Raw genomic sequence first — 43,673 nt, 5'->3', positions numbered from 1 at the left:
CCCCGGCACCGCGCTGCGCACGAGCGTAGGGAATCCGGGGCTCCCCGGGCCACGCCTGGGGGCACAACTGGCTTGATTTGCCTGGGAGTTGGGGCGGACCGGATGGGCGGTCGGCCCTGGGGGCGGGGTGGGACGGCCCCGGTGCCCGGCCCAGGACCGGGGCGGCGATGAGTTTCTCCCGTACGACGGGTCAGTATCCGTGACTGCAGTTCAGCCGACGTCGGCTGAGTTCGGATACGGATGGAGACGGACCGATGGCCGCTTACGCCCAGCTCGGAGACGTGAACACCTGGTACGACGAGCACGGCGCGGGCACCCCCCTGGTGCTGCTGCACGGCGGCCTGGTCGACGCCCGGTTCTTCGCCCCGAACCTCGACGCACTGGCCGAGAAGTTCCACGTCTACACCCCTGAGCGCCGCGGGCACGGGCACACACCCGATGTGCCGGGCCCGATCACGTACCAACTGATGGCCGACGACACGATCGCGTTCCTGGAGCAGGGCGCCGCAGGGCGAGGAGTAGACCGCCGACGATCCATCAGCTCCCTTCAACTCCTTTCAACTCCCTTGACACCACTGCAAGTGCACCGCTACCTTCAAAGCACTTCATCCGCAGTGGGATGGCTCGCTGCGGAGCGACCTCCAGCGCCTCTGAAGGAGCATTCTTGCGCGTACGTCCCGACCAGCTCGCCGGCACCGACCTCTCCCCCGCCCACCGTGGCGGCCGCCAGCGGCACCTTCCGCAGCCGAAGCCCCGATCCGTCCCCCGCCCCCGCCCGCTCCCGAAGCCCGGCACGCGCCGGTGACCCGGGAACGGTCCAGAACAGACAACGCCCTCCGGCAACTCACCTGCCGGAGGGCGTTTCTCGTACGAGCCAACGGGGCGGTGGACGCGGGCAGTTGGCGGGAAGGCGAGTGCCGGCCACTCCCCCGCGCCCTTGAGGCCAGGGCGAGTTGGAATCCTCTCTTCCGTTTTACCGCGGTAAATTCCCGCGCACCTGCGGGTGCCTGGCGGGCTCAGTTGAGGCTGACGCGGGCGTCGGCCGCGCGCTTCCAGCCGGTGCTGAACTTGGTGACGGCACCGCCGCAGTCCTTTGACCCTGATGACCCGGGTCCAGCAGGTGGCGGCGGCAGTGCGCGTACCGGCGTCCTCCGCCTGGACCGAGACCGTCTTCGTCTGCGGCGCGGCGGACAGCGCCTGCGCGCCACCCGCCGGAATCACGAACGCGCCTCGCTGAACAGCTACTTCGGGGGCGACCGAAACAGCAGCCCTATCCGGCCCCGGGCCGGCCCCGTCCGACCCTGTCCCCGCGCGCGGCGGCCCCCAGGCTCCGCGCGAGGTCGGCGTCGCTCGTCGCGTCCGTGGCCAGCACCACGAGGCAGGGTCCGTGGCCGTCGTGCGCGACCAGCCTGGCAAGGGCGTACGCCTCCGTGCCGCTGCCGGAGAAGCCGCCGAGCACGAGCCGCTCCCCCCTGCCGAGCAGCGGTGCGAGCGCGGCGAGCCGTTTCTCCACGGTGTGCTGCCTGCCGCTCAACAGCACGACCGGCTCCGGTCCCGGGTACGCCAGGGCGAGTTGCTCATAGCGGCTCGCCTGCCCTCGGCCGGGCGCGGGCACGAGGCACACCACGGCCGCGGCCGTTCCCGACCCGGGGCGCAGCGTGCGCAGGGCCGGGGTGTCGGTCCCGGGAACGGCCCGGTCCTTCAGGGAGAGCTCCCGTACGGGCCGGGCATCATGCCGGGGAAGCCGGCGCAGCAGCAGCGCCACATCCGCGAGCAGCCCGTCCGCGTCCCGGAGCAGAGCCGGGTCGTGCGTCAGCGTCAGCACGAGCCCCCCGGCCGTGTCGTGGTGCGCGGTCAGCGTGAGCAGGAACGCGGCGTCGGCGTCGTGGGCCGTGGGTTCCGGCACCCGGATCCCCTGCGCGGCCAGTTCGGCGACGGGCACGACGGACGGGCGAGGGCCGCCCTTGAACATCAGCAGGGTCCGCGCAGGACCGGCTCCACTCCCCCACCCGGCGATCTGCCCCGCCGAGACCCACTCGTACGCCGCCATGTCCAGGGCCCGGTCCCGCAAGGCGGCGAGGAGCTGGGGGCCGGGGGTGTCCGGGTCGACGACGACGGACACGGGCAGCGCGTTCCGCAGCGGTCCGGGCAGCCGGTCCACGCTGTCGAGGGCCACGCCACGGCCGGACACGGACACGCTGAACGCGACGGGTGCGGCGGCTTCCGCGCCCGAGGCCCCGTGCAGCAACAAGGCCCAGGCGGCCTGCAGCGCGCCGAACTCGGTGGACCCCCAACGGGCCGACCAGGAGCGGAGCGCCTCGGCCTCCTGAGGGGGCAGCCGGTGCCGGACGCGCCTCGCCCGACCCTGCCAGGCCCCACCCGGGGTGCGCGGCGGGGGCGGTACGGGAAGGTCGGACGCTCCGGCCGGTGGAGTGGCTCGGGCCCAGAACTCCCGTGCGGGCGCGAGGTATTGGGCCGTGAGCCAGTCGCTGTAGTCGCCGATGTCGGGCCGACGCGCGCCTCCGGGGAGCGGCCCCCCGGCGAGGTAGGCGCGGAAGAACTCCCGCAGGACGAGCCGGGCGCTCAGGTCGTCGAGCAGGGCGTGGTGGTAGGTGAGCAGCATCCGGTGCGGCCGCTCCCCCGGCGGTTCCTGATGCCCTCCTCCCTCCCCCACGGTGATCCGGACCGGCCCGGGACTGCGTACGTCGAGGCCGCGTTGGCGGTCGAGGGCGACGAGCGCGGGCCAGTCCCCCGCCCGCAGCAGCACCACGGGCGTGACCCACTCGTGCACGACGACCCGCAGTTCCCCGGTGTCGCACGCCCCGTCGAAGGCCGCCCTCAGCACGCTCTCCCGGTCGTGTACGGAGCGCCAGGCGGCCGCGGAGCGCTCCAGGTCCAGCGGCCCGTACCACTCCCAGCTCAGCTGGCCGATGCCGAGGCCCGCCCCGGGATGGGCCTCGGCATCGGCGAGCAGCTCGCACTGGAGCGGTGTCGCCCGCAGTGTGTGCCGGACGGGTCCATGGGGCGCCCGGTCACGGCTGTCCCGGCCTGCGGGCCCGCCCCCTCCGTCCGTGGGTCCGGCGGTGAGCAGATCCGTGAGCAGACCGACGGGAAGGTCTTCGGGTACGCGGTGTTCGGCGCCGGGAGGCTCCAGGGTGAGCGTGTGGTGCGCGGGCCCGTTCCTCCGCAGCCCGTACCGCCACGCGGTGCCGTCCGGGCGCCTTCCGAGTGCCTGCTGTACGGCGGTGTCGACCCGGGGTGCGTCGATGGCGCCGTACAACTCCAGGACCAGGGGAGCGCCTTCGGTGCCCGGTGCTTCGACGACGACGGTGAGCGGCTCGGACCGGGGCTCGGACGAGGGGCGGTCGGCGTTCATCCGGACTCCTCCTCCCTCTTGCTCCCTCTTGGCTCACCGCGTACGGGCCGGACAGGAACGTGCGGATGCGGGGACAGCACGGACGGGACGGGTCCCGGTGCCGCGTGCCCGGACGGCGGCGCGGCACCGGGACGTTCCTGCGGGGAGACGAGGAGTCCCGGCCGTGGCTGTGCTCCCGCAGCAGGACGGTAGAGCGCGGCCGGGGGTGCGGTCACTTCCCCTCCAGCGTTCCTGGGCCGGGGCACGAACGGCTCTTGAAGGGCGGATCGTCGAGACGCCGGTCGCCGTCGTTTTACCGCGGTAAATCGACGCTCCCTGGAGCGGCGGCATCTCGCTCGGGGCGGCCCTCGTTTTACCGCGGTAAAGCGGAACCACTACCTCCGGTCGTCGGCTCGGGCCTCGGGGCCTCGGGCCTCAGGGGCTCAAGGCCTCAAGAGCTCAGGGCTCGGAACGTGACGGACCGTCGGGCGTTTTACCGCGGTAAAACGGAGGAGCTGGTTCCATGGATCTGGTTCCACGTCAGTTCGCGGAGCGCGGACGGCGCCCCGTCAGGAGCCCGTACCCCGCCGTGTTTTACCGCGGTAAATCGCCCGACCCCCGTACAAGCACCCCGCACTCCCACCCGCACTCGGACAAAACGCCCCGGGATCCGTGCGGTGAACCTGACCGCGTCTGCGATGATGCTCCCGCCCGAAGTACCGGAACCCACGGGAAGCAAACGGAGCATCACATGCCAGCTTCTGTCTACGTCGTGTCCATCGACCCCCAGGCCTCCACAGTCTGGTGGGCGAACCGGATCAACGATCTGCCCTTCGACTTCTCCCAGGAGCACGAGACTCCGGAGAACCTCGCCGTCCTCAAGGACACCGGCGCCCAGGTCCACGTCGTCGCCAACCAGAAGGGCGGCGTCGGCAAGACGACCACGACCCTCAACCTCGGCGCGATCGTCTCGGACACGCTCAAGGGACAGGACAAGGGGCTGCAGCACGTCTTCATCGACACCCCTGGCAGCCTCCAGGACGAGAACCTTCTCCTCGAGGCGCTCAAGTACGCGCACGACGTGATCGTCCCCATGCCGCCGGAAGGCCTCGCCTTCGACCCGACGGCGCGCACCATCCAGAAGGTCATCGAGCCCACAGGCCTGCCCTTCCAGGTCACCGTGAACAACTGGGACCCGCGCGACGGTACGGCCGACCTCGAGGACACCAAGGCGTATATCGACGCGCAGGGCTGGCCGCGTGCCGAGGCCGTCATCCGCCGCTACAAGGTCCACACGCGGGCCTCGGTGGAGGGCAAGGTCGTCACGCAGTACCCGAAGAACCGCGTCGCGATGGAAGCGCGCGAGGACTTCTTCCGCCTGGCGCTCGAACTCGGTTACGGAGGTCGCTCCTGATGGGTCGAAGGACCAGTCTCGCTTCCCTCGCCGGGGCCAAGGTCGACGACGTTCCCGGCCGCAGCGATCTGCTGCTGCTCTCCCTCCCGCTGGAGAAGCTGATCCCGACGCGCTTCAACCCGCGCCGCAACTTCGGTACGGAGGAGCAGCTGCGGGAGTTCGGCCTGAAGCTCCAGCAGAAGCAGTTGCAGCCCGCCGTGGTGGTCTCCCGCGCCGGCTATCTGAAGCTGTGGCCCGAGGAGGCCGAGCGGATCGGGGATATCCCGTACGTCATCGCCAACGGCGAGCGGCGCTTCCGGGCCTCGGTCCTGGTCGGCCGGCCGGCCCTCGACGTGGTGCACCACGAGGAGGTCGCCAACTCCCGCGCCGAGTTCCTGGACGCGGTGCTCGCGGAGAACAACGACCGTGAGGACCTGGACCCGATCGAGCGGGCCCTCGGTATCGAGACGATGGTGGTCGAGCTCGGCGGCGCCGACAAGGTCGCCAAGCACTACGGCAAATCCGGCCCGTGGGTGAGCAACCAGCGCAAGCTGCTGCGGCTCACCCCGGAACTCCAGCAGCTGGTGAGTTCGGGGGAGTTGTCCATCCGGATCGGCCGGGACATCGCCTCACTCCCGCAGGAGGAGCAGGCCGCGGCCTGGCAGGACGAACTCGACCGCCGCGCCGCCGTGCTCGCCGCCCCGCGCCCGCGACGTACGAAGGACGAGCCCGCGGCGGAGCCGGTGCAGCAGCCCGCGCCTGCGCCCGCCCCCAAGGCCGAGGCCGAGGTCGTACGGGAGCCGCTGGCGGGGCCCGGGCAACAGCCGGTCCGGGAAGCGGTCGAGCCACCGGCGCAGGTGCCCGCCCCGGTCACCGGCCCGCCGGCTCCGTCCGTCCCTGAGGCGGGGGAGGAGGCCGCGTCGGAGGAGTACGACCTGTCCGTACCGGTCCGGAGGACAGCGACCCAACGGCCTGAACCGCTGCCCGACATCGCGACGGTGGGGGCCATCCCGTGGCGGAACCCGGAGACGGTGTTCCGGACCATCAAGCACTGGATGACGCCCGAGGACCTTCAGTCGCTGCACAAGCTGATGCGGGAACACCTCCAGGAATCCTGAGCCCCGCTGAGCCCCGCGAGTGGCCCGGTCTCCCTCCCGGAGGCCGGGCCACTCGCTTTCCCGTACGGGGATGTGCGGGCGCGTCCGCCCCATCTTCCGCACCCCGTAAGCCTGTTGAACGGACTGAGCCCGCCCTCAGCGTCCTGGCAGCGGTCCGCTGGAGGAAAAGGCCACGGGCGTCCCGCCAGCCCCTCAGAACGCCGCACAGCGCTTCTGTGTCGTACGGCCTCACCCGTCAGGCGGGGGAGTGGGGGAGTGGGCAGCGACTGAAGCGACCGAAGCGACCCACTTTCGGGGTTGACCCCCGACGCACGACAAGGCCGAAAGGTTGCCCGCGAGTTGGTCGCTTCGGTCGCTCGGGTCGCTTCAGTCGCTTCGGTAGCTGTTCTCGGCCGTTCTTCGGTCGCTCTCAGTCGCTCGCCCAGGGCCTCCGACAGCGACTGAAACCCACAGCGACTGAAGACCAGCGACCGAGCGACTCTTGAGTCGCTCTCAGTCGCTCGGGCAAAACCGCAGGTCAGAGGCGTTGAGCCCAGCAGAACAGCGACTGAAGCGACTCAAGGTCCCTATATATGAAGAGCAACGCGGGTGTGCGCGCCTGCGCGTAGAGCTCATATATACAGTCGCTGAGTCGCTTCAGTCGCTGTTTTTCTGGTTGCAAGGCTGTGACCTGCGGTTTTTCCAGCGACCGAAGACAGCGACTGAAACCCCTTCAGTCGCTGCGCCCCACCTTCAGTCGCTGTTGGGTAGCTGAGAGGCTGGGTGATCGACACGCTGTTCGGGGCATTGTCCACAGCAGCCCCACCAGACGCCCGAACTTCGCTAATCTATGTCCGTCGTTGAGTCGCTTCGGTCGCTGATAGGGGAACTAAATGCCTGCTGAGCTGCGGTTTTCACGCAGCGACTCACGGCAGTCCAGCTCTGCGCGTTCGGTCGCTGCCCCCCTGGCCACGGCCCGGTGGTGCGCGACGCGGGGCTGGCCCGTCTTCCCACTCGCCGCCGGACGCAAGGTGCCCGCCGCCAACTGCGAGTCCTGCCGCAGGCCCGGGCACACCCACCGGGACTGCGGGTGCCGTGCCGAAGGGCGCTGGTGTCACGGTTTCCACTCGGCGACGCTCGACACCTCCCGCATCGAGGCCTGGTGGGGGAGTGCCCCCGCGATGGGCGTCGGAGTCTCCTGCGGTCCCGCGGGCCTCGTCGTCATCGATGTCGACGCGCATCAACAGCCCGTGCCGAGCCGGGACCGTCTCCTGCCGGGCATTCACATCCCGGACGAGGTCGACCTGATGGGCCTGGCGAACGGCTACCACACCCTGGCCGTGCTCGCCGCGCTGCGCGGAGTCGTCAGCCCCTCCGAGGACGAGAGCACGCTGCGGGTGCGCACCCCGAGTGGCGGGATGCACGTCTGGTACCGGGCCGTCGACGGCCGCGCCTGGCAGTGCTCCACCGGCACCAGCACCCGCCGGGCCCTCGTCTGGCAGGTCGACATCCGCGCCCACGGGGGGTACATCGTCACACCCGGCACCACGACACCCGACGGCAGCTACATGCCCGTAGGGCCCGTACGAGAACCCGCCCCGCTGCCCGGCTGGCTCGCCCAGGAGCTCGAACGCACCGGGCATCTCCCGGCCGTTCCCGCCCCCCGGCCCGTGCCGCCGCGGGCCCGGCAGGCCGTCCTCGCGGCGGGCGGGCGCACCGGCAAGGCCACCAGGACGCTGCTCACGGTCCTCACCGAGGTCACCGAGTGCGCCAAGACGCCCGAGGGCGCCGCGTTCTCCGAGAAGCTCAACCGCGCCGCGTACACCCTGGGAGGACTCGTCGCCGCAGGCCACCTCGACCAGGCCGAGGCCGAACACGTCCTGCTGCAGGCCGCCGAGCAGGCCAGGCCCGGACAGACCCGCCGGGCCGAACAGATCATCCGCAGTGGCATGAGCGCCGGGCTGCGTCGTCCCCTGGAACCCGGGAGCAGCTCGTGACGCCGTCCCCGCACCAGGATCAGAACAACGCCCTCTTCGACTTCGACGCGGAGGCCGTCGCCGCCCAGATCCTCGCCCGTTCCACCGCGGGCCCCGTACCGCCCCAGGGCGGTGAGAGCCCCGCACCGGAGAATCCCGCCGGTTCCCTGACCACGGCCGGCGGGCTCGTCCCCGACACCCTCACCGACCGCGGCAACGCCAAGCTGTTCGTGAAGCTGTACGCGACCGACTACCGGCACGTGCCGGGACTCGGCTGGTACCGCTGGGACAGCACCCGCTGGCAGATCGACGACGACGACACCGTGATGTGGGCGGCGGGGGACCTCGCCGAGTCGATCGCCGCCAGCGACCCACGGGGCCTGCACACCTCCTCGGACCTGCAGAAGCACCGCAGGCGCGCCCTGAGCACCTCCGGCATGAACGCCATGCTGCTGCAGGCCAAGTCCGCGCCCGGCATGGTCCTCAACGCCTCCCGCCTGGACGCTGATCCGTACGTCCTGTGCACCCCCGCCGGCATCGTCGACCTGCGCACCGGACTGCTGCGCAGCCCCGACCCCAACAAGGACTTCCACTCGCGGTCCACGACCATCGGGCCCCGCCAGATGGCCACCCCGCGCTGGAACCGCTTCCTCCAGGACACCTTCGGCGGCGACGCCGAGGGCACCGAGATGATCGGCTTCCTGCACCTGCTGCTCGGCTACTCCGTCACCGGGGACGTCGGCGGCCAGGTCATGCCGTTCCTCTTCGGCGTCGGCAAGAACGGCAAGTCCGTGCTCCTCGACGTCCTGATGAAACTCCTCGGGGACTACGCCGACGCGGCTCCCCCCGGCTTCCTGATGGCCCGCCCGTACGAGGGCCACCCCACCGACCTCGCCGAACTGCACGGCCGCCGCGTCATCGTGTGCAGCGAGGTCAAGCCGGGGGACCGGTTCGACGAGGCGCGCGTGAAGCTGCTCACCGGCGGCGACCGGATCAAGGCCCGGCGGATGCGGCAGGACTTCTTCAGCTTCGAACCCACCCACAAGCTCTGGCTGCTCGGCAACCACCGCCCCGAAGTGGGCACCGGCGGCTTCGCCTTCTGGCGCCGTATGCGGCTCATCCCGTTCGAGCGGACCGTCCCCGACGACCGCAAGATCGACAACCTCGCCGACATCCTGGTCACCGAGGAGGGCCCCGGCATCCTCAACTGGCTGATCGAGGGCGCCCGACGCTACCTCGGCGGCGACAAGGACCTCACCGGCCCCGAGCGCGTACGCATCGCGACCACCGCGTACGCGGAGACGGAAGACCATACCGGCCGTTTTCTGAGCGAGGCCTGCTCGCTCGACCCCGACCAGCGGGCAGAACAGGCACGGCTGTATGCCGCGTACAAGAGCTGGTGCCAGAATGAGGGGGCGCCGGCCATGACGTCCCGCTCCTTCGCTGCTCGCGTACGCGAGACGATCGGGCTCGAGTCGCCCAAGCAGATGATCCTGTCCAATCAGCGCAAGTACTACCCGGGTATCGGAATCCTTGCCGATGGGGAGGATGCCTGATGATGGGATCAAGCCAGATGCGTCAGACGCCGTGTCCGGCGGCGGGCCCGCGAGTCATGTCCGGGCGGCCCGATGGGTATCCGGCCCGTGGCATCCCGCACGAGGCTCCGGACCTGGCACGAGAAGGTAGGACAGCATGAGCGCCCTCATCACAGAGGACGAGATCCGTGAGGAGACGGAGATCGTCTGGCTCGAAGACGCCACGGCGCTGGACTACGTACGGCAAAGCCTCGACCGCCTGCCCACCCGCAAGGGCAAACCGGCCTACCACCGCGACGGCCGCATGGTCGGGTACGCGCTGCTCGGCCCCGGCGCCAAGGCGTCCCGCTCGTCCGGCACGTTCCGGCGCCGCGTGTTCTGGCTGCTGCCGCACGACCGCGACACCGAGCCCAGCGGCCTGTACGCGACGGGCGCGCCCGCCGAGGCCGTCGACCCGCGCACACTCGCGCCCGGCGTCAAGGGCTACAAGACGGAGCGCTCCGAGGGCGGCCCGCCCTCATCGGCGATGCAAGAGCTGGGGATAACGCTTCCGCTGTAACCACACGGCGGGTATTTACACCCTGTATGTCCCAATTGCCGTGCGGGGGCGGCGATTTACCGCGGTAAAACGCCGACGGCGGCCCCCCTCGGGCCGCTATGCGGAATGCGCATCTCCGAACGGTACGATGCGAAGGTCATGGACAGCATGCACACCTCCGAACGCCTCCGCGCCGGCGTCACCTCCCTGATGCGGGCCACTGGCCAGACCCAGTCCGACATCGCGCTCGCCCTGGGCGTCGACCAGACGCAGGTGTCCCGCCGCCAGACCGGCCGCGCCGCCTGGACCCTCGACGACTGCGACCGGCTCGCCGCCCACTTCGGCATCGACGTGCTCGACCTCCTCGCCGGCCCCGAGCGCGCCTGCGCCCGCCTCCCGCGCACCGGCCGGCGCGGGCGCGGACAGGGGGTCCGGGCATGAACGGCCCGCACGGCGACGGCCCGCACGCGGACGGCCCGCACGGCGACGGCCCGCCGCAGAAGCCCGGATTCGCCGCCGTCGACGCGCTGCTCGCCTCCGCCGTCGAGCAGGAACCACTGCCGCCCGCCGAGCAGCGCCGCGCCCTGCGCGAGAGCCTCGGCCTGTCCCGCGCCCAGGTCGCCACGGCCCTCGGCGTCGGCCCGTCCACGGTCGGCGGCTGGGAGAGCGGCCGCGACCCGTCGGGGGAGGTGCGCGGCAAGTACGCGTACTTCCTGGACGCCGCCCGTACGAAACTCCAGGAGGCGCAGGCCGCGCAGACCCGGCCGTGCGTGCTGTGCGGGGGACCGGCGACGGACGAGGTCGAGGGGTTCCCGCAGCATCTCGACCCGCAGGACTGCGCACGGGCGGCTGCGCCTGCGCGGGAACCCGAGCCCGTACGACCTGAACCTCGACCGGAGGCGCAGGCCCCTGCCCGTACGACCGCGCCGCGCCCCACCCCCGTACGCAAGCCCGCCTCCGGACAGCCCGCCCCCGAGGCCGAGTTGATCGAGCGGGCCGTGGAGAAGGCGCTCGCCGAGCACGAGGGGGACGTCGAGGAGGCGACCGCGCAGCTCGTCCGGCGGGCCATCCCGGACGCCATGGCGCTGCTCGACGCCTGCCGGACCGGCGGGCGGTACGACGTGATCGCGCACCCCTGGGTGCCGGACATCCTGCGCAAGCAGAGCTCCCGGGGCAGCGACAGCATCTGGGAGGCCCGCCCCAAGTGGACCAGGACCGAACTCCCGCCCGGTACGCACGAGGTGACCGCGCTCGACATCAACGGCGCCTATCTGTCGGCCCTCAAGACGCACCTGCCGATCGGCCAGCTGGAGCACTCCAGCGGCTTCGGCCACGACCGGCGCCGCGCGGGCGTCCACCTCATCACCCCGCCCGACTGGCACCACGACCCGTACCTGCCGAACCCGCTGGGCAACCGCGACGAACCCGGCCCGCTCTGGGTCACCGAGCCGACGCTGCGCCTCCTGCTGCGCCTCTCCGGACCCAAGTACGGACTGTGTGAACCGCCCGAGATCCACGAGTCGTTCACGTCCGGCGCGACCGAGAACCTCCTGGAGAAGTTCCGCGCCGCCCTGCGCGACGCCCGCGACAAGGCGATCGAGGCCGAGGACGAGACGACCGTCGAGTACGTGAAGGCCATGTACTCCAAGTTCGTCTCCACGATGGGGGAGTCCCACTACAACAGGGAGCTGTACCGCCCCGACTGGATGCACCTCATCCGCTCCCAGGCCTTCGCCAACCTCTGGATGAAGGCCCTGCGCGCGCACGAACAGGGCCTGTCCGTCGTACGGGTCATGGGCACCGACGAGCTCCACGTCACCGGCGACTGGCGGCGGGTCTTCGAGGAGGGACGCGGCGTCCTCGAGGTGAAGGTCAAGGACGTGTACACGCTGGGGTCCGACGACGCGGCCGGTCTGACCGAGGAGTTCCCGGATGCCTGAGTACACCCTTGAGTTCGGCAAGTACGGCGCGCGCGGCATCCGCGGCAGCGAGGCCGTCTTCCGTCGCCTCGACGACCTCGCGGGGTTCATCGTCTCGCCGGTGGAGTCCCGCCGTGGCCTGCTCGCCCGGCTGCACTATCTGACCCGCACCGACCACGCCCGCGCCGCCGCCCGTGCCGCCGGGCTGACGGTCACCGACCGCACCCTGAAGGCCTGGCTCGACGGCAGGCAGCGCCCCACCGTCCGCAACCTGCAACGCGTCGAGGACGCGTACCGCACCGTGCGCCGCCACAACGTCGCCCAGCACCTGCTGCGCCGCCTCAACTCCCGCGGCGGCACCCGCGTCGAGCTCCACCCGCTCAACCAGTCCCAGGTGCCGCGGCCGCGCCAGCGCGTGCTGGAGTACCGCAGCCTCAACATCCGCCGCTGGGACCGGATCGTGCAGGCCTGGAGCGCGGGCGACGCGGACGCGCTCGACGACGCCTGGATCGACCAGATCGTCGACCTGGGCTCGCAGTGGGGGCAGTACGAGTACGTGACGAACGTGGGGTTCGCGGCCTGAGCCGAGGCCCGTGCTTCACGTCATCCGCAGCGGTTCCCACGATCTGCCCTGCGCCGGTATCCGAGAGCCGCCGTGTGCCAGCGCGGAGATGCGCCGCGTGTAGTCCTCGTGCGCGATCGGGATCGTGGCGAGGATCTCGGCCGGGAGGTCGAAGGCCTCGACCAGCGTCATCGTATGCGGCGTCAGATCGGCGATGGTCTGCTCGATGACCTCGGGCAGCGACCGTACGTCGGCGATCGTGAGGTGCCCCTCGGCGAGCAGGTCGCCGGTGTGCTCGCTCACTTCCTTGAGAAGGAAGAGGAGCACCAACTTCCGCAGCAGCGTGCGGGCTTCGGGGCCGACCGCCTGCTCGGCGGCATCGAGGAATGCGTCCGCCGCGTGCAGCCGGGCCGCCGCGTCGACCATCTTCAGGGCGGCGGCCGACGCCTGGTTCCACCGGTCCACCGGAGCGCCGGAAGGCCCCTGGCGCAGCGAGGTGCGGGCCCGGTCCTGCCAGACGGAGACGGCCTGTGCGAGCAGATCCCGCAGGAAACGCGGGTCGGCCATGGCGTGCTCGGACGGCTCGACGTGCTGCTGCGGGGCAGCTGGGCTCTCGCGGCTGAAGAGCATTTCGGCGCCCGCCTTCAGGGCGATGACGAGGTTGTCGCCCTCTGCGGTGATCGTTCCCTCGGTGCTGGTGATGAGGTCGGCGAGGCCGTTGACCGTGAACAGCCCCTGCGCGCCGCACCGTTCGCGGCACTCCAGCGTGATGTCCCGGGTCTGCCAGGTGATCCAGCTCTTGGAGACGGCTATCAGACGGGCCACGTCCTCGGTGTTCTCGGGCGTGCGGTTGGCCCAGCGCGTCACGGTCTCGCGGTGCAGGAACGTCATGGCGTACGCCGTGGTCAGCCGGTAGAGCAGACGGCCGATGTGGCTGCGGTGCGCGGCGAGGGGCACGGTCTGACCGGCCCGGGGCCCGCTGGTGCGGCGGGCGTGGGCGTAGCGGACGGCGATGGTGAGTGCGGCGCGGGATGCGCCGACCGCGGCGGCGCTCATCGAGAGCTTGCCTGCGGTGACGCGCTGGATCGAGTGCAGGACGCGTTTGCGCCGGTTGCCGAGATTGCTGGTCAGCGTGCCGTCCGGGTGCAGCTCTCCGTGCCTGCCCTCCAGGAGCGCCTCGCGCGGGAGCCGGTAGTGGTCGAAGGCCGTGAGGCAGTGGTCCACCGGGGTGCCCATGCGTTCGGGAAGCACCCAGGTGCGGACTCCGGCGCACGGTCCGTTCTCGTCTCTGAGCGGTACGAGGAAGAGGAAGACACCCTCGTCCCGGTCCTCGACGATCAGCCGGGCCGCCACCACCGCGGTCTTCGGGCCGCCGATGGCGCTGGTGGTGGGCATGAACTTCTGCGCGCCCGAGGTGGGGGTATGCAGTACGAAGCCTCCGGTCGCCCGGTCCCACACCGCCCGAGTCTCGATTGCCGCGACATCACTGCCGTGTTCGAGCTCGGTGCAGAGGAACGTTCCTGTCCTGCGCAGCGAAGTGAAGTCGTCAAGGCTGCGGCGGCTGTCGGGGGAGTGGTCCACAAGGCTGCCGAGGAACAGGTTGTAGTGGATCGCCGAGAGCGTCGCCAGCGTCGGATCCACGAAGCCGGTCCACTCGTGCAGGCTGGCGAGCAGGTGCGGGTCATCCGCCAGCTTCTCGGGGGACTCCACGGTGTCGTTGATCAGCTGCAGCCGGTCGTACGCGAGGGCCGTGCGCTCCCGCGGCGCGAGGTCGGGCATGTGCCGGAATTCCTGGCGGCTGACGAGCCGACGCCAGGGGGCGTGGACGCGGGCGCGCTGGTCCTGATCGAAGAGGAAATGCCTGAGCTCAGAGGTGGTGTGCTTGCCTTCGGCCGAAGGCGTTGGGCCAGAGCCTGAAAGATCACCTGGAAGATCACCTGGGAGTCCGGCCGTCGGCTGCCCCCCGGCAACTTCCCTTGCATTCTTCTGGAACGTCAGAAGGGTCATTGACCTCTCCGTATGAACGTCGGGCGGAATGAAGGTCGAAGTTCGCCCACAAAGATACGGACCCACCGGTTTTTTGCAAGGAATTCTTGAGAAGTCTCCGGCCGCTACGGAGGACGCCTGCCTGACGTGCGGGGCACGGGCCAACCACGCGGTCATATCCGTGACCTGACGGACCATCGGGACCCTAGGAGCGACCGCTGGGTGGGCCTCGGCCTGTGGCCGGTACCGGGATCTTGTTAAACCGGCCGGGTGGTTTTATTCTGGCGGGGTTCGCAGGATCCGCCCACGTCACAGGCCCAGCCGTCCGGCTTCATCAGCATGCGAACGAACCACTCGTCCGGCAGGCCTGGGTCCAGCCGCGCCGGGCACCCCAGAGTACGGAGGTAGGCGCAGTGGCACGTCAGGAGCGGGCGATGCGGACAAGGTTGGCCATCCTGAGAGCGGCCGCCGAGGTGTTCGACGAGGTCGGATACGAGGCGGCGGCGATCTCCGAGATCCTCAAGAGATCCGGGATGACCAAGGGCGCCCTGTACTTCCACTTCGCCTCCAAGAAGGAGCTCGCCCAGCAGATCCTGACGGAGCAGGTCGACGCGGTCCCTCCGGTGATGCCGCAGGAACTCGTTCTCCAGGAAGGTGTGGACGAGGCGCTGCTGCTCGCCTTCATGCTCCACCAGGGCGACCCGGTGGTCCGCGGCAGCGTGCGGCTCACCGTGGACGAGGGCGCGCCCCAGGACGGCCTTGACCGGCGGGTACCGCTGAGCGGATGGGTGGATCACAACGCTGAGCTGCTCGGCCGCGCCAAGCGGGCGGGCGAACTGCTGCCGGACGTCGAGGTGGTCGACGCCGCGCGGATGTTCATCGGCGGCTTCATCGGCACCCAGCTGATGTCGAAGCACCTCACCGGCTACGAGGACCTGATGGATCGGGCTGCGGACATCACCAAGCACCTGATCACGTCCATCGCCGTCCCGTCCGTGCTGGTCCGCCTCGACTTCGCGGCCAAGCGCGGAGCCCGGGTGTACGAGGAAGCGATGAAACTGCGCCACGACGCCGAGTAGGAACCGGGCCGCCACCGCTCCGGCAGCGGCGGCGGCCCGGAGAGCTGTCTCGGGGGGCGGGGCTTGCTCAGTGAACATGCGGAACGGCGCACACGTGAACGAGTCGATCGGGAGGGGTACGAATGGCACAGGCAGAGGCGCTCAGATGCCCATACACACTCGATGTGACGGGCCGTGACCTCGCGGGCGAGGCCGCGATGCTGCGCGCACAGGGCCCAGCCGTCCAGGTCACACTGCCCGGCGGGGTGACCGCGTGGGCGGTCGTACGACAGCGTTATGTGGAGCGGCTGCTCACCGACCCCCGGGTGTCCCGGTCGGCCCGGCAGCACTGGCCGGAGTTCATCGAGGGGCGGATCAAGGAGGACTGGCCGCTCTACCCCTGGGTCTCGAACGAGAACATGCTCATCTCGTACGGCGAGCAGCACAGTCGGCTGCGCCGCTTGGTGGCGGGCGCGTTCACGGCCCGGCGCAGCGAGGCCATGCGCCCGCGGGTCGAGGCACTCACCGGGGAGCTCCTGGACGACCTGGCCGCGCACGAGCCCGCGGCCCCGGTCGATCTGCGCACCGAGTTCGCCGAGTTGCTGCCCATGCGGGTGATCTGCGAGCTCTTCGGGGTCGAGCAGGGCGAGACCACCAAGAAGCTGTGCGCCGCACTGCACACGGTGTTCAGCTCCTCGGTGTCGGGAGAGGAGATGAACCACGCGCTCCTGGAGTCCTTCGGCCTGCTGTCCGCAGTGGTGCAGCAGAAGCGGGCCGAGCCGGGGGAGGACCTGACCTCGGCGCTCATCGACGCTCGCGACAACGGCGACCGGCTGACCGAGGAGGAGCTGCTCGGCACCCTCTACCTGATGATCGCGGGCGGCCAGGACACCACTGCCACTCTGATCACCAACGCCGTGGGCGCCCTGCTCCGCCACCCCGAGCAGCTGGAACACGTCCGGGCCGGCCGGGCCGCCTGGAGCGATGTGATCGACGAGAGCATGCGGATGCACACGCCCGGGGCCTACTCGCCGCTGCGGTTCGCGGTGGAGGACATCGATGTCGACGGCACCCTGATCAAGAAGGGCGAGGCCATCCTGGTCTCCTTCGCGGCCGGTGGGCTCGATCCGGAGCGCTACGGCGAGGACGCCAACCAGTTCGACCTGCTCCGGAAGGGGCGGGACACCCTCGGCTTTGGACACGGTGCGCACCGCTGCCTGGGCACGCCGCTGGCCCGGGTCGAGGCCGAGACCGCCTTCGCCCGGCTCTTCCAGCGCTTCCCCGACCTGCGGCTCGCCTGCCCGCCCGAGGAACTCGAGCCGATGCCGACGTTCCTGATGAACGGTTACAAGTCGCTTCCCGTAGTACTCGGTTAGCCGCCAACTCCGGGGGCTGCACCCCGGGTTGGCGAATCTGCCCAGGGCTTCGACCCGGGAACTCCGCGCTGCCGCACCGAGGCGCGGAGTTCCCGGGTCGAAGCCCGTTCTGCATGTGAGGTGTGCTGGGAGAGGGAAGGCTGCCTCAAAGGGCGCTTCGGAGTCGCAGCAGCCGGAGACTGGGTTCCGTTTCGGCCTTACTTTGCCCAAAAACCGCACGGGCGGTTTGTTATCCTGATGGAGGATGAAGGTACTGACCATGGCGATGGTGGGCGTCGCGGTAGTCGGCCTTCTTGTGCGGCAGCCGCCGCACCCTCTGACTGCCGAGTCGCAAGAACGGCGATCCTCCATCAGTAGCCTATTGAACAACGGGTGGTGGGGCCGGTGGAGCCCGGCCCCACCACCCGTGGCCAGGAGATTCCTTAATGGTCAAACAGGAACGTGCAGCACGGACACGGCAGTCGCTGATCCGCGCCGCAGCCGAGATCTTCGCGTCGGACGGCTTCGCCCCGGCGTCACTTGCGACGATCAGCAAACGGGCCGGTGTCAGCAACGGCGCGCTGCACTTCCACTTCGAGAGCAAGAGCGCCCTGGCGCAGGCTGTCGAGGACGAGGCGGCCGCTACGGTGCGACGGATCACCGAAGAGGTGGCCACCGAGGGCGGCAGCCCCTTGCAGGAGCTGGTTGACGCGACGCACGCGCTGATGAGCCGGCTCGCGGACGACTCCGTGGTCCGCGCGGGCTTTGGCCTGAGCGGCGATGCCGCCCGCCGGGACGGCGCCGGGCTGCGGCGCACCTGGCAGCAATGGGTCGAGGAGATCCTGGACGAGGCCGACAGGGCAGGGCAGTTGGCCGACGGTGTGTCGCCGGACCGGGCCGCGCCCGCCATCGTGGCGGTGACCGTCGGCTTCGAGGTGCTCGGCGGCTGCGAGAAGGAGTGGCTGTCCGAGGAGATAGTCAGCCGCTTCTGGGAACTCCTGCTTCCGCGCCTCGCCGAACAGCACGAGCAGGCCCCGCTCCGCTCCCGTCCCCGCGCGGGCGGACAGCCGTCACCGCCGGCCACCCGACAGGAAAAATAGACCAAACGGTCTTTACCTGATGCGCGACCGATGCATGACCGTCGCGCACTGCTTCGAACCGGCCAGACCCCGAAATCACCTGCACAGCATACTAGTTGGTGCCCTGGATGGTGCGGAGTAGGCGGCATGGCGCATACCGCTTTAGGGGTCACAGTCGTTGAAAATGGAACGAATATTCAGAGTTGACAAACCGTCCGCCCTGTTTTTTACTCGACGCATCGTCATGAGGTATCCGACGAGCCGGGTCCCAGGCAGGACCCGCCGGACAGCCCTTTAACCCGGACCACGCATCTACAGGGGGAGAACGCATGGACATCGAGGTACTGGGGGCGCTGGCCGTCCGGGAGAACGGAATCTCGATCACGCCGACCGCGCCCAAGCCGCGGCAGGTCCTCGCACTGCTCGCGCTGCACGCCGGCCAAGTCGTGCCGGTGGCCACGCTGATGGAGGAGCTCTGGGAGGAGCGGCCGCCGCGCAGCGCCCGTACCACCTTGCAGACCTACGTCCTGCAGCTGCGCGACTTGATCACGACCGCACTCGAGCGGGAGCCCGCGGGCGCCGCGCCCCGCACTGCCAAGGACGTCCTCGTCACCACACCCGGCGGCTATCTGCTCGTCGGCAACGGCGGCGCCCAGGACATGCGCGAGTTCGAGCGGCTGGCCGGGCTCGGCTACCGGGCCATGGACGCCGACGACTTCCAGGGCGCCTCCCGGCAGCTGCGCGCGGCCCTCGACCTGTGGGCCGGCTCCGCGCTCGCCGACGTACACCACGGCCCCCAGCTGGAGATGGAGGCCAGGCGCCTGGAAGAGAGCCGCCTGTGCGCCCTTGACCAGCGCATTGAGGCCGACCTGCGGCTCGGCTGCCACCGGGAGATCCTCGGCGAACTCACCGTCCTGGTGAACCGCTACCGCACCCACGAGACCCTGCACGGTCAGCTCATGGTGGCGCTGCATCGCTCCGGGCGGCGCAGTGAGTCGCTCGGCGTGTACCAGCGGCTGCGTACCACCCTCGTACGGGAACTCGGCCTGGAACCTTCGGCGGCACTGCGGCGACTGCAGCGCTCCGTCCTGATGGCGGGCCCCGAACCGGCGGCCGAGGGCGGGCGGCCCGGCGGTGAGCGGCCCGGGGGCCGGAGGCTCACCAGGGTCGGCTAGCCCTCTTGGCGGATTCTTGAATTCCGGCAATGCGCTGCTTGAGCAAGACAATTGAGAGAGAAAACAGAGAATCTTCTGGAATCCCTCTCAAGCTCCGCTGGAGAGAATCGGGGACACTTGCGAATTTGGCTAGTGTGCTCACGCGACCGTGCGGCGTCGACACGTAAGAGTCACCGCGGGGAACTTGACGAGGTACGGAGGAAAGACCGTGAAGATCCAGGTTCTTGGGCCGTTGAGTGCCGAGGTCAACGGAGGAGCGATCGTCCCGACTGCGGCCAAGCCGCGGCAGATTCTTTCCCTTCTCGCGCTTTATCCGGGCAGGGTCCTTCCCGTCTCTATGATCATGGAAGAAATATGGGGGACAAAGCCACCACAGAGTGCCCTCACCACCTTGCAGACCTACATCCTGCAACTGCGCCGCCGGCTAGGCACCGCCATGGGCCCGGACGCTCCGGGCAGCGCGAAGGACGTACTCGCGACGCGTCACGGAGGCTATCTGCTGCAGATTCCGCCCGAGGCGGTCGACGTCCACCAGTACGAGCAGCTGGTCACCGCGGGGCGAGCCGCCTTCGAGGACGGTGACGACGAGGTCTCCGCCGACCGCTTCCGACGTGCCCTCGACCTGTGGCGCGGGCCCGCGCTCGTCGACGTACGCGTCGGACCGATCCTCGAGATCGAAGTGCTGCGCCTCGAGGAGAGCCGTCTGGGCGTCGTCGAGCGGCGCATCGACGCCGACCTCAGGATCGGCCGCCACGCTGAACTCATCTCCGAGCTCACCGAACTGACGGCCCGGCACCCGCAGCACGAAGGGCTGCACTCGCAGGCCATGGTGGCCCTGTACCGCTCCGGCCGGCAGGCCGCCGCCCTGGACGTCTACCGTCGGCTGAGGATGCGCCTGATCGACGAACTCGGCGTCGAACCCTCGCCGCAGGTGCAGCGCCTGCACCAGGCCATGCTCTCCGTGGACCCCCAACTGGACGTCGTGGCCGGGCCCCGGCGCACCTCCACCTTCGACCTGTACGTGGCGTGACGCCCGGGGCCGGACCGCCGCGGCCGACTGTCTTCCCGCCCCCGGGCCACGCGTCGGTCGCCTGCCCTGCGCCACGCGTACGGCAACGTTCCTCACCGGGACCTGAAGGGCCCTCTGCCCCCTGACGTGGGCACCCTGCTGCGCGAGTTCTCACCGCGCCTCCCTCGGCCCGGCCACCCGGCGCCGCCCGCGGCTTCTGCGCCGCCCCCGCGGCTTCTGCGCCGCCCCGCCCGTTCCGCGCCCGCTCCGGCGCCGACACCGGCCGTGCCCGCCCGCCGTCCCGTACGCGCGATGCCCGCCCAACGCAATTCCGCAGTGCTCATCGCTCAACTGCCGTTCAAGCACGGTGCAAGGGGCGATCGAGATGCCCTTGAGCGGATGTTGACCGCGCGCCGACATGGTGCAGAAAACCGTCCAGGGACCACAGTCGTGGGCCCCGGCGAAGGGAGCACTCGGTGCACGAAGTCCCACACGAGTACGGCAGCCCGTTCCACTGCATTCCGCCCTGGGCCCCACCCCTGCTGCTTGCGGGAACGGACGACGACGCCACCGTCGCCGACGAGCCGCACATCGTTCGAGGTATCGACTAGGGCCTGTCCGGCGGATCTTCGCGGGCCCACGACGCCTGGCACGCTCCCCCAGCCTTCGGCCGGGGGGACCCCCACTCGCCGCACGCCCGAATCACCCAAGTACGTCCAGTACGAGGGCGATCCGGGCGCACGCCGAGAGCACGCACCAGACGCCGCGGGCTGCTCCGCGAAGATCCGCCGGACAGGCCCTAGACGAGAAGGAGGCGTCGAGGGAGGTGTCGCGAGGGTGTTGAGGCGGTCCCTAGCGGGTCTTGAGGAGCCGCGCCGATGGTGGCCGAAAAGCTGAGGAGGTGTGGTGGACGTGGACGCAGGCACCCACGCGGGCGACGTGGTGCGGATCGAGCGCGGAGCTGCCGACGAGACCGAAGTCGCGGCAGTGACCGTGGTGTTGCTGTCCGTACTCGCCGCCGCCCGCGGTAACCGGACCGCGGACGAGACCCTCGACGACACCGCCGGCGGAGGCTGGCAACGCTGGGAGTGCGACGCGTCCTACCGCGCACCGCACAGCTGGCACTGAAGGGGAGGAACCTGTTGTGACGGTGATCCAAGAGACCGTTCCGGTCCACAAGGAGCCTGCTGACTCCCGGGGCCGGGTGGCCGAACTGCACGCGGTACGTGTGCAGGCCGAGGCCGGACCGAGCCAGAAGGCGACCGAGGCCCAGCACGCCAAGGGCAAGCTGACGGCCCGCGAGCGGATCGAGTTGCTGCTCGACCCGGGCAGCTTCAACGAGGTCGAGCAGCTGCGCAGGCACCGGGCGACGGGTTTCGGCTTGGAGAGCAGGAGGCCGTACACCGACGGTGTGATCACGGGGTGGGGGAGGGTCGAGGGCCGGACCGTGTTCGTGTACGCGCATGATTTCCGGATCTTCGGCGGCGCGCTGGGTGAGGCGCACGCGACGAAGATTCACAAGATCATGGACATGGCCCTTGCGGCGGGTGCGCCGCTGGTCTCGCTCAACGACGGCGCGGGCGCCCGTATCCAGGAGGGTGTGAGCGCGCTCGCGGGGTACGGGGGGATCTTCCAGCGCAACACCAGGGCGAGCGGTGTGATCCCGCAGATCTCGGTGATGCTCGGCCCGTGCGCGGGCGGCGCCGCCTACTCGCCTGCTCTGACGGACTTCGTGTTCATGGTGCGGGACACCTCGCAGATGTTCATCACCGGCCCGGACGTGGTGAAGGCGGTGACGGGTGAGGAGATCACCCAGAACGGTCTGGGCGGCGCGGATGTGCACGCGGAGACGAGCGGCGTCGCGCATTTCGCGTACGACGACGAGGAGACCTGCATCGCCGAGGTCCGCTACCTGTTGTCGATGCTGCCCGGGAACAACCGCGAGAACCTGCCCGTCGTGGCCTGCGACGATCCGGCCGACCGGCGTTCGGACGTGCTGCTCGATCTGGTCCCGGCGGACGGCAACCGGCCGTACGACATGCACAAGGTGATCGAGGAACTCGTCGACGACGGCGACTACTTGGAAGTGCATGAGCGCTGGGCCCGCAACATCGTGTGTGCGCTCGCCCGCCTGGACGGCCGGGTGGTCGGGATCGTCGCCAACCAGCCGCAGGCGCTCGCCGGTGTCCTCGACATCGAGGCCTCCGAGAAGGCCGCGCGTTTCGTGCAGATGTGCGATGCCTTCAACATCCCGATCGTCACGCTGCTCGACGTGCCGGGCTTCCTGCCGGGTGTGGACCAGGAGCACGGCGGCATCATCCGGCACGGCGCGAAGCTGCTGTACGCGTACTGCAACGCGACCGTGCCGCGGATCTCGTTGATTCTGCGGAAGGCGTACGGCGGTGCTTACATCGTCATGGACTCGCAGTCCATCGGCGCGGACCTGACGTATGCGTGGCCGACGAACGAGATCGCGGTCATGGGTGCCGAGGGTGCCGCGAATGTGATCTTCCGGCGGCAGATCGCCGAGGCGGACGATCCGGAGACGATGCGGGCGCGCATGGTCAAGGAGTACAAGGCCGAGCTGATGCACCCGTACTACGCGGCCGAGCGGGGTCTCGTCGACGACGTCATCGACCCGTCCGAGACCCGTGAAGTCGTCATCGCTGCCCTTGCGATGCTCCGTACCAAGCACGCGGATCTGCCGTCCCGCAAGCACGGCAACCCGCCGCAGTGAGCGACGGCCGCCGCATATCGGTCCCCGCGGTTCTCCGCGGGGACCTTCTGCTGTGCGCACGGCGCGACGGCACCCCGTGGCAGGGCACTCCGCTCGACGGCCGATGGAGGAGCGCAAGAGCTCCGCCTGCCCGGATCCGCCCGCGCCGCGCCCGCCTGCGGATTCGAGCCGTTGTCGAGGCGCGAGCGAGCCGATCTCCACCCGGTCAGGACACAGTCCATGGTGAGCCTGGACAGGGCGGCCGGCCGCAACCCTGCCGCCGCCGGGCCTCCCCGCAGTCCGAGACGAGAGGGGTGTTGCGGATGTACCTCGCGCCTGTGCACCGTACGGCTCACCACGCGACGGTGGACGCACCGGCGGGCGTGCTCTACGGCCTGATCGCCGACGCGCTGCGCTGGCCCGTCTTCCTGCCGCCCACCGTCCACGTCGAACAGCTCGAGTTCGACGGGAGGCAGGAGCGGCTGCGGATGTGGGTCACCGCCAACGGCGAGATCAAGTCCTGGATCACGCGGCGAACCCTGGACCCCGTCGGCCACCGCGTGGACTTCCGCCAGGAGCTGGTGCCCGCACCCGTGACGTCCATGGGCGGACGCTGGGTCGTCGAGCAGCGCGGCCCCGAGCGGTCCCTCGTCACCTTGCACAACGACTTCACCGTCGCCGACAACGCTCGCGCCGACGTCGACTGGGTCAAGCGGGCCACCGCTGACAACAGCAGGGCCGCGCTCGGCAACCTCAAGCAGCTCGCCGAGCGGTGGCGGCGCCTGGACGACCTCGTCCTGTCCTTCGAGGACTCCGTGCACATCGACAGGCCCGGCGGATCCGGTGAACTCGGCGAGCACGTCTACGCGTTCCTGTACCGCTTCGGCGACCGGGCCGACGCCGTGCCCGGCGCCACCCGGATGGACATCGCCGAGCACCGGCCCGGCATCCAGTTCATGACCGTGGACGTGCCCGGCGCGGACGGGACCCTCCGTACGACCGAGTCGGCACGGATCGGGTTCCCGCACGCCGAGCGCATCGTCTACAAGGAGATCCGGGACAGCGAGCGGCTCGCGCTGCTCGCCGCGCACACGGGGGAGTGGTCGGTCGAGCCCGATGCCTCGGGGGCAGGGGTCATCGTCGTCGCGCGGCATCACGCGGTGCTCGACGAGGACGGGGTCCGGGAGCGTTTCGGGGGCGGGGCCCAGGCACCCCGGGCCGCCCGGGAGGCGCTGCGCACGCGCCTTGCCCGGGAGAGCGCGGCGACGTTGCGCCTGGCCAAGGAGCATGCGGAGAGGGCCCTGGCCTACGGGAGTTGAGCGGGGCCGCGCCCCCAGACCCCGATATCGCGCTGAACTCGCCCGTCCGCAGCGGCCGGACGGGCCGGAGTGTGGAGGTCCCACGTGAACCAGAGCCTGACCGTGGCCGCCGGAACATCCGCGGCCGTGGCACGGGCCCGGTACGTCGAGGAGTTGCTCGGTGACCCCTTCGAGCCCGGCAACCCGCACGGGCAGGAGGCGCTCCTCGCCGCCGACGAGCGGCGTCAAGTCCCCGCGGCCACCGAGGAGTTGCTCGGCGCAGCGGGTCTCGGCGCCGAGTTCGTACCGCGCGACCTCGGGGGGCGTCTCACCGGTGTCGAAGAACTCGCCCAGGTGCTGCGGCCGGTGTTCCGGCGCGACGTGGCGCTCGGCTTCGGCGCCGGGATGACCGCCCTGTTCGCCGCCTCGGTCGTATGGACCGCGGGCGACGCACGGCAGCGCCACGCCACCGCGCGGCGACTGCTCGACGGCGGCCGGATCACCATCCTGCACCGCGAGTTCGCCCACGCCAACGCGATCCTGCGGGGCGAGTACACCGCCCGCCCCGCACCCGGGGGCGGCTACCTCGTGGACGGCCGCAAGGAAGTCGTGATCAACGCCGACCGCGCCGAGGCCTTCGTCGCCTACGTCCGCACCGCACCCGGCAACGGCCCCGACAGCCACTCCGCGTTCCTCCTCGAAACCGACCGGCTGCCGTCCGGCGCCATCCACCGGCTGCCCCGCGCCCGCACCCAGGGCATGCGCGGCGCCCACTACGCAGGCCTCGAGCTCAAAGACTGCCCCGTGCCCGCCAACGCCCTCATCGGCCGCTTCGGCGAAGGGGTCTCCCTCTCCCTGCGCACCTTCCAGGTGAGCCGCGCTCTCGTGTCCGGCAGCGCCCTCGTCGCCGGGATGGACAGCGCGCTGCGGTACGCCGTACGCGCCGCCACCGAGTCGCCCCACGGCACCGTCCCGCGCGGCCGCCGCGGCCGGGTGCTCGCCGGGGTCTTCGCCGACCTGCTCGCCTGCGACAGTCTTGCCGTCACCGGGCTCAGGCTGCTCGACCTCGCACCCGAGCACGCCCTCATCCCGTCCGCGGCCGTCAAGTACGCCGTCTCCGCGCTGCTCCACGAGGACCTCGACGAGCTTGCCGCGGTGCTCGGCGCCCGCGGCTACGACCGGAGCCCGGCCTACGGCGGCTTCCAGAAACTCGTCCGCGACCTGCCGATGGCCGGCCTCGGGCACGCGGGCACCGCCGACATTCAGGCCGTACTCGTCCCGCACCTGCGCACCCTGGCCCACACCGGCCGGCGTGACGCACACACCCACGAGGCGCCCGCCGGGCTCTTCACGCCCGGCGGCGACCGCACCACCCTCGACTTCCGGCGGCTCGACGCCGACCCCCGCGACCCGCAGAACGGCTGCGACGGGCTGCTCACCGCACTCCTCGGCGCCGCCGCCCGGCTCGACGGGCAGAGCTCACGCGGCCCCCGCTGGGCGGCGCTCGCCGACCTCGCCCGGTCCTTCGCCGCCGAGGTGCGGACCCTGGCCGAGCGGTGCGCCGCGCTCTCCGCCCGCCTGGAGGCCAGTGCCCTCGACCCGGCCGCGTACGTCCTCCTCGACCGGTACTGCCTGCTGCTCGCCGCCGCCGCCAGCCTCGCCGTCCGCGAGAACGCGGACCGGGGTGCCCCGGACAGCGGGCTGCTCGCCGGGCCCGACTGGGCGCTGCTCGCCCTCAGCCGGATCGGCCGCCGCCTCGGCCTCGCCGTCCCCGAACTCCCGGACGGCGTCAGCCAGGACCTTGCCGCCGGACTCCTCGACCGCTACCGGCGGGGACGGAGCTTCGACCTGTACGGAATGCGGCTCGCCGGGGCGGCACAGGGCGCAGTACGAAGCGTGTGACCCGGGATGAAGCAGTACGACTGGAGGGGGTGAACGCCGTGCACCAGCAGGACAGCGAGGCTTCGGCGAAGGCCGGCGGGCGCAGAGGTGACGCCATCGCCCATGCCACCGCCCACGGCAGTGCCGTGGCCCCGCCCGTGCACATCCCGCGCCCGGACAGCTCCTGGCGGCAGATCCGTGCGGACCTCCGGGACCGCGGTACCGCGGTGGCGTACGCGACCTGGACCGAGTGGCTGCCCGCGGTGCTCACCACCACGCGCCTCGGGCCCCTGCTCGGCCGCGACTTCGGTCGCTATGCCGACACCCAGGACCCTGTGGTGCGCTGTCGGTTCGCTGCCTCGCGGCTGCTCATCAAGTACACCGTCGCGGCCGCGCTCGGTATCGCGCCCGAGGACATCGATATCGCCTACCGGCTCAGCGGCCGCCCGTACCTGCGCGGCCTCGACCAGGTCGACGTGGCCCTCACCCATACCGGGGAGCTGATGGCCGTGGGGATCAGCCGGATGGGCCGGATCGGCCTGGACGCCGAACGCGCCGACCGGCGGCTCGACTTCGCCCTGGTGCGCTCCCAGATGTGCACCCCGGCGGAGGCCGCGGAACTTGACGCGCTGCCCGAGGAACAGCGGGCCGCGTGCACGCTGCGCCTGTGGACGCTGAAGGAGGCGTACACCAAAGCGCTCGGGCAGGGCATGCGGCTCGCGTTCACCACGTTCGGCTTCGGGCTCGCCGCCGGCGGCCTGCGCACCCCCGACGGCACCGAGGTACCCGGCGACGACTGGGCCTTCGCCACCCACTCGGTGCTCGGCCGCTATCTGCTCAGCGCCGCCTGTCACGACGCCGGGCTCGACCCGGACGGGGACACCTCTGTCGGCACCATGCTCGACCAGGGGCTGCTCACGGCGCTGGCCCCGCCCGGGCAACAGCGGGGGCCGGCCGTGGACATCTGACGCGGTACCGGTACATCCCACCCCGGGCCGAGCGGAACAGCGGTACAGCGGGATTCGAGCACCGGAAGGCAGGCTGCTGCCGAGCCTGCCGAAAGCCGTAAGCAGTGCGTGCCACAGGAAGGAAGAGGTACCGGACGATGTCGCAGCCCCACCAAGGCACCCGCCCGGCCGCGGTGTCACCCACGGTCGAGGACTTCCTGTCCACGCCGCAGATCGGCACCCTGACCACGCTCAGGCCCGACGGCAGTCCCCATGTGACGGCCGTACGCTTCACCTGGGACGCCGGGGCGGGCACCGCCCGCGTACTGACCGTGGACACCTCGCGCAAAGCCAGGAACATCCTCGCGGCGCCGGGGTCACGGGTCGCGCTCTGCCAGGCCGAGGGCTTCTGCTGGGTCACCCTGGAAGGCACGGCGCAGGTCTCCGCCGAGCCCACGCGGGTCGCCGAAGGGGTACGGCGGTACGCCAAGCGCTACTTCTCGCCGCCGCCGAACCCGCCGGGACGGGTCGTCCTGGAGATAGCGGTGGACCGGGTCCTCAGCCTCAACTGCTGAACTCCCGCGGGTCGTTACGTCCCCGGCGGCTGTCCCTCCGTGAACAGGACCCGGAAGGACAGTTCGCTGATCCGCCAGCCGGCAGGGGTCCTGCGGGCCTTCCCGGACGCCAGCGTGCCCGCGCGGAACAGCGGTGCGCCGTCCTCGCCCGGGTGCAGGACATGCGTGGTCAGTACGTTGGCCCGGAACGCGGCCCGCTCGCCCTCGACGGTCACCACCGCGGGCGAGCCCAAGTGCTGGGTCCGCGCGAACGCCCCGATCGACGTCCGGTGGTACGCGTCGAGGCCCGCGAGGCCCTCGTGGCGGCTCATCGGGAAGGCGACAACCGCGTCATCGGTGAACAGCCTCCGGGCCCACGCCTCGTCGAGCTTCTCGTCGTCGAGCGCGATCAGATAGCGGTCCATGAGTTCCGCGACCCGGGCGGCATCGGTGGATTCGGCGGACGCGGCCGCCTCGGCGGGAAAAGGGTTGGAAGTCACCGCCCGAGCATCGCGCCGGGCGCCCCGCCGGGACCAGGTACAGGGCAGAGATCTGACATTCCAGGGAGAGTTCTGTAGCGGATTGTCAAAGCTGTGTACCGGCTTCTCTTTACCGTTCTCCTCGGCCTGACAATACTCGTCAAACACCAGTCGGAAGAGGGCAGATGAATACCTTTGACGCGGACGTGATCATCGTAGGGGCGGGTCCCACCGGACTTATGCTCGCGGGCGAGTTGAGTCTCAATGGAGTCTCCGCGCTGGTCGTCGACCGGCTTGCCGAGCCCATTAAGGAATCACGTGCACTCGGCTTTTCCGCGCGGACGATCGAAGAATTCGCACAGCGCGGACTGATATCTCGTCTCGGCGACGTCGACGTCATTCCGTTCGGTCATTTCGGCGGCCTGCCGCTCGACTACCGGGTGCTGCCCGGCAGTTCGTACGGCGCCCGCGGCATCCCCCAGTCGCGCACCGAGGGCATGCTCGCGGGCCGGCTCGCCGAACTCGGCGTCCAGGTGCGCCGCGGTGTCGAGATCACCGGCGTCGAGCAGGACGACGACGGCGTGAGCGTCCGCACGGTCACCGAGGACGGCGTCGGCACCCTGCGGGGGCGCTATGTCGTCGGCTGCGACGGCGCCCGCAGCGTCGTACGCACCTCCGCCGGAATCGACTTCACCGGCAGCGAGCCCACCATCGAACTGCGCTTCGCGGACATCACAGGCATACAGCTGCGACCGCGGTTCAGCGGCGAGCGGGTGCCCGGCGGCATGGTGATGGTGCTGCCGCTCGGCCCGGACCGCAGCCGCGTCATCTACTACGACCGGGCCCAACCGCTGCGCCGCAGCGACGACCCGATCTCCTTCGGCGAGGTCGCCGAGGCGTTCCAGCGCCTGGCCGGTGAGGACATCAGCGGCGCCACGCCACTGTGGGTCTCCTCCACCACCGACGTCAGCCGCCAGGCCGCCCAGTACCGCAAGGGCCGCGTCTTCGTCGCGGGGGACGCCGCGCACATCCACCTGCCGATCGGCGCGCAGGGCATGAGCGCGGGCATTCAGGACGCCGTCAACCTCGGCTGGAAGCTCGCTCTCGAAGTCAAGGGCCGCGCCCCCAAGGGGCTGCTCGACAGCTACCACGCCGAGCGCCACCCGGTCGGCGCCCGAATCCTCGCCAACACCCTGGCCCAGCGCACCCTCTACCTCGGCGGCGACGAAGTCGACCCGCTGCGGGAGGTGTTCGGCGAGCTGATGCGGTACGAGGAAGTGCAGCGCCACCTCGTCGGCATGGTCACCGGACTCGACATCCGCCACGAGGTCGGCTGCGACCACCACCCGCTGCTCGGCCGCCGCCTGGAGGACAAGGAGATCACCCGACACGGCGTGAAGCAGAGCGTCGTCGCCCTCCTGGAGGCCGGGCGCGGACTCCTCCTCGACCTCGCCGACAGCGCCGCCCTGCGCGCCGCCGCCGACGGCTGGGCCGACCGCGTCGACACCGTCACCGTGGCGGCTCCCGACGGCGACTGCGGCCTCGACGGCATCCTCGTCCGCCCCGACGGCTATGTCGCCTGGGTCGGCGGCCCCGGCGACGGACCGGCCGCCGGAGCCACCGGCCTGTCGCTCACCGAGGCGCTCGGCCGCTGGTTCGGCCCCGCCGACTGACCGCTCGTACGCACCTCCCGTACGAGCAGCGCACGTACACATCCCTCCAGAAAGCGAAGGAACCATGCCGAAGATCGCCACCGAGGACAACTACCTCCTCGTCCTCAACCTGTTCAGCACGGACACCGCCGAGAACCAGGACCAGCTGCTCACCGAGATGCGCAAGATCGTCGATGCGGCGTCCTACGAAGGGTGGATCTCCTCCACCGTCCACGCCGGCGTGGACAGCCCGGGCACCGCCAACTTCATCCAGTGGCGGAGCGGTGAGGACCTGGAGGCGCGGTACGCGGGCGACGAGTTCAAGCACCGCACCCTGCCGGTCTTCCGGGAGATCACCACCGGGATCCGGCTGCTTCAGAACGAGATCGTCTTCACCCAGACCCGCCCCGGCCTGGGCGGCCCGGCCGAGGTCTCGCCGGATCGCGACGACTACACCGCCATCGAGGTGTTCCGGGTCGGCGAGGCCGACCAGGCCGAGCTGATCAAGCTGCTCGGCGAGGGCCAGGACTGGCTCGTGAACGTCCCCGGCTACCGCTCGCACAGCGTCTTCAAGGGCCTGCGCGCCAAGTTCGTCGAGGGCGCCTTCGCCGTCGTCTACTCGCAGTGGGACAGCAAGGAGGCCTACGACGCCTACCGCGACCTGGCCCACGACCAGAAGCCGAAGCCGCGCCGCAGCAACGACGAGCGCATCGAAGAGCTGAAGACCGAGAGCGACGTGAACACCTACCGCGTGGTGCACACGCGCGCAGCCGGCGAGTAAATCCCGCACCGCCCCGCACCGCCCCGCATCGCCCGCACAGCCCTGCACCATCCCGCATCGTCCCGCGCCGCCGGACAGGCCCAGGGGCCCGTCCGGCGCGCCCCGGGCAGAGAACCCCAAGACCCACCGCGCGGCCACGCCCGGCGGAATTCCTAGTTCTCTCGAGCCGGGCTCCAACACGGAAACGCACTGTCAGGAGCGTGAACTCTCCCGACGCAGCTGGAATTCCAGCCGGCACGGCACCGCCGCCGCCGCGTCCACCGCACATCGCCAAGGAGCAAAACCTATGCACAGCACGCTGATCGTGGCCCGTATGGCGCCCGGTTCGAGTGCGGACGTCGCCAAGCTGTTCGCCGAATTCGACGCGACGGAAATGCCGCACCTCATGGGAACCCGACGGCGCCAGCTGTTCTCCTTCAACGGCCTGTACTTCCACCTCCAGGACTTCGACGAGGACAACGGCGGCCAACTGATCCAGGGAGCGAAGGACGACCCTCGCTTCGTGCGGATCAGCGAGGACCTCAAGCCGTTCATCGACCCGTACGACCCCGAGACCTGGCGCTCCCCGGCCGACGCGATGGCCCGGCGCTTCTACCGGTGGGAGGCCTCCGCATGAACGAGCGGCGTGTCGTCATCACCGGCATGGAGGTGATCGCGCCCGGCGGCGTCGGCAAGGAGAGGTTCTGGGACCTGCTCAGCGAGGGCCGCACGGCCACCCGCGGCATCAGCTTCTTCGACCCCACGCCGTTCCGCTCCCGTGTCGCCGCCGAGGTGGACTTCTGCCCCACGGGGCACGGCCTCACCCCGCAGGAGGAACGGCGGATGGACCGCGCGGCCCAGTTCGCCGTGGTTGCCGCCCGCACCGCGGTCGCCGACAGCGGGATCGACCTCGGGTCCGACGACCCCCACCGGATCGGCGTCACCGTCGGCACCGCCGTCGGCGCCACCATGGGCCTGGACGAGGAGTACCGGGTCGTCAGCGACGGCGGCCGGCTCGACCTGGTCGACCACCGCTACGCGCCCCCGCACCTCTACAACTACCTGGTGCCCAGCTCCTTCGCCGCCGAAGTGGCCTGGGCCGTCGGAGCCGAGGGCCCCTCGACGGTGGTCTCCACCGGCTGCACCTCCGGCATCGACGCCGTCGGCTACGCCGTCGAGCTGGTCCGCGAGGGCTCCGTCGACGTGATGATCGCCGGCGCCTCGGACGCCCCGATCTCCCCGATCACCATGGCCTGCTTCGACGCCATCAAGGCCACCACGCCCCGGCACGACGAGCCGGAACGCGCCTCACGCCCCTTCGACGGCACCCGCAACGGCTTCGTACTCGGCGAGGGCTCCGCCTTTTTCGTCCTGGAGGAGCTGGAGAGCGCCCGCAAACGCGGCGCCCACATCTACGCCGAGATCGCGGGCTACGCGACCCGCTCGAATGCGTACCACATGACCGGACTGCGCCCCGACGGCGCCGAGATGGCCGAGGCGATCGGGCTCGCCCTCGACGAGGCCCGGATCAACGGCGACCAGATCGACTACGTCAACGCGCACGGCTCCGGCACCAAGCAGAACGACCGGCACGAGACCGCCGCGTTCAAGAAGAGCCTGGGCACGCACGCTTACCGCACACCCGTCAGCTCCATCAAGTCGATGGTCGGCCACTCCCTGGGCGCCATCGGCTCCATCGAGATCGCCGCCTCGGTGCTCGCCATGGAGTACGACGTGGTGCCACCGACGGCGAACCTGCACACCACGGACCCCGAGTGCGACCTCGACTACGTCCCCATCGTCGCGCGCGACCAGCTGGTCGACACCGTCCTCACGGTCGGCAGCGGCTTCGGCGGCTTCCAGAGCGCGATGGTTCTGGCCTCTCCCGACAGGAGCTTCGTATGACCGCCCCGGTGGTGGTGACCGGCATGGGCGTCGCCGCGCCCAACGGCCTCGGCACGGCGGACTACTGGGCGGCGACCCGTGGCGGCAAGAGCGGCATCGGGCGCATCACCCGCTTCGACCCGACCGGCTACCCGGCCCGCCTGGCCGGTGAGATACCCGGCTTCGACGCGCAGGAGCACCTGCCCAGCAGACTCCTGCCGCAGACCGACCGGGTCACCCGGCTCGCCCTGGTCGCCGCGGACTGGGCGCTCGCCGACGCGGGCGTCGACCCGAGCCAGGGCGACCCCCTCGACATGGGAGTGGTCACCGCGAGCGCGGCGGGCGGCTTCGAGTTCGGCGAGGGCGAACTGCGCCGACTGTGGTCCAAGGGCAGCCAGTTCGTCTCCGCGTACCAGTCGTTCGCCTGGTTCTACGCCGTCAACACCGGCCAGATCTCCATCCGCAACGGCATGAAGGGCCCCAGCGGCGTCGTCGTAAGCGACCAGGCGGGCGGCCTCGACGCCCTCGCCCAGGCCCGCCGCCAGATCCGCAAGGGCACCTCGCTGGTGGTCTCCGGCGCCGTCGACGCCTCGATCTGCTCCTGGGGCTGGGTCGCCCAGCTCGCCGGAGACCGGCTCAGCAGCAGCGACGAGCCCACCCGCGCCTATCTGCCCTTCGACCGCGAGGCCACCGGGCAGGTCCCCGGCGAGGGCGGTGCCATCCTCATCCTGGAGTCCGCCGAAGGCGCCCGCGCCCGCGGCGCCGAGGTATACGGCGAGATCGCCGGGTACGGCGCCACCATCGACCCGGCGCCGGGCAGCGGCCGCCCGCCCGGCCTGGCCAAGGCCGTGGCAACCGCGCTCGGCGACGCAGGCGTGGACGCCGCCGACATCGACGTGGTCTTCGCCGACGGTGCCGGCATCCCGGAGCTCGACCGGGTCGAGGCCGAGGCGATCACCGAACTCTTCGGGCCGCGCGGAGTGCCGGTGACGGTGCCCAAGTCGATGACCGGACGCCTGTACTCCGGCGCCGCGCCGCTCGACGTGGCCTGCGCCCTGCTCGCCATGCGCGACGGGGTCATCCCGCCCACCGTGCACACCGACCCGTGCCCCGACTACGACCTGGACCTCGTACTGCACCAGGCCCGGCCGACCCAGGCACGTACCGCCCTCGTCCTCGCCCGGGGCTACGGCGGGTTCAACTCGGCAGTGGTGCTGCGGGCGGCCTGAGCGACGCCGCGCACCCAGCCCGCCGTACCCCCTCCCGGATCAACGAACCGATCAGACGGGGCCGCCAAGCCGCCCCGAGACCGAAGGAAGGTCCCCATGCCCAGCATCCTGTTCACCCTCGACGACCTCCGGCGGATCCTCCTGGAGGCCGCAGGCGCGGAGGAGAGCGTCGACCTCGAAGGCGACATCCTCAACACCACGTTCGCGGTGCTCGGTTACGAGTCCCTCGCCCTCCTGGAGACCGGCGGCCGCATCGAGCGCGAGTACGGAATCGTCCTCGACGACGACGACCTCAGCGACGAGATCACCCCGGGGGACCTGATCGACGCCGTCAACACCCAGCTGTCCGCCACCGAGGCCCAGGCCGCCTGACCCGGCCGCCCGAGAGGAGCGCACCACCATGTCGGACACCACCCAGAAGGTTGCCCTCATCACCGGCGCCACCAGCGGCATCGGCCTGGAGGCCGCCCGCCTCCTGGCCAAGCAGGGCCACCGGGTCTACATCGGCGCCCGCACCGCGGAGAACGTCGCGGTCACCGTCAAGACGCTGCGCGCGGAGGGGCTGCAGGCCGACGGCAAGGAGCTGGACGTCCGCGACACCGCCTCCGTCAAGGCGTTCGTACAGGGCGCGGTCGACACGTACGGCACCGTCGACGTACTCGTCAACAACGCCGGGCGCTCCGGCGGTGGCCCCACCGCGGACATCGCGGACGAGCTGTGGGACGACGTCATCGACACCAACCTCAACAGCGTCTTCCGGATGACCCGCGAGGTCCTCACCACAGGCGGCATGCGCGACAAGGACCACGGCCGGATCATCAACATCGCCTCCACCGCGGGCAAGCAGGGCGTCGTCCTCGGCGCCCCCTACTCGGCCTCCAAGCACGGCGTCGTCGGCTTCACCAAGGCCCTCGGCAACGAACTCGCGCCGACCGGCATCACCGTCAACGCCGTCTGCCCCGGCTACGTCGAGACGCCGATGGCGCAGCGGGTGCGCCAGGGCTACGCCGCCGCGTACGACACGACCGAGGCGGCGATCCTGCAGAAGTTCCAGGCCAAGATTCCGCTGGGCCGCTACTCCACCCCGCAGGAGGTGGCCGGACTTGTCGGCTACCTCGCCTCCGACACCGCCGCGTCCATCACGTCCCAGGCGCTGAACGTCTGCGGCGGCCTCGGCAATTTCTAGATCCGCCGCAGTTCCGCGCCGCCGGACGCCACATCCCTGTCGTACGCCAGGAACACCGATTCCGTACGCCGGTAACACCGAGGAGAAGCCGTCATGACGACTCGTGAGGTCGAGCACGAGATCACCATCAGCGCACCCGCCACCGCTGTCTACCGCCTCCTCGCCGAGGTGACCAACTGGCCGCGGATCTTCCCGCCTACGATCTACGTCGACCGCGAGGAGACCGGCGGCAACGAGGAGCGCATCCGCATCTGGGCCACCGCCAACGGCGAGCCCAAGACTTGGACCTCGCACCGCACCCTCGACCCCGAGGCGCTGCGCATCACCTTCCGCCAGGAGGTCCCCGCCCCGCCGGTCGCCGCGATGGGCGGTACCTGGATCGTCGAGCCGCTCGACGACGGCGGATCCCCGGCGGCCCGCGTGCGGCTCCTGCACGACTACAGCGCCATCGGCGACGACCCGCACGACCTGCTGTGGATCCAGCGGGCCGTGGACAAGAACAGCACCGCCGAACTCGCCGCCCTCAAGGAGAACGTCGAGCGCGTGCACGCCGCCGAGACCGAGGAGCTCACGTTCTCCTTCGTCGACACCGTGACCGTCGAGGGCTCGCCCAAGGACGCCTTCGACTTCGTCAACGACGCCGGCCTGTGGCCGGAGCGGCTCCCGCACGTCGCCCGCGTCCGCTTCACCGAGGACACCCCCGGGCTGCAGGAGTTGGAGATGGACACCCGCGCCAAGGATGGCTCCACCCACACCACCAAGTCCTACCGGGTCGCCTTCGAGCACCACCGCATCGCCTACAAGCAGGTCACGCTGCCCGCCCTGATGACCCTGCACACCGGCGTATGGACCTTCGAGGAGACCGAGGACGGCAACTCCACGGCCAGCTCGCAGCACACCGTCACCCTCAACACCGACAACATCGCGAAGATCCTCGGCCCGGACGCCACCGTCGCCGACGCCCGCGCGTACGTGCACACCGCGCTCAGTACCAACAGCCGTGCCACCCTCGGCCACGCCAAGACCCACGCGGAGCGGAACCGCTGACATGGCCACCACCCCGCACCCGCACGACCCGACGCCGCGCACCGGGCCCGCCGAGACGGTCGACACCCAGGTGATCGTCGTCGGCGCGGGCCCCGTCGGGCTGCTGCTCGCCGGTGAACTGGCCCTGCGCGGCGTGCAGGTCACCGTCGTGGAGAAGCGCCACGGCCCCACCACGGAGTCCCGCGCCTCCACCCTGCACGCCCGCACCATGGAACTCCTCGACAGCCGCGGCCTGCTGCCCGACCTGGGCAGACCGCCCCGCGAGCCGCGCGGCCACTTCGGCGGCATCCCCCTCGACCTGACGCTCCCCGGCCCGTACCCCGGTCAGTGGAAGGTGCCGCAGACGAAGACCGAGTCGGTCCTGGAGGAGTGGGCCCTCGGTCTCGGCGCCGACCTGCGGTGCGGCCACGAACTGCGCGCCGTCGCCGACCGAGGCGAGCACATCGAGGCCACAGCCACCGACCGGGGCGGCAACGCCGTTACGCTGCACGGCCGTTACCTGGTCGCCTGCGACGGGCAGGACTCCACCGTCCGCGCCCTGACCGGTGCCGGCTTCCCCGGCACCGAGGCCGCCCGCGAGCTCCTGCGGGCCGACGTCGAGGGCCTCGACATCCCGAACCGGCGCTTCGAGCGAATGCCCCGCGGCCTCGCCATCGCAGCCCGGGGACCGGCGGGCGTGACCCGTGTGATGGTGCACGAGTTCGGCGCCGGGGCCCGCTCCCGCAGCGGCAACCCGGACTTCGATGAGATCGCCGGGGCCTGGCGGCGCGTCACCGGGGAGGACATCTCCGGCGGCACCCCGCTGTGGGTCAACCACTTCGACGACGCGAACCGGCGCCTGACCCACTACCGCCACGGCCGCGTCCTGTTCGCCGGGGACGCCGCCCACCGCCAGATGCCCATCGGCGGCCAGGCCCTCAACCTCGGCCTCCAGGACGCCTACAACCTCGGCTGGAAGCTCGCCGCCGAGCTGGACGGCACCGCACCCGAAGGTCTCCTCGACAGCTACGACACCGAACGCGCCGCCGTCGGAGCCGCCGTCCTCGGCAACATCCGCGCCCAGGCCCTGCTGCTGCTCGGCGGCCCCGCAGTGGAGCCGCTCCGCACGGTCCTGGCCGAACTCATCGCATACGAAGACGTACGCGGCCACCTCGCCGGAATGATCAGCGGCCTCGACATCCGCTACGACGTCGGCGGTATCGGGCACCCGCTGCTCGGCGCCCGCCTCCCGCACACCCGCCTCGGAGTTGGCGAGGCCATCGTCAGTACCGCCGAGCTGCTGCGCTCCGGCCGGGGGTTGCTGCTCGTCCTGGACGGGCAGCCGCCGAGGCTCGACGCCGCCTGGGACGACCGAGTCGACACGGTCACCGCCAAGGCCGCCCCCGGCTCCCCGCTCGCGGGCACCCCCGCCCTCCTGGTCCGGCCCGACGGCCATGTCGTCTGGGCGGGCGGCGCGGACTCCGGCGGGGACTCCGACGCGGACTCCGACGCGGACTCCGGTGCGCGCGCCCTCGCGGAGGCGGCCGGGCGCTGGTTCGGTCCGGCCCACGTGCCCGCCCCGGCCTGACGCCCGCTCGCGCCCCGCCTCCGCATCCACCCAACGCCCGATCACTGCTCACCGAGAGGGACTTCACCATGCAGGACACCCCGATGGACGCCGATGTCATCGTCGTAGGCGCAGGCCCGACCGGACTGATGCTGGCCGGTGAACTCCGCCTGGGCGGGGCCCGGGTGATCGTGCTCGACAAGCTGGCCGAGCCCACCGGCCAGTCCCGCGGCCTCGGCTTCACCGCCCGGGCCATGGAGGTCTTCGACCAGCGCGGGCTGCTTCCCGGATTCGGCCAGGGCGAGACCCTGGAGACCAGCCCCGTCGGCCACTTCGGTGGCGTTCAGTTCGACTTCACCGCCCTGGAAGGCGGCCATTTCGGCGCCCGCGGCATCCCGCAGAGCGACACCGAGGCCGTTCTGCACCGCTGGGCCGCCGACAGCGGCGCCGACATCCGCCGCGGCCACGAGGTCCGCGGCCTCGCCGACGGATTCCTGGACGGCGACCACGCCGAGCTCACCGTCGAAACCCCCGAAGGCGTACGCCAGTTGCGCGCCCCCTACGTGGTCGGCTGCGACGGCGGCAAGAGCACCGTCCGCAAGCTCGCCGGGATCGACTTTCCCGGCACCGAGGCCACCCGCGCGATGTTTCTCGCCGACGTCACCGGCTGCGACCTCGAGCCCCGCTACCTCGGCGAGAAGCTCCCCAACGGCATGGTGATGGCCGCCCCGCTCAAGGAGGGCGTGCACCGGATCATCGTCTGCCCGCATGGCGCGGCCGCCCGCAGCGCCGACGACACCGTCACCTTCGAGGAGGTGGCGAAGGCCTGGGAGCACATCACCGGCGAGGACATCAGCGGCGGCGGCGCCGAGTGGGTCAGCTTCTTCAGCGACGCCACCCGGCAGGCCGCCGAGTACAGACGCGGCCGCGTTCTGCTCGCCGGGGACGCCGCCCACATCCACCTGCCCGCGGGTGGCCAGGGACTGAGCACCGGGGTTCAGGACGCCGCCAACCTCGGCTGGAAGCTGGCCGCCGTCGTCACCGGGCGCGCCCCCGAGGTGCTGCTCGACACCTACCACACCGAGCGCTACCCGGTGGGTGCCCGGCTCCTGATGAACACCCGCGCCCAGGGCATGGTCTTCCTCGGCGGCGAACAGTCCGAGCCGCTGCAGAAGATCATCAGCGAGCTCACCGGGTACGGCGTGGTCCGCCGCCACCTCGCGGGCATCGTCTCCCACCTCGACGTCCGCTACGACGTCACGGAACCCGACGCCACCGAAACCGACGGCAGCGCAGCCAGGTACCCGTTGCTCGGCCGCCGCATCGGCAAGCACCCGCTAACCGGCCCCGGCGGCGACACGGACACCTTCCGGCTGCTGCACGCCGGGCGCGGCGTGCTCCTCGACCTCGCCGACGACGCCCGCCTGCGGGACGCCGCGGCCGCGTGCCCCCAGGACGTCGACGTAGTCACGGCCACCGCGGCCGCGGCCGACGCCGTCGCCGCATTCGCGGGCGCCGCCGCGGTCCTCGTCCGCCCCGACGGTCACGTCGTGTGGATCGGCGGGGGCGGCACCGAGGGTCTCGACACCGCCCTCGCCCGCTGGTTCCCCGCCCCTGCCCCCGCAGCAGTCTGACCGGCCGGCGTACCCACACCCAACGGGCTTACGAGCAAAGGACGTTGGCCGATGACCACGGCGGCGCAGTACGCACTACCACGGGCCGGCAACGGCCCCGCGGTGCACTCCCTCACCCTGGACGCGTCCGGGATCCCCCTGTCCGCGCTCCTGAGTGAACCGCCCGACGGCAGCGAGCCGCGCGCCACGGTCGTCGCCGTGCACGGCGGCGGCATGACCGCGGGCTACTTCGACGGTCGGGCCCGCCCCGAGCTCTCGCTGCTCACCCTCGGCGCCCGGCTCGGCTGCACCGTGCTCGCCGTGAACCGCCCCGGCTACGGCAGTTCGGCACGGGACCTCCCCGACGGTGAGACCGTCGCCGCGCAGACCGGGCTGCTCCGGTCCGCGCTCGCCGACTTCGCCGAGCGGCATCCCACCGGGGCGGGACTCTTCCTGCTGGCCCACTCCTTCGGTGGCAAACTCGCCCTCTCCACCGCGGCCGCCGAAGGCCCGGCAGGCCCGCTGAACCTCCTCGGCCTGGACATCTCCGGCTGCGGACACCGGTACGCGGCCGTCCCCGAGGGCCCGCTGCACGGCCGCAAGAACACCCGCCGCCACTGGGGGCCTCTCGGCCTCTACCCGCCGGGCACCTTCAGCGGTAGTACGGGACTGGTCGCGCCGATGCCGCCGCGCGAGGAGGCCGAACTCGCCGAGTGGTCCGAGCGGTTCGCCGCGCTCGCCCCCCAGGTGCGCGTCCCGGTCCGGTTCACCTTCGCCGAACACGAGGGCTGGTGGCGGCACGGCGACGAGGACCTCGCCGACCTGGCCGCCCGCCTCACCGCCGCACCCCGCGTCGTCCTCGACCGCCTCCCCGGCGCCGGGCACAACATCAGCCTGGGCTGGGCGGCCCGCACGTACCACCTGCGGGCCCTTGCGTTCCTGGAGGAGTGCCTGATGCCGGGGTGACATCCCGCCCGTACGGCATCCCGCTCCTGACCCCGGAACTAGAGGTCCTCTGGAGAAGCACTCCACGCGGCCACCGGTCCGCCCCGCACATCGGCATCCTGGCCCCATCCGGCTCAGGCGTTCCCGACGGAACGCGTGGGCGTGTGCCGTGACTTGGGGAGGCTGCCCGTGACCCGTCCTGCTGACGTGCCCGCTGCCACTGCCGCCGACGCCGCCTCGGCGCAGCCGCGTACGGCCGTGTGGTTCATCGGTGCCCGCGGCTCCGTGGCGACGACCGCGATCGCGGGCTGCGCCGCCGTCGCCGCTGGACTGCGGCCCCCGGCCGGCCTGGTGACGCAGAGTGCAGAGTTCGAGGACGCCGGTCTGCCGCCCCTCGGCTCCCTGCTCTTCGGCGGCCACGACGTGGCGTCCGCGCCGCTGCCCAAACGCGCCGAGGAGCTCGCGGGCCAGGGCGTACTCCCGCACGTCCTGCCCGCCGCCGTGCGCCGCGAACTGGAGGCCGCCGACGAGGAGATCCGCCCCGGCGGCCCCCATCCCCGTGACGCCCGCACCGACGAGGAGCTGACCGAGACGTTCGCCGAGGACATCCGCTCCTTCGTACGGCGCCGGGGCGCGGCGCTGGGCGTGGTGGTGAACGTCGCGTCCACGGAGCCGCCGCCGCGAGACGGCGAGGAGCACCTCCCGGCAAGCTCCCTGTACGCGGCGGCGGCGCTGCGGGCGGGCTGCGGGTACGTGAACTTCACCCCGTCGACCGGTCTGCACCACCCCGGACTCCTGGACGCCGCGCGGCGCTCCGGTCTGCCGTACGCGGGCCGGGACGGCAAGACCGGACAGACCCTGCTGCGCGCGGTGCTCGCCCCGATGTTCCGGGCGCGGGCCCTCGATGTCCGGGCCTGGTCGGGCAGCAACCTCCTGGGCGGCGGCGACGGCGCGACCCTTGCGGACCCGGCTGCCGCGGCGGCGAAGAACGCGGGCAAGGAACGCGTGCTCGCCGATGTCCTGGGCGAAGCACCGGACGGTGAGGTGCACATCGACGATGTGCCCGCGCTGGGGGACTGGAAGACGGCCTGGGACCATATCGCGTTCGACGGCTTCCTCGGGACGCGAATGGTGCTGCAGACGATCTGGCAGGGCTGCGACTCCGCCCTCGCCGCACCGCTGGTTCTCGACCTGGCGCGGCTGACGGCGCGCGCCGCCGAGGCGGGACTCTCCGGTCCGCTCGACGAACTCGGGTTCTTCTTCAAGGACCCGTACGGAACCGGGCCCGCAGGCCTGGCGGAGCAGTACGCGGAACTGCTCGCGCTCGCCCGCCGTCTTGGGGAGGCCAAGTGAACGTACGGGCCTGGGCGGAACTGCTGCGAATACCGGGGGTGTTCACCGTCCCCGGGGACGTGCTTGCGGGCGCCGCGGCCGGCGGAGGACGCCCCGGCCGGCGGGCGGCCGCGGCGGTGGGGGCGTCGGTGTGCCTGTACGAGGCCGGAATGGTCCTCAACGACTGGGCGGACCGGGCCGAGGACGCCGTGGAGCGGCCGCACCGCCCGCTGCCGTCCGGCCGCATCACTCCCGGCGCGGCCCTCGGCGCCGCCGTCGGCCTCACGGTGGCGGGTGTGGGCCTGGCCGCGTGCGCGGGCCGCCCGGCGCTCACCGTCTCCGGGGCCCTCGCGGGCGCGGTGTGGGCGTACGACATGGGCCTGAAGCACACCCGGGCCGGTCCGGCCGCGATGGCCGCGGCGCGCGGGCTCGACCTGCTCCTCGGCGCCGCGGCGACGACCGGCCGGGTGCGCCCGGCGCTCTTCTCGGCCGCGGTCCTCGCGGGGCACACCTGCGCCGTGACCGCGGTGTCCCGGCAGGAGACCCGGGGCGGCGCACCGCTGGTGCCGCTGGCCGGGCTCGCGGTGACGGGGGCGGTCGCGGGGCTCGCCGGGCGCGGGCTGCGCGGTGAACTCCCCGCGCCCGTAAGGCCGTTGGCGGCCACCGCCCGAACCCCTTCTCCTACCACCGCCCGAACCCCTTCTCGTACCGCCGCCCGTGCGGCCGCGCTCGCCACTTATGCCGTCACCGTGGGGCGGCCGCTGCTGCATGCCGCGCTGAACCCGTCGCCGCAGCTGACACAGCGGGCGGTGGGCGCCGGGATCCGGGCCATGGTGCCGCTGCAGGCCGCGCTGTCCGCACGGGCCGGGGCCACGGGCAGCGCGGTCGTGACGGCCGGGCTCGCCCCATTGGCCCGCCGCTTCGCACGGAGGGTGAGCATCACATGAGCCCGCGTTCCCCCGGACACCCCACCGGCCCCCGTTTCGGCTACGGCACCAACGGCCTCACCGACCTGCGCCTCGATGACGCTCTGCACCTCCTCGCGGACCTCGGCTACGACGGCGTCGGCCTGACCCTCGACCATATGCACCTGGACCCGACGGCCCCGGACCTCGTCGGCCGCACTCGCCAAGTCGCCACGAAACTAAGGGCATTGGGGCTCTCGGTGACCGTGGAGACGGGCGGCCGCTACGTCCTGGACCCGCGCCGCAAGCACGGCCCCGCACTCCTGGACGCAGACCCGGAGGACCGGGCGGTACGGATCCGGCTGCTCACCACAGCCGTACGGGTGGCCGCCGACCTGGGCGCGCACGCGGTGCACTGCTTCAGCGGCACCGCCCCGGCCGGAACGGACGAGGACACCGCCTGGCAGCGCCTGGCCGACGCGCTCACCCCGGTCCTGGACGCGGCCGGGCGCGCCGGAATCCCGCTCGCGGTGGAGCCCGAACCCGGCCACCTCCTCTCCCGCCTGTCCGGCTTCCACCGGCTGCGGGAACTCCTCGGCGACCCGGCAGGCCTCGGCCTGACCCTGGACATCGGCCACTGCCAGTGCCTGGAGGACGCCTCCCCGGCCGACTGCGTACGGGCGGCGGCGCCCTGGCTGCGGCACGTACAGATCGAGGACATGCGCCGCGGCGTCCACGAGCACCTTCCCTTCGGCGCCGGCGAGATCGACTTCCCACCCGTCCTCGACGCCCTGGCCGCGACCGGCTACCAGGGCCTGACCGTCGTCGAACTGCCTCGCCACTCCCACGCCGGGCCTCAACTCGCCGAAGAATCCCTCCACTTCCTGCGCCGAGCCACGCAGACCGCAGCCGCGGCCGATCCGCAGAACAGCACCCTCACGACCCCAGGGGGACACATATGACCACGTCCCTTCACACCGGACTCGAACCCGCCACCCGCGCCTGGCTCGACCATGCCCTCGCGGCCGCCGCCCACGATCCCGAACCGGCCCTGGAACTGCGCTTCGCCGAGGCGGGTCGACGCTGCGGTCCGGCCGCACCCGCCGAAGTCGTGGACGCCGTACGGGTCCTGCTGCTGTGCACCGCCCGCGCCGGTGCGGACACCCTGGCCCGCCTGTACTGGCGCGGCACCGCCGCCGAGCGCCGCGCGGTCCTTGCGGCGCTGCCCCGCCTCCTTCCCGGGCCCGAGGCCGTGGCCCTGACCGAGGATGCGCTGCGCACCAACGACCCTCGTCTGGTCGCGGCGGCCGTCGGCCCGTATGCCGGGGAGCATCTCGATGCCCACGGCTGGCGGCACGCGATCCTCAAGTGCCTGTTCATCGGTGTGCCGGTGGCAGCGGTCGCCGACCTCCACGTACGGGCGCGAGGCGACGCCGAACTCGCGCGCATGCTCGACGACTTCGCCGCCGAACGCTGTTCGGCGGGCCGCCCGGTCCCGGGCGATCTCCACTGTGTCCGCACTCTCGCCCTGGCAGACGCCGCGCCGTCCCGCAAGGAGTCCTGATGCGCATCTTCGACCCGCACATCCACATGACCTCCCGGACCACCGACGACTACGAAGCGATGTATGCGGCGGGGGTGCGGGCGGTCGTGGAGCCCGCC

39 protein-coding genes and 1 pseudogene are annotated in these 43,673 nt (G+C 71.3%); 37 read left to right on the top strand and 3 right to left on the bottom strand.

Features of this window, described 5'->3' with window-relative positions:
• Positions 1-664: 664 nt before the first annotated feature.
• Complete coding sequence (locus tag QIT00_RS35105) at positions 665-805, top strand: hypothetical protein (protein WP_282539550.1); 141 nt, start codon at positions 665-667, stop codon at positions 803-805.
• Between the two features lie 465 nt (positions 806-1,270).
• On the opposite strand, the gene QIT00_RS35100 is transcribed toward QIT00_RS35105, so the two are convergent.
• Complete coding sequence (locus tag QIT00_RS35100) at positions 1,271-3,376, bottom strand: condensation domain-containing protein (RefSeq protein WP_282539549.1); 2,106 nt, start codon at positions 3,374-3,376, stop codon at positions 1,271-1,273.
• A gap of 730 nt (positions 3,377-4,106) precedes the next feature.
• Between QIT00_RS35100 and QIT00_RS35095 the strand changes: the two genes are divergently transcribed.
• From QIT00_RS35095 to QIT00_RS35060, 8 genes are all read left to right on the top strand, one after another.
• Entirely contained in the window at positions 4,107-4,769 is a 663-nt protein-coding gene (locus tag QIT00_RS35095; protein ID WP_282539548.1) for a ParA family protein, read from the top strand.
• The gene (locus QIT00_RS35090; RefSeq protein ID WP_282539547.1) at positions 4,769-5,866 is read left to right on the top strand and encodes a ParB/RepB/Spo0J family partition protein; all 1,098 of its coding nucleotides are present in this window, start codon (positions 4,769-4,771) and stop codon (positions 5,864-5,866) included. The genes QIT00_RS35095 and QIT00_RS35090 overlap by 1 nt, the downstream gene beginning before the upstream one ends.
• Positions 5,867-6,738: 872 nt before the next feature.
• Positions 6,739-7,842: a bifunctional DNA primase/polymerase gene (locus tag QIT00_RS35085; protein WP_282539546.1), complete on the top strand. Its 1,104-nt coding sequence runs from the start codon at positions 6,739-6,741 to the stop codon at positions 7,840-7,842.
• Positions 7,839-9,377 carry a DNA primase family protein gene (locus QIT00_RS35080; RefSeq protein ID WP_282539545.1) on the top strand — a complete coding sequence of 513 codons (1,539 nt, stop codon included), beginning with the start codon at positions 7,839-7,841 and terminating at the stop codon, positions 9,375-9,377. The genes QIT00_RS35085 and QIT00_RS35080 overlap by 4 nt, the downstream gene beginning before the upstream one ends.
• Before the next feature lie 136 nt (positions 9,378-9,513).
• On the top strand, positions 9,514-9,915 hold the full coding sequence (locus tag QIT00_RS35075; protein ID WP_282539544.1) for a DUF6009 family protein: 402 nt from the start codon (positions 9,514-9,516) through the stop codon (positions 9,913-9,915).
• A 138-nt stretch (positions 9,916-10,053) separates the two neighbouring features.
• Positions 10,054-10,335, top strand: a complete 282-nt coding sequence (locus QIT00_RS35070; RefSeq protein ID WP_282539543.1) for a helix-turn-helix domain-containing protein — start codon at positions 10,054-10,056, stop codon at positions 10,333-10,335.
• Positions 10,332-11,834 (top strand): helix-turn-helix domain-containing protein, encoded by a 1,503-nt coding sequence (locus QIT00_RS35065; RefSeq protein ID WP_282539542.1) that lies wholly within the window; start codon positions 10,332-10,334, stop codon positions 11,832-11,834. The genes QIT00_RS35070 and QIT00_RS35065 overlap by 4 nt, the downstream gene beginning before the upstream one ends.
• Positions 11,827-12,396 carry a transcriptional regulator gene (locus QIT00_RS35060; RefSeq protein ID WP_282539541.1) on the top strand — a complete coding sequence of 190 codons (570 nt, stop codon included), beginning with the start codon at positions 11,827-11,829 and terminating at the stop codon, positions 12,394-12,396. The genes QIT00_RS35065 and QIT00_RS35060 overlap by 8 nt, the downstream gene beginning before the upstream one ends.
• A 15-nt stretch (positions 12,397-12,411) precedes the next feature.
• On the opposite strand, the gene QIT00_RS35055 is transcribed toward QIT00_RS35060, so the two are convergent.
• Positions 12,412-14,154: an acyl-CoA dehydrogenase family protein gene (locus QIT00_RS35055; protein ID WP_282539540.1), complete on the bottom strand. Its 1,743-nt coding sequence runs from the start codon at positions 14,152-14,154 to the stop codon at positions 12,412-12,414.
• Positions 14,155-14,795: 641 nt separating this feature from the next.
• Here QIT00_RS35055 and QIT00_RS35050 point away from each other — a divergent pair.
• The 12 genes from QIT00_RS35050 to QIT00_RS34995 all read left to right on the top strand — a co-directional run bounded on the left by QIT00_RS35050 (position 14,796) and on the right by QIT00_RS34995 (position 27,454).
• Positions 14,796-15,440 (top strand): ScbR family autoregulator-binding transcription factor, encoded by a 645-nt coding sequence (locus QIT00_RS35050; protein WP_349017230.1) that lies wholly within the window; start codon positions 14,796-14,798, stop codon positions 15,438-15,440.
• A gap of 164 nt (positions 15,441-15,604) precedes the next feature.
• The gene (locus QIT00_RS35045; protein ID WP_349017229.1) at positions 15,605-16,795 is read left to right on the top strand and encodes a cytochrome P450 family protein; all 1,191 of its coding nucleotides are present in this window, start codon (positions 15,605-15,607) and stop codon (positions 16,793-16,795) included.
• 425 nt (positions 16,796-17,220) lie between these two features.
• The gene (locus tag QIT00_RS35040) at positions 17,221-17,874 is read left to right on the top strand and encodes a ScbR family autoregulator-binding transcription factor (RefSeq protein ID WP_282539537.1); all 654 of its coding nucleotides are present in this window, start codon (positions 17,221-17,223) and stop codon (positions 17,872-17,874) included.
• 308 nt (positions 17,875-18,182) lie between these two features.
• Positions 18,183-19,028: an AfsR/SARP family transcriptional regulator gene (locus tag QIT00_RS35035; protein WP_282539536.1), complete on the top strand. Its 846-nt coding sequence runs from the start codon at positions 18,183-18,185 to the stop codon at positions 19,026-19,028.
• A gap of 208 nt (positions 19,029-19,236) precedes the next feature.
• On the top strand, positions 19,237-20,058 hold the full coding sequence (locus QIT00_RS35030; protein WP_282539535.1) for an AfsR/SARP family transcriptional regulator: 822 nt from the start codon (positions 19,237-19,239) through the stop codon (positions 20,056-20,058).
• Between the two features lie 455 nt (positions 20,059-20,513).
• The gene (locus QIT00_RS35025; protein WP_282539534.1) at positions 20,514-20,648 is read left to right on the top strand and encodes a hypothetical protein; all 135 of its coding nucleotides are present in this window, start codon (positions 20,514-20,516) and stop codon (positions 20,646-20,648) included.
• A 295-nt stretch (positions 20,649-20,943) separates the two neighbouring features.
• Entirely contained in the window at positions 20,944-21,165 is a 222-nt protein-coding gene (locus QIT00_RS35020) for an acyl-CoA carboxylase subunit epsilon (protein ID WP_282539533.1), read from the top strand.
• 22 nt (positions 21,166-21,187) lie between these two features.
• Positions 21,188-22,774 carry an acyl-CoA carboxylase subunit beta gene (locus QIT00_RS35015; protein WP_408909914.1) on the top strand — a complete coding sequence of 529 codons (1,587 nt, stop codon included), beginning with the start codon at positions 21,188-21,190 and terminating at the stop codon, positions 22,772-22,774.
• 302 nt (positions 22,775-23,076) lie between these two features.
• Entirely contained in the window at positions 23,077-24,072 is a 996-nt protein-coding gene (locus QIT00_RS35010; RefSeq protein WP_282539531.1) for an aromatase/cyclase, read from the top strand.
• Between the two features lie 84 nt (positions 24,073-24,156).
• A complete protein-coding gene (locus tag QIT00_RS35005) occupies positions 24,157-25,953 on the top strand; it encodes an acyl-CoA dehydrogenase (protein ID WP_282539530.1) in 1,797 nt (598 codons plus the stop codon).
• A 38-nt stretch (positions 25,954-25,991) separates the two neighbouring features.
• Positions 25,992-26,900, top strand: a complete 909-nt coding sequence (locus tag QIT00_RS35000; RefSeq protein WP_282539529.1) for a 4'-phosphopantetheinyl transferase family protein — start codon at positions 25,992-25,994, stop codon at positions 26,898-26,900.
• Between the two features lie 137 nt (positions 26,901-27,037).
• Positions 27,038-27,454 carry a pyridoxamine 5'-phosphate oxidase family protein gene (locus QIT00_RS34995; RefSeq protein WP_282539528.1) on the top strand — a complete coding sequence of 139 codons (417 nt, stop codon included), beginning with the start codon at positions 27,038-27,040 and terminating at the stop codon, positions 27,452-27,454.
• Between the two features lie 14 nt (positions 27,455-27,468).
• Here the strand turns inward: QIT00_RS34995 and QIT00_RS34990 are convergent, their stop codons facing one another.
• Positions 27,469-27,933 (bottom strand): nuclear transport factor 2 family protein, encoded by a 465-nt coding sequence (locus tag QIT00_RS34990; RefSeq protein ID WP_282539527.1) that lies wholly within the window; start codon positions 27,931-27,933, stop codon positions 27,469-27,471.
• A gap of 233 nt (positions 27,934-28,166) precedes the next feature.
• Here QIT00_RS34990 and QIT00_RS34985 point away from each other — a divergent pair, with 233 nt between their 5' ends.
• From QIT00_RS34985 to QIT00_RS34910, 16 genes and pseudogenes are all read left to right on the top strand, one after another.
• Positions 28,167-29,585, top strand: coding sequence for an FAD-dependent monooxygenase (locus QIT00_RS34985; protein WP_349017228.1), 1,419 nt, complete (start codon positions 28,167-28,169; stop codon positions 29,583-29,585).
• A gap of 64 nt (positions 29,586-29,649) precedes the next feature.
• Positions 29,650-30,345 carry an antibiotic biosynthesis monooxygenase family protein gene (locus QIT00_RS34980; protein WP_282539526.1) on the top strand — a complete coding sequence of 232 codons (696 nt, stop codon included), beginning with the start codon at positions 29,650-29,652 and terminating at the stop codon, positions 30,343-30,345.
• A gap of 286 nt (positions 30,346-30,631) precedes the next feature.
• Entirely contained in the window at positions 30,632-30,961 is a 330-nt protein-coding gene (locus QIT00_RS34975) for a TcmI family type II polyketide cyclase (protein ID WP_282539525.1), read from the top strand.
• Positions 30,958-32,229 carry a beta-ketoacyl-[acyl-carrier-protein] synthase family protein gene (locus QIT00_RS34970; RefSeq protein WP_282539524.1) on the top strand — a complete coding sequence of 424 codons (1,272 nt, stop codon included), beginning with the start codon at positions 30,958-30,960 and terminating at the stop codon, positions 32,227-32,229. Before QIT00_RS34975 ends, QIT00_RS34970 begins: the two co-directional genes overlap by 4 nt.
• Entirely contained in the window at positions 32,226-33,437 is a 1,212-nt protein-coding gene (locus QIT00_RS34965; protein ID WP_282539523.1) for a ketosynthase chain-length factor, read from the top strand. The genes QIT00_RS34970 and QIT00_RS34965 overlap by 4 nt, the downstream gene beginning before the upstream one ends.
• Positions 33,438-33,533: 96 nt before the next feature.
• The gene (locus QIT00_RS34960; RefSeq protein ID WP_282539522.1) at positions 33,534-33,809 is read left to right on the top strand and encodes an acyl carrier protein; all 276 of its coding nucleotides are present in this window, start codon (positions 33,534-33,536) and stop codon (positions 33,807-33,809) included.
• Positions 33,810-33,837: 28 nt separating this feature from the next.
• The gene (gene fabG, locus QIT00_RS34955; RefSeq protein ID WP_282539521.1) at positions 33,838-34,623 is read left to right on the top strand and encodes a 3-oxoacyl-ACP reductase FabG; all 786 of its coding nucleotides are present in this window, start codon (positions 33,838-33,840) and stop codon (positions 34,621-34,623) included.
• 93 nt (positions 34,624-34,716) lie between these two features.
• Positions 34,717-35,670, top strand: coding sequence for an aromatase/cyclase (locus QIT00_RS34950; RefSeq protein WP_282539520.1), 954 nt, complete (start codon positions 34,717-34,719; stop codon positions 35,668-35,670).
• A 1-nt stretch (position 35,671) separates the two neighbouring features.
• Positions 35,672-37,237, top strand: a complete 1,566-nt coding sequence (locus QIT00_RS34945; protein ID WP_282539519.1) for an FAD-dependent oxidoreductase — start codon at positions 35,672-35,674, stop codon at positions 37,235-37,237.
• An 83-nt stretch (positions 37,238-37,320) separates the two neighbouring features.
• Entirely contained in the window at positions 37,321-38,850 is a 1,530-nt protein-coding gene (locus QIT00_RS34940; protein ID WP_456316495.1) for an FAD-dependent monooxygenase, read from the top strand.
• Between the two features lie 51 nt (positions 38,851-38,901).
• The gene (locus tag QIT00_RS34935; protein ID WP_282539517.1) at positions 38,902-39,795 is read left to right on the top strand and encodes an alpha/beta hydrolase; all 894 of its coding nucleotides are present in this window, start codon (positions 38,902-38,904) and stop codon (positions 39,793-39,795) included.
• 168 nt (positions 39,796-39,963) lie between these two features.
• Positions 39,964-41,127, top strand: a complete 1,164-nt coding sequence (locus tag QIT00_RS34930; protein WP_282539516.1) for an inositol-3-phosphate synthase — start codon at positions 39,964-39,966, stop codon at positions 41,125-41,127.
• Entirely contained in the window at positions 41,124-42,053 is a 930-nt protein-coding gene (locus QIT00_RS34925) for an SCO3242 family prenyltransferase (protein WP_282539515.1), read from the top strand. Before QIT00_RS34930 ends, QIT00_RS34925 begins: the two co-directional genes overlap by 4 nt.
• Positions 42,050-42,973, top strand: a complete 924-nt coding sequence (locus QIT00_RS34920; RefSeq protein WP_282539514.1) for a sugar phosphate isomerase/epimerase family protein — start codon at positions 42,050-42,052, stop codon at positions 42,971-42,973. Before QIT00_RS34925 ends, QIT00_RS34920 begins: the two co-directional genes overlap by 4 nt.
• Entirely contained in the window at positions 42,970-43,575 is a 606-nt protein-coding gene (locus QIT00_RS34915; protein ID WP_282539513.1) for an EboA domain-containing protein, read from the top strand. The genes QIT00_RS34920 and QIT00_RS34915 overlap by 4 nt, the downstream gene beginning before the upstream one ends.
• Positions 43,575-43,673: pseudogene (locus QIT00_RS34910) on the top strand (TatD family hydrolase); the annotation flags it as partial. The gene QIT00_RS34915 and the pseudogene QIT00_RS34910, both read left to right, overlap by 1 nt.

Source organism: Streptomyces luteolus (genome assembly GCF_029968015.1).
GTDB classification, from domain to species: Bacteria; Actinomycetota; Actinomycetes; order Streptomycetales; family Streptomycetaceae; genus Streptomyces; species Streptomyces luteolus.
This window is presented reverse-complemented; position numbering and strand designations above follow the sequence as displayed.

What these genes read in the sequence shown, in the direction of transcription:
- QIT00_RS35100 (WP_282539549.1), bottom strand. Translation starts at nt 3,376, where the DNA reads ATGAACGCCGACCGCCCCTCGTCCGAGCCCCGGTCCGAGCCGCTCACC.
- QIT00_RS35095 (WP_282539548.1), top strand. Translation starts at nt 4,107, where the DNA reads ATGCCAGCTTCTGTCTACGTCGTGTCCATCGACCCCCAGGCCTCCACA.
- QIT00_RS35090 (WP_282539547.1), top strand. Translation starts at nt 4,769, where the DNA reads ATGGGTCGAAGGACCAGTCTCGCTTCCCTCGCCGGGGCCAAGGTCGAC.
- QIT00_RS35085 (WP_282539546.1), top strand. Translation starts at nt 6,739, where the DNA reads ATGCCTGCTGAGCTGCGGTTTTCACGCAGCGACTCACGGCAGTCCAGC.
- QIT00_RS35075 (WP_282539544.1), top strand. Translation starts at nt 9,514, where the DNA reads ATGAGCGCCCTCATCACAGAGGACGAGATCCGTGAGGAGACGGAGATC.
- QIT00_RS35070 (WP_282539543.1), top strand. Translation starts at nt 10,054, where the DNA reads ATGGACAGCATGCACACCTCCGAACGCCTCCGCGCCGGCGTCACCTCC.
- QIT00_RS35065 (WP_282539542.1), top strand. Translation starts at nt 10,332, where the DNA reads ATGAACGGCCCGCACGGCGACGGCCCGCACGCGGACGGCCCGCACGGC.
- QIT00_RS35060 (WP_282539541.1), top strand. Translation starts at nt 11,827, where the DNA reads ATGCCTGAGTACACCCTTGAGTTCGGCAAGTACGGCGCGCGCGGCATC.
- QIT00_RS35055 (WP_282539540.1), bottom strand. Translation starts at nt 14,154, where the DNA reads ATGCCCGACCTCGCGCCGCGGGAGCGCACGGCCCTCGCGTACGACCGG.
- QIT00_RS35050 (WP_349017230.1), top strand. Translation starts at nt 14,796, where the DNA reads ATGCGGACAAGGTTGGCCATCCTGAGAGCGGCCGCCGAGGTGTTCGAC.
- QIT00_RS35040 (WP_282539537.1), top strand. Translation starts at nt 17,221, where the DNA reads ATGGTCAAACAGGAACGTGCAGCACGGACACGGCAGTCGCTGATCCGC.
- QIT00_RS35035 (WP_282539536.1), top strand. Translation starts at nt 18,183, where the DNA reads ATGGACATCGAGGTACTGGGGGCGCTGGCCGTCCGGGAGAACGGAATC.
- QIT00_RS35010 (WP_282539531.1), top strand. Translation starts at nt 23,077, where the DNA reads ATGTACCTCGCGCCTGTGCACCGTACGGCTCACCACGCGACGGTGGAC.
- QIT00_RS34995 (WP_282539528.1), top strand. Translation starts at nt 27,038, where the DNA reads ATGTCGCAGCCCCACCAAGGCACCCGCCCGGCCGCGGTGTCACCCACG.
- QIT00_RS34980 (WP_282539526.1), top strand. Translation starts at nt 29,650, where the DNA reads ATGCCGAAGATCGCCACCGAGGACAACTACCTCCTCGTCCTCAACCTG.
- QIT00_RS34975 (WP_282539525.1), top strand. Translation starts at nt 30,632, where the DNA reads ATGCACAGCACGCTGATCGTGGCCCGTATGGCGCCCGGTTCGAGTGCG.
- QIT00_RS34970 (WP_282539524.1), top strand. Translation starts at nt 30,958, where the DNA reads ATGAACGAGCGGCGTGTCGTCATCACCGGCATGGAGGTGATCGCGCCC.
- QIT00_RS34965 (WP_282539523.1), top strand. Translation starts at nt 32,226, where the DNA reads ATGACCGCCCCGGTGGTGGTGACCGGCATGGGCGTCGCCGCGCCCAAC.
- QIT00_RS34960 (WP_282539522.1), top strand. Translation starts at nt 33,534, where the DNA reads ATGCCCAGCATCCTGTTCACCCTCGACGACCTCCGGCGGATCCTCCTG.
- fabG (WP_282539521.1), top strand. Translation starts at nt 33,838, where the DNA reads ATGTCGGACACCACCCAGAAGGTTGCCCTCATCACCGGCGCCACCAGC.
- QIT00_RS34950 (WP_282539520.1), top strand. Translation starts at nt 34,717, where the DNA reads ATGACGACTCGTGAGGTCGAGCACGAGATCACCATCAGCGCACCCGCC.
- QIT00_RS34945 (WP_282539519.1), top strand. Translation starts at nt 35,672, where the DNA reads ATGGCCACCACCCCGCACCCGCACGACCCGACGCCGCGCACCGGGCCC.
- QIT00_RS34940 (WP_456316495.1), top strand. Translation starts at nt 37,321, where the DNA reads ATGGACGCCGATGTCATCGTCGTAGGCGCAGGCCCGACCGGACTGATG.
- QIT00_RS34935 (WP_282539517.1), top strand. Translation starts at nt 38,902, where the DNA reads ATGACCACGGCGGCGCAGTACGCACTACCACGGGCCGGCAACGGCCCC.
- QIT00_RS34920 (WP_282539514.1), top strand. Translation starts at nt 42,050, where the DNA reads ATGAGCCCGCGTTCCCCCGGACACCCCACCGGCCCCCGTTTCGGCTAC.
- QIT00_RS34915 (WP_282539513.1), top strand. Translation starts at nt 42,970, where the DNA reads ATGACCACGTCCCTTCACACCGGACTCGAACCCGCCACCCGCGCCTGG.